This is a genomic window from Mycolicibacter sinensis (assembly GCF_001667945.1).
Lineage (GTDB): Bacteria > Actinomycetota > Actinomycetes > Mycobacteriales > Mycobacteriaceae > Mycobacterium > Mycobacterium sinense_B.
The window spans coordinates 56,719-112,973 of the sequence record NZ_LZJK01000091.1 but is presented as its reverse complement, the minus strand read 5'-3'; the positions used below and the strand labels follow the sequence as shown (position 1 = coordinate 112,973).

General features: G+C 68.2%; 56 protein-coding genes, 1 tRNA gene, 1 other RNA gene and 1 pseudogene (2 of these 59 only partly in view). 36 read left to right on the top strand and 23 right to left on the bottom strand.

The annotated features are described in order from the left end of the window. The 4 genes from A5694_RS13150 to A5694_RS13140 all read left to right on the top strand — a co-directional run. Positions 1–2,047: the 3' portion of a carbon starvation CstA family protein gene (locus A5694_RS13150; protein WP_064922263.1), read on the top strand. It extends 224 nt beyond the left edge of the window; only the last 2,047 of its 2,271 coding nucleotides appear in the window; its start codon lies beyond the left edge, outside the window; it ends in the stop codon at positions 2,045–2,047. Beyond that, positions 2,023–2,217, top strand: a complete 195-nt coding sequence (locus A5694_RS22615) for a YbdD/YjiX family protein (protein ID WP_082952652.1) — start codon at positions 2,023–2,025, stop codon at positions 2,215–2,217. Before A5694_RS13150 ends, A5694_RS22615 begins: the two co-directional genes overlap by 25 nt. A 33-nt stretch (positions 2,218–2,250) precedes the next feature. Further along, positions 2,251–3,561, top strand: coding sequence for a macrolide-binding ATPase MABP-1 (locus A5694_RS13145; RefSeq protein ID WP_064922262.1), 1,311 nt, complete (start codon positions 2,251–2,253; stop codon positions 3,559–3,561). A gap of 156 nt (positions 3,562–3,717) precedes the next feature. Continuing rightward, positions 3,718–4,515, top strand: a complete 798-nt coding sequence (locus A5694_RS13140) for a L,D-transpeptidase (protein ID WP_064922261.1) — start codon at positions 3,718–3,720, stop codon at positions 4,513–4,515. Here the strand turns inward: A5694_RS13140 and A5694_RS13135 are convergent. Continuing rightward, positions 4,505–5,776: a cytochrome P450 gene (locus A5694_RS13135; protein ID WP_064922260.1), complete on the bottom strand. Its 1,272-nt coding sequence runs from the start codon at positions 5,774–5,776 to the stop codon at positions 4,505–4,507. The genes A5694_RS13140 and A5694_RS13135 overlap by 11 nt on opposite strands. 124 nt (positions 5,777–5,900) lie before the next feature. Here A5694_RS13135 and A5694_RS13130 point away from each other — a divergent pair, with 124 nt between their 5' ends. Next, positions 5,901–6,869, top strand: a complete 969-nt coding sequence (locus A5694_RS13130) for a D-2-hydroxyacid dehydrogenase family protein (RefSeq protein WP_185746685.1) — start codon at positions 5,901–5,903, stop codon at positions 6,867–6,869. Between the two features lie 150 nt (positions 6,870–7,019). Here A5694_RS13130 and A5694_RS13125 read toward each other — a convergent pair whose 3' ends face one another. The 6 genes from A5694_RS13125 to A5694_RS13100 form a co-directional block, all read right to left on the bottom strand. Then, positions 7,020–7,379, bottom strand: a complete 360-nt coding sequence (locus A5694_RS13125; protein ID WP_064922259.1) for a hypothetical protein — start codon at positions 7,377–7,379, stop codon at positions 7,020–7,022. Positions 7,380–7,691: 312 nt separating this feature from the next. Further along, a tRNA-Ala gene (locus A5694_RS13120) sits at positions 7,692–7,764 on the bottom strand. A 73-nt stretch (positions 7,765–7,837) separates the two neighbouring features. Then, complete coding sequence (locus A5694_RS13115; RefSeq protein ID WP_064922258.1) at positions 7,838–8,287, bottom strand: GreA/GreB family elongation factor; 450 nt, start codon at positions 8,285–8,287, stop codon at positions 7,838–7,840. Between the two features lie 47 nt (positions 8,288–8,334). Continuing rightward, the gene (locus tag A5694_RS13110; RefSeq protein WP_064922257.1) at positions 8,335–9,591 is read right to left on the bottom strand and encodes an NAD(P)/FAD-dependent oxidoreductase; all 1,257 of its coding nucleotides are present in this window, start codon (positions 9,589–9,591) and stop codon (positions 8,335–8,337) included. A gap of 59 nt (positions 9,592–9,650) precedes the next feature. Continuing rightward, on the bottom strand, positions 9,651–11,201 hold the full coding sequence (locus tag A5694_RS13105) for a PucR family transcriptional regulator (protein ID WP_064922256.1): 1,551 nt from the start codon (positions 11,199–11,201) through the stop codon (positions 9,651–9,653). Further along, positions 11,083–12,408: an MFS transporter gene (locus tag A5694_RS13100; RefSeq protein ID WP_082952651.1), complete on the bottom strand. Its 1,326-nt coding sequence runs from the start codon at positions 12,406–12,408 to the stop codon at positions 11,083–11,085. Before A5694_RS13100 ends, A5694_RS13105 begins: the two co-directional genes overlap by 119 nt. Positions 12,409–12,578: 170 nt before the next feature. Here A5694_RS13100 and A5694_RS13095 point away from each other — a divergent pair, with 170 nt between their 5' ends. Continuing rightward, positions 12,579–13,079, top strand: coding sequence for a hypothetical protein (locus A5694_RS13095; RefSeq protein WP_082952650.1), 501 nt, complete (start codon positions 12,579–12,581; stop codon positions 13,077–13,079). A 13-nt stretch (positions 13,080–13,092) separates the two neighbouring features. Here the strand turns inward: A5694_RS13095 and A5694_RS13090 are convergent, their stop codons facing one another. From A5694_RS13090 to prfB, 10 genes are all read right to left on the bottom strand, one after another. Beyond that, positions 13,093–13,461, bottom strand: a complete 369-nt coding sequence (locus A5694_RS13090; RefSeq protein ID WP_064922255.1) for a DUF488 domain-containing protein — start codon at positions 13,459–13,461, stop codon at positions 13,093–13,095. A gap of 83 nt (positions 13,462–13,544) precedes the next feature. Further along, positions 13,545–13,936: a transfer-messenger RNA gene (ssrA, locus tag A5694_RS13085) on the bottom strand. A 112-nt stretch (positions 13,937–14,048) separates the two neighbouring features. Continuing rightward, complete coding sequence (locus tag A5694_RS13080) at positions 14,049–14,882, bottom strand: maleylpyruvate isomerase family mycothiol-dependent enzyme (protein WP_064922254.1); 834 nt, start codon at positions 14,880–14,882, stop codon at positions 14,049–14,051. Positions 14,883–14,906: 24 nt separating this feature from the next. Then, entirely contained in the window at positions 14,907–15,752 is an 846-nt protein-coding gene (locus tag A5694_RS13075; RefSeq protein ID WP_185746755.1) for an EamA family transporter, read from the bottom strand. Next, entirely contained in the window at positions 15,749–16,246 is a 498-nt protein-coding gene (smpB, locus tag A5694_RS13070) for an SsrA-binding protein SmpB (protein WP_064922289.1), read from the bottom strand. Before smpB ends, A5694_RS13075 begins: the two co-directional genes overlap by 4 nt. Before the next feature lie 2 nt (positions 16,247–16,248). Next, a complete protein-coding gene (gene ftsX / locus A5694_RS13065; protein WP_064922253.1) occupies positions 16,249–17,142 on the bottom strand; it encodes a permease-like cell division protein FtsX in 894 nt (297 codons plus the stop codon). A gap of 1 nt (position 17,143) precedes the next feature. Beyond that, the gene (ftsE, locus tag A5694_RS13060; RefSeq protein WP_064922252.1) at positions 17,144–17,833 is read right to left on the bottom strand and encodes a cell division ATP-binding protein FtsE; all 690 of its coding nucleotides are present in this window, start codon (positions 17,831–17,833) and stop codon (positions 17,144–17,146) included. Between the two features lie 50 nt (positions 17,834–17,883). Beyond that, positions 17,884–18,396: a hypothetical protein gene (locus A5694_RS24090; RefSeq protein ID WP_064922251.1), complete on the bottom strand. Its 513-nt coding sequence runs from the start codon at positions 18,394–18,396 to the stop codon at positions 17,884–17,886. Then, the gene (locus A5694_RS13050) at positions 18,393–19,295 is read right to left on the bottom strand and encodes a mechanosensitive ion channel family protein (RefSeq protein WP_064922250.1); all 903 of its coding nucleotides are present in this window, start codon (positions 19,293–19,295) and stop codon (positions 18,393–18,395) included. Before A5694_RS13050 ends, A5694_RS24090 begins: the two co-directional genes overlap by 4 nt. Positions 19,296–19,299: 4 nt before the next feature. Next, positions 19,300–20,415 (bottom strand): peptide chain release factor 2, encoded by a 1,116-nt coding sequence (gene prfB, locus A5694_RS13045; protein ID WP_064922249.1) that lies wholly within the window; start codon positions 20,413–20,415, stop codon positions 19,300–19,302. 97 nt (positions 20,416–20,512) lie between these two features. Here prfB and A5694_RS13040 point away from each other — a divergent pair, with 97 nt between their 5' ends. Beyond that, the gene (locus A5694_RS13040) at positions 20,513–21,889 is read left to right on the top strand and encodes an FAD-dependent oxidoreductase (protein WP_064922248.1); all 1,377 of its coding nucleotides are present in this window, start codon (positions 20,513–20,515) and stop codon (positions 21,887–21,889) included. A 77-nt stretch (positions 21,890–21,966) separates the two neighbouring features. On the opposite strand, the gene A5694_RS13035 is transcribed toward A5694_RS13040, so the two are convergent. Further along, entirely contained in the window at positions 21,967–22,296 is a 330-nt protein-coding gene (locus tag A5694_RS13035; protein WP_064922247.1) for a hypothetical protein, read from the bottom strand. Between the two features lie 23 nt (positions 22,297–22,319). On the opposite strand from A5694_RS13035, the gene hisN reads away from it, so the two are divergent. From hisN to A5694_RS13020, 3 genes are all read left to right on the top strand, one after another. Further along, a complete protein-coding gene (gene hisN, locus A5694_RS13030) occupies positions 22,320–23,132 on the top strand; it encodes a histidinol-phosphatase (protein ID WP_064922246.1) in 813 nt (270 codons plus the stop codon). Positions 23,133–23,242: 110 nt separating this feature from the next. Then, complete coding sequence (locus A5694_RS13025; RefSeq protein WP_064922245.1) at positions 23,243–24,634, top strand: acyl-CoA dehydrogenase family protein; 1,392 nt, start codon at positions 23,243–23,245, stop codon at positions 24,632–24,634. A 45-nt stretch (positions 24,635–24,679) separates the two neighbouring features. Further along, positions 24,680–25,888: an acyl-CoA dehydrogenase family protein gene (locus tag A5694_RS13020; protein WP_064922244.1), complete on the top strand. Its 1,209-nt coding sequence runs from the start codon at positions 24,680–24,682 to the stop codon at positions 25,886–25,888. A gap of 117 nt (positions 25,889–26,005) precedes the next feature. Here A5694_RS13020 and A5694_RS25270 read toward each other — a convergent pair. Further along, positions 26,006–26,227, bottom strand: a pseudogene (locus A5694_RS25270) (TetR family transcriptional regulator); the annotation flags it as partial. 115 nt (positions 26,228–26,342) lie between these two features. On the opposite strand from A5694_RS25270, the gene A5694_RS13015 reads away from it, so the two are divergent. The 24 genes from A5694_RS13015 to A5694_RS12900 all read left to right on the top strand — a co-directional run bounded on the left by A5694_RS13015 (position 26,343) and on the right by A5694_RS12900 (position 50,795). Next, complete coding sequence (locus A5694_RS13015) at positions 26,343–27,437, top strand: homogentisate 1,2-dioxygenase (RefSeq protein WP_064922243.1); 1,095 nt, start codon at positions 26,343–26,345, stop codon at positions 27,435–27,437. Continuing rightward, positions 27,434–28,618, top strand: a complete 1,185-nt coding sequence (locus A5694_RS13010; RefSeq protein WP_064922242.1) for an alpha/beta hydrolase family protein — start codon at positions 27,434–27,436, stop codon at positions 28,616–28,618. The genes A5694_RS13015 and A5694_RS13010 overlap by 4 nt, the downstream gene beginning before the upstream one ends. Continuing rightward, complete coding sequence (locus A5694_RS13005) at positions 28,615–29,826, top strand: CaiB/BaiF CoA transferase family protein (RefSeq protein ID WP_064922241.1); 1,212 nt, start codon at positions 28,615–28,617, stop codon at positions 29,824–29,826. Before A5694_RS13010 ends, A5694_RS13005 begins: the two co-directional genes overlap by 4 nt. Continuing rightward, positions 29,823–30,722 (top strand): hydroxymethylglutaryl-CoA lyase, encoded by a 900-nt coding sequence (locus tag A5694_RS13000; protein ID WP_064922240.1) that lies wholly within the window; start codon positions 29,823–29,825, stop codon positions 30,720–30,722. Before A5694_RS13005 ends, A5694_RS13000 begins: the two co-directional genes overlap by 4 nt. Before the next feature lie 8 nt (positions 30,723–30,730). Then, positions 30,731–31,345: a TetR/AcrR family transcriptional regulator gene (locus A5694_RS12995; RefSeq protein ID WP_064922239.1), complete on the top strand. Its 615-nt coding sequence runs from the start codon at positions 30,731–30,733 to the stop codon at positions 31,343–31,345. A 20-nt stretch (positions 31,346–31,365) separates the two neighbouring features. Beyond that, complete coding sequence (locus A5694_RS12990) at positions 31,366–32,607, top strand: acyl-CoA dehydrogenase family protein (RefSeq protein ID WP_064922238.1); 1,242 nt, start codon at positions 31,366–31,368, stop codon at positions 32,605–32,607. Between the two features lie 112 nt (positions 32,608–32,719). Then, positions 32,720–33,688 (top strand): phosphotransferase family protein, encoded by a 969-nt coding sequence (locus A5694_RS12985; protein ID WP_064922288.1) that lies wholly within the window; start codon positions 32,720–32,722, stop codon positions 33,686–33,688. Further along, entirely contained in the window at positions 33,685–34,020 is a 336-nt protein-coding gene (locus A5694_RS24660; protein WP_064922237.1) for a DUF6285 domain-containing protein, read from the top strand. The genes A5694_RS12985 and A5694_RS24660 overlap by 4 nt, the downstream gene beginning before the upstream one ends. A gap of 87 nt (positions 34,021–34,107) precedes the next feature. After that, on the top strand, positions 34,108–34,530 hold the full coding sequence (locus A5694_RS12975) for a response regulator transcription factor (RefSeq protein ID WP_064922236.1): 423 nt from the start codon (positions 34,108–34,110) through the stop codon (positions 34,528–34,530). 220 nt (positions 34,531–34,750) lie between these two features. Further along, positions 34,751–35,128, top strand: a complete 378-nt coding sequence (locus A5694_RS12970) for an NADH-quinone oxidoreductase subunit A (protein WP_064922235.1) — start codon at positions 34,751–34,753, stop codon at positions 35,126–35,128. A 22-nt stretch (positions 35,129–35,150) separates the two neighbouring features. Next, the gene (locus tag A5694_RS12965; protein ID WP_064922234.1) at positions 35,151–35,705 is read left to right on the top strand and encodes a NuoB/complex I 20 kDa subunit family protein; all 555 of its coding nucleotides are present in this window, start codon (positions 35,151–35,153) and stop codon (positions 35,703–35,705) included. Continuing rightward, positions 35,702–36,403 (top strand): NADH-quinone oxidoreductase subunit C, encoded by a 702-nt coding sequence (locus A5694_RS12960; protein WP_064922233.1) that lies wholly within the window; start codon positions 35,702–35,704, stop codon positions 36,401–36,403. Before A5694_RS12965 ends, A5694_RS12960 begins: the two co-directional genes overlap by 4 nt. Beyond that, complete coding sequence (gene nuoD, locus A5694_RS12955) at positions 36,403–37,707, top strand: NADH dehydrogenase (quinone) subunit D (RefSeq protein ID WP_064922232.1); 1,305 nt, start codon at positions 36,403–36,405, stop codon at positions 37,705–37,707. Before A5694_RS12960 ends, nuoD begins: the two co-directional genes overlap by 1 nt. Positions 37,708–37,751: 44 nt before the next feature. After that, positions 37,752–38,531, top strand: coding sequence for an NADH-quinone oxidoreductase subunit NuoE (gene nuoE, locus A5694_RS12950; protein ID WP_064922287.1), 780 nt, complete (start codon positions 37,752–37,754; stop codon positions 38,529–38,531). Further along, entirely contained in the window at positions 38,528–39,865 is a 1,338-nt protein-coding gene (gene nuoF, locus A5694_RS12945) for an NADH-quinone oxidoreductase subunit NuoF (RefSeq protein ID WP_064922231.1), read from the top strand. Before nuoE ends, nuoF begins: the two co-directional genes overlap by 4 nt. Next, the gene (locus tag A5694_RS12940) at positions 39,862–42,273 is read left to right on the top strand and encodes an NADH-quinone oxidoreductase subunit G (protein ID WP_064922230.1); all 2,412 of its coding nucleotides are present in this window, start codon (positions 39,862–39,864) and stop codon (positions 42,271–42,273) included. Before nuoF ends, A5694_RS12940 begins: the two co-directional genes overlap by 4 nt. Continuing rightward, positions 42,270–43,499, top strand: a complete 1,230-nt coding sequence (gene nuoH, locus A5694_RS12935) for an NADH-quinone oxidoreductase subunit NuoH (RefSeq protein ID WP_064922229.1) — start codon at positions 42,270–42,272, stop codon at positions 43,497–43,499. Before A5694_RS12940 ends, nuoH begins: the two co-directional genes overlap by 4 nt. Beyond that, on the top strand, positions 43,492–44,061 hold the full coding sequence (gene nuoI, locus A5694_RS12930) for an NADH-quinone oxidoreductase subunit NuoI (protein WP_064922228.1): 570 nt from the start codon (positions 43,492–43,494) through the stop codon (positions 44,059–44,061). Before nuoH ends, nuoI begins: the two co-directional genes overlap by 8 nt. Beyond that, positions 44,061–44,870, top strand: a complete 810-nt coding sequence (locus A5694_RS12925; RefSeq protein WP_064922227.1) for an NADH-quinone oxidoreductase subunit J — start codon at positions 44,061–44,063, stop codon at positions 44,868–44,870. Before nuoI ends, A5694_RS12925 begins: the two co-directional genes overlap by 1 nt. Further along, entirely contained in the window at positions 44,867–45,166 is a 300-nt protein-coding gene (nuoK, locus tag A5694_RS12920; RefSeq protein WP_064922226.1) for an NADH-quinone oxidoreductase subunit NuoK, read from the top strand. The genes A5694_RS12925 and nuoK overlap by 4 nt, the downstream gene beginning before the upstream one ends. Before the next feature lie 15 nt (positions 45,167–45,181). Next, a complete protein-coding gene (gene nuoL / locus A5694_RS12915; RefSeq protein WP_064922225.1) occupies positions 45,182–47,119 on the top strand; it encodes an NADH-quinone oxidoreductase subunit L in 1,938 nt (645 codons plus the stop codon). Beyond that, a complete protein-coding gene (locus tag A5694_RS12910; RefSeq protein WP_064922224.1) occupies positions 47,116–48,678 on the top strand; it encodes an NADH-quinone oxidoreductase subunit M in 1,563 nt (520 codons plus the stop codon). The genes nuoL and A5694_RS12910 overlap by 4 nt, the downstream gene beginning before the upstream one ends. Positions 48,679–48,680: 2 nt before the next feature. Next, the gene (gene nuoN, locus A5694_RS12905; RefSeq protein WP_064922223.1) at positions 48,681–50,273 is read left to right on the top strand and encodes an NADH-quinone oxidoreductase subunit NuoN; all 1,593 of its coding nucleotides are present in this window, start codon (positions 48,681–48,683) and stop codon (positions 50,271–50,273) included. 66 nt (positions 50,274–50,339) lie between these two features. Then, positions 50,340–50,795, top strand: coding sequence for a flavin reductase family protein (locus A5694_RS12900; RefSeq protein WP_064922286.1), 456 nt, complete (start codon positions 50,340–50,342; stop codon positions 50,793–50,795). A 19-nt stretch (positions 50,796–50,814) separates the two neighbouring features. On the opposite strand, the gene A5694_RS12895 is transcribed toward A5694_RS12900, so the two are convergent. Genes A5694_RS12895 through A5694_RS12885 form a run of 3 tightly spaced genes read right to left on the bottom strand, consistent with a single transcriptional unit; the run spans position 50,815 to position 53,112 of the window. Beyond that, positions 50,815–51,813 carry a Gfo/Idh/MocA family protein gene (locus A5694_RS12895; RefSeq protein WP_064922222.1) on the bottom strand — a complete coding sequence of 333 codons (999 nt, stop codon included), beginning with the start codon at positions 51,811–51,813 and terminating at the stop codon, positions 50,815–50,817. Then, entirely contained in the window at positions 51,810–52,505 is a 696-nt protein-coding gene (locus A5694_RS12890) for a PIG-L deacetylase family protein (RefSeq protein WP_064922221.1), read from the bottom strand. The genes A5694_RS12895 and A5694_RS12890 overlap by 4 nt, the downstream gene beginning before the upstream one ends. A gap of 4 nt (positions 52,506–52,509) precedes the next feature. Then, positions 52,510–53,112 carry a TetR/AcrR family transcriptional regulator gene (locus A5694_RS12885; protein WP_064922220.1) on the bottom strand — a complete coding sequence of 201 codons (603 nt, stop codon included), beginning with the start codon at positions 53,110–53,112 and terminating at the stop codon, positions 52,510–52,512. A 27-nt stretch (positions 53,113–53,139) separates the two neighbouring features. Here A5694_RS12885 and A5694_RS12880 point away from each other — a divergent pair, with 27 nt between their 5' ends. Continuing rightward, positions 53,140–54,297 (top strand): phosphotransferase family protein, encoded by a 1,158-nt coding sequence (locus A5694_RS12880; protein WP_419179740.1) that lies wholly within the window; start codon positions 53,140–53,142, stop codon positions 54,295–54,297. Further along, positions 54,297–55,412: a hypothetical protein gene (locus A5694_RS12875; RefSeq protein WP_064922218.1), complete on the top strand. Its 1,116-nt coding sequence runs from the start codon at positions 54,297–54,299 to the stop codon at positions 55,410–55,412. The genes A5694_RS12880 and A5694_RS12875 overlap by 1 nt, the downstream gene beginning before the upstream one ends. Positions 55,413–55,414: 2 nt before the next feature. Here the strand turns inward: A5694_RS12875 and A5694_RS12870 are convergent, their stop codons facing one another. Then, a protein-coding gene (locus A5694_RS12870) for a TIGR03617 family F420-dependent LLM class oxidoreductase (protein ID WP_064922217.1) crosses the window boundary here: on the bottom strand, positions 55,415–56,255 show its 3' portion. It continues 158 nt past the right edge of the window; the window shows 841 of its 999 coding nt (coding positions 159–999); its start codon lies beyond the right edge, outside the window — the gene reads right to left on this strand; it ends in the stop codon at positions 55,415–55,417.

The window sequence follows — 56,255 nt, the reverse complement described above, 5'->3', positions numbered from 1 at the left end:
CGCCGCGCTGTGCACCTATATCTTCGGATTCCGCTGCTACGCAAGGCTTATCGAACGCAAGATCGTGCAGCCCCGCGACGAGCACGCCACCCCCGCGGAGATCTTCGAGGACGGCACCGACTATCTGCCGACCGACCGGCGGGTGCTGTTCGGCCACCACTTCGCCGCGATCGCCGGCGCCGGCCCGCTGGTAGGCCCGGTGCTGGCCACGCAGATGGGCTATCTACCGGGCACGATCTGGATCGTGATCGGCGCGGTGGTGGCCGGCTGCGTGCAGGACTACCTGGTGCTGTGGTGCTCGACGCGGCGCCGTGGGCGCTCGCTCGGGCAGATGGCCCGCGAGGAGCTCGGCGCCGTCGGCGGTGCCGCCGCGATCATCGGGGTGCTGGTGATCATGGTGATTCTGATCGCGGTGTTGGCGCTGATCGTGGTGCGGGCGCTGGCGGTCAGCCCGTGGGGGGTGTTCTCCATTGCGATGACGATCCCGATCGCACTGTTCATGGGGATCTATCTGCGGTTCCTGCGGCCCGGCCGGGTGTCCGAGGTGTCCCTGATCGGCATCGTCGCGTTGCTGGGCGCTGTCGCCTCCGGCCGCTGGGTTGCCGAAACATCCTGGGGCGCCGCGTGGTTCACGCTGTCGCCGGTGACGCTGTCGTGGTGCATCATCGGCTACGGCTTCGCCGCCTCGGTGCTGCCGGTGTGGTTGTTGTTGGCGCCGCGCGACTATCTGTCGACGTTCATGAAGGTCGGCACCATCGTGCTGCTGGCGGTCGGGCTCCTGATCGCCCAGCCGATGATGGCCGCTCCCGCCGTCTCGTCCTTCGCCCACACCGGCGACGGGCCGGTGTTCGCCGGCTCGCTGTTCCCGTTCCTGTTCATCACGATCGCATGCGGGGCGCTGTCGGGTTTTCATTCGCTGATCGCCTCGGGCACCACGCCGAAGTTGCTGGAAAAAGAGAGCCAGATGCGGCTGATCGGTTACGGCGGCATGCTCACCGAGTCCTTTGTGGCGGTGATGGCGCTGATCACCGCGTCGATTCTGGACCAGCACCTGTTCTTCACCCTCAATGCTCCGGTCGCCTCGACCGGCGGCACCGCCGCCAGCGCCGCCGACTATGTCAACGGCCTCGGACTCGGCGGGCCGCCGGTGACCGCCGAGCAGATCAGCGGGGCCGCCACGGCCGTCGGGGAGTCCTCGATCGTGTCGCGCACCGGCGGGGCGCCGACATTGGCGCTGGGCATGGCCGATGTGCTGGGCCGGGTGTTCGGCGGGCCGGGCCTGAAAGCGTTCTGGTACCACTTCGCGATCATGTTCGAGGCGCTGTTCATCCTCACCACCGTCGACGCCGGCACCCGGGTGGCCCGCTTCATGCTGTCGGATGCGCTGAGCAACCTGGGCGGGCCGCTGCGTAGGCTCGCCAACCCGGGATGGCGAATCGGCGCCTGGGCGTGCAGCGTCGCAGTGGTCGCCGGGTGGGGTTCCATCCTGTTGATGGGGGTGACCGATCCGCTCGGCGGAATCAACACCCTCTACCCGCTGTTCGGCATCGCCAACCAATTGCTCGCCGCGATCGCGTTGACCGTGGTCACCGTGATCGTGGTCAAGCGGAGCCGGCACGGCTTGAGCCTGAAATGGGCGTTGGTGCCGGGCATTCCGTTGTTGTGGGACCTTGCGGTCACGATGACGGCGTCGTGGCAGAAGATCTTCTCGGCCGACCCGCGGGTCGGCTATTGGACGCAGCACTTCACCTACCGGGCCGCGGAGCGGGCCGGGAAGACCTCCTTCGGGTCGGCGGCCGACCCGGCGCAGCTGCACGACGTCGTCCGCAACACCTTCGTCCAGGGCAGCCTGTCGATCGTATTCGCCTCCCTGGTCGCGGTGGTGTTCGTGACCGGGCTCGTGGTCTGTATCAAGGCGATTCGCGGTAACGCGCCGACGACCGAAGCCGCGCCGGTATTGTCACGGCGGTTCGCGCCCGCCGGGCTGATCCCCTCAGCCGCGGAGCGAAAGGTACAGGCGCAGTGGGACGCTCAGCCAGTGGACTAGCCCGGGCGGCCCGCCATGTCAGCTGGTACTGGGCCAGCCTATTGGGCGACAACCATTACCGCCGGTACCTGGACTACCGCCGGCGGGCCCACCCGGGCGAACCGGTGCTCTCCGAGCGGGACTATTGGCGGCGGCGTTATGCCGCCGATCCCGGTGGACGGTGCTGCTGACCGCACTCGGGCAGCTTCGGGCATGATCGAAAGGTGGCTGACATCACCCGCGGGCGGGCGGCGCGCAATGCCAAGCTCGCCGGCCTGCCGCTGAGCCTGGCCGGGCGGGCCGCTCTCGGATTGGGCAAACGGCTGGCCGGCAGGCCCAAGGACGAAGTCACCGCCGAACTCATGGAGCAGGCGGCCGAGCAGGTGTTCACCGTCCTCGGCGAGCTCAAGGGCGGTGCCATGAAGGTCGGCCAGGTGCTCTCGGTGCTCGAGGCCGCGGTGCCCCCGGAGTTCGGTGAGCCCTACCGTGAGGCCCTGACCAGACTGCAGAAGGACGCCCCACCGCTGCCCGCGAACAAGGTCCACCGGGTGCTCGACGCGCAGTTGGGCACCCGGTGGCGGCAGCGGTTCAGCTCCTTCGACGACGCCCCGGTCGCCGCGGCCAGCATCGGGCAGGTGCACAAAGCGGTGTGGACCGACGGGCGCCCGGTCGCCGTCAAGATCCAATACCCCGGTGCCGACGAGGCCCTGCGCGCCGACCTGAAGACGTTGCGGCGGCTGACCGGCATACTCAAGCCCCTGGCCCCCGGGGCCGACGTGCAGGGCGTCGTCGACGAACTGATCGACCGCGCCGATATGGAACTGGACTATCGGCTCGAAGCCGACAACCAGCGCGTGTTCGCCAAGGCCTATGCCGGCCATCCGCGCTTCGCGGTGCCACACGTGGTGGCCAGTGCGCCCAAGGTGGTGATCCAGGAGTGGATCGAGGGCATCGGCATGTCGGCGATCATCGCCGGCGGCACCGTCGAGCAGCGCGACCTGCTGGGTGCCCGGCTGGTCGAGCTGATCGGCGACGCGCCGGCGCGGGTGGGCATGCTGCACGGGGACGCCCATCCGGGCAATTTCATGCTGCTGCCCGACGGCCGGATGGGTGTCATCGACTTCGGCGCGGTGGCGCCGCTTCCCGACGGCCTGCCGGTCGAGCTGGGCATGGCGCTGCGGTTCGCGGGCCAGTTCAACTACGACCTTTTGCTGCCCACGCTGGAGAAGGCCGGTTTCATCCAGCCGGGCGAACAGATCTCGGTGGCGGAGATCGACGAGATGCTGCGCCGCTACGTCGAGCCGGTGGCACCAGAGGTCTTCCATTTCAGCCGCGACTGGCTGCAGAAACTGGCTGCCGCACAACTGGATCAGTCGATTCACCAGATCAAGACCGCACGCCAGTTGGATCTGCCGCCCCACCTGGCGGTGCTGGCGCGCGTCGTCGGGACCACAGTGGCGATCCTGGCTCAGCTGGACGCGCACGTACCGGTTCGGGCGATCGCGCTCGAACTGCTGCCCGGTTTCGCCCCCTAGTAGTGGCCCAGCCGCCCGTCCGGCTCACACGGCCGTGGCCAAACCTTAATGAAGCCTTGACCGAGTCGTGGGCATGGGTTGCAGGGGCGGCAGCTCGAATCTCCTTACCATCAACGGCAATAACCTCAGTTATTTGGTCGGGAAGGTACGCCGCGGATGTGGAAATTGGTGCGCTCTGCCATTGTCATTGTCGGGGTCGCCGTCACAACGGTGGTGACCCCGCCGGCAACGAGTTCGGCGGCTGCCAGCCGGCCACCGGGCGGCGGTATCGCATCGATCCAGCCGGCGCAGGGTGCGGTGGTCGGCGTGGCGCATCCGGTGGTGGTGCAGTTTTCGGCGCCGGTGCTCGACCGCCGAGCCGCCGAGCGCGCCATCGCGGTGCGCTCAACCCCGCCCATGACCGGATCCTTCGAGTGGGTCGATGCCACCGAGGTGCAGTGGGTTCCCGACCACTACTGGCCGGCGCACAGCACCGTGAAGCTCTCGGTGGGCAAGCTCTCCGCCGATTTCAGCACCGGGGCCAAGGTGGTGGGCGTGGCCAGTATCTCCGCGCACACCTTCACCGTGACCGTCGACGACGAGGAGGCCGGCCCGCTGCCCGCCCCGCATCACCGCCCGCACTGGGGTGAGGACGGGGTGCTGCCAGCCACCATGGGCAAATCCGAGTTCCCCACCCCGACAGGCAATTACACGGTGCTGGCCAAGGACAAGAAGGTCCTGATGGATTCCAGCAGCGTCGGTATCCCGATCGACGACCCCGAGGGCTATCGCTTCGATGTCGAGCAGGCGGTGCGCATCTCGCGGCGCGGCCTCTACGTCCACTCCGCACCCTGGGCGCTGGGCTCGCTGGGCCTGGAGAACGTCAGCCACGGCTGCGTCGGACTGAGCCCCACCGACGCGGAATGGTACTTCGATCGGGTCAACATCGGCGACCCGGTGATCATCAAGGAATAGCGTCGCCTGCACGGCGAGTACGCCCGAAACCCACACGCAGCGAATCGATCCCGTTGATCCAGGGCAGCGCGGACCGCGTCCCGTCGTCGAGTCGCCGGATGTCGGGAATGATGTCGGCCAGCGCGCCGAACACCAGGTTGATCTGCATGCGGGCGAGATTTGCACCGATGCAGTAGTGCGCACCCGGCGCCCCGAAACCCAGGTGCGGGTTGGGGCTGCGCAGGATGTCGAACGTGAACGGATCGGCGAACACCTCTTCGTCATAGTTGGCCGAACCGTAGAACATCCCGACCCGCTGGCCCTTGGCGATGTGCACGCCACCGAGGTCGACATCGCGCAGTGCGGTGCGCTGGAAGGAGATCACCGGAGTCGCCCAGCGGACCACTTCGTCGACCATGGTCGGGGGGCGTTCGGCCACAAACAACCGCCATTGGTCGGGATGGTCGAAAAACGCCAACATCCCCTGCGAGGTGGCGTTGCGGGTGGTCTCGTTGCCGGCGACCATCAGCATCATCACGTAGTAACCGAATTCCAGCGCGGTCAGTGCCTCGCCGTCGATCGTCGCAGTGACCAGAGCCGTCGCGATGTCCTCTCGTGGGCGGCTCTTGCGGTCTTCGGCCAATTGGTAGGCGTAGCCCAGAAGTTCGGCGGAGGCCTGCATCGCGTCGGCGGTGGCTGCCTCATCACCGGCGCCGCCGGCCACCAGGCGGTTGCTCCACTCGAAGACGTGCTCGCGCTCGTCGGAGGGAACCCCGATCAGCTCGCAGATGGTCGCCAGGGGTAGCCGGGAGGCCACGTCGGTGACGAAATCGCCGGTCTCGCGCTCGGCGGCCGCGCCGACGATCTCCCGCGCCTGCCGGTCGAGTGAATCGCGCATGCCGGCAATCACGCGCGGGGTGAATCCGCGCGCGACGATGCGGCGCAACTTGGCGTGCTGCGGCCCGTCCAGGAACAGCATCACGTTGTTGCGGGAGGCTTCGTGGACTTCCGGGTTGGTGGTGGTGCTCGTGCGGATCAGCGAGGTGTTCTCATGCGAGGAGAACACCTCGTCCCGCAGGGAAACCGCGCGGACGTCAGCATGTTTCGTGACGACCCAGTAGCCCTCATCGGGGTAGCCGGAGGCGCCGTACGGTTGGTGGTTCCACCAGATGGGTTCGGTCTTGCGCAACAGGGCGAACTCCTCATGCGGGATCCGCTGCGCGATCAGTGCGGGGTCGGTGAAGTCGAATCCCTCGGGTAGCAGATGAGGTGTCTGGGTCATCGTGTTGCCTTCCGGTCGACTCAGCCCGTAGTCCCCTTCTCGCACGGCGATCGTATGACACAAATCACGTGCCTCCCTATGATTTGGTGATGGCGGTCCAGCCCGATCCGGACGCGGTCTGATGATGGCCACCGCCTCGATACCGCTGCGTATCGCGGTCCTCGACGACTACCAGGGCATCGCCGAAACCGTCGACTGGTCAGCTATCCCGCGGCCCATCGACCTGTTAGCGCTGCGCGAGCACATCGCACCCGGCGACGAACTCCTCGCCCTGCTCGCCGGGCGCGAGGTCGTGGTGGCGATGCGCGAGCGCACCCCGATCGACGCCGAGCTGCTCGGCCGGTTGCCGTCGCTGAAGCTGCTGGTGACGACCGGACCGTTCAACGCCGCCATTGACACGGCGGCGGCCCGCCGGCTGGGGATCACGGTGTGCGGAACCGGCGGCATCATCACCTCGACGGTCGAACTCACTTGGGCGTTGATCCACGCCCTGCAACGCCACCTGATCGTCGAGGACCGGGCGGTGCGCGCCGGGCGCTGGCAACAGACCGTCGGCGCCGATCTTGCCGGGGCGACGCTGGGACTGGTCGGACTGGGCCGGATCGGTCGGCGGGTCGCCGCGGTGGGCCACGCCTTCGGTATGCGGGTGACGGCGTGGAGCCCCAACCTGACCGCGGAACGTGCCGCCGAAGCGCGGGCGGAGCTGCTGGACCGGCACAGCTTGTTCGCCACCGCCGATGTGGTCTCGGTTCACCTGGTGCTGTCCGAGGCCACCCGGGGCGTCGTCGGCCGCGCCGAGCTCGCGGCGATGAAGTCCAGCGCGATCCTGGTCAACACCGCACGCGGCGGCCTGATCGACGAGGCGGCGCTGATCGAGGCGCTGCGCGCGAAGCGGATCAAAGGTGCGGCGCTCGACGTCTACGGTGAGGAGCCGCTGCCGCCCGGCCACCCCTTGACGGGGCTGCCCAATACCGTACTCACTCCGCACCTGGGTTATGTCACCGAGAAATGCATGGAGCGGTTCTACCGGGATATCGTCGACGATATTGCCGCCTATTGTGTGGGCGCGCCGCGACGAATTGTGGCCGGTTGACTTGTAGCACTATTTCCTTACGGCGAAAACGCATTGCGGCCTCAGGTGCATAACGGTTCTGCCGAAAAGCTGCGGTAGCGAGTGCGGCGAATTCGGGCGCGATAGAACAGGGCCCGCAAGCAGATGCTTGCGGGCCCTGTTTGCCGGGCGTTATTTAGTGCCGCCGGCCAAGCCGATGGGGGCGCTGGCGTCGGCCAGCACACCCGCCACCGGGCTCGCTGCCGCGGCACCGGCCGGCCCTGGCGCCACTAAGGGGATCGGTGGAGGCGCACCCGGCAGCACCGGAATCGGGGCGATCGGCACCGGCGGCACCGGGCCGGGAAGCCCCATCGGCACAACGGGAGCCGCGAGCGTCGTCAGGTCCGCAACGGCGGGCCCGCAGGGAGCCCCGGCCACCACCGCGGTGGTGTCGACCAGTGTCGCCTCCGCCGGCGCTCCGGCACCCGCCGGACCCACGAACGCGGTGAGGCCGCCATTGCACACCGGCCCACCCACCGGCAACGGCACCATCGAAAATGGCGCAGCTACCGCACTGGCACTGAAAATCAGTGCACTTGCACACAAGCCAATACCGGCGAATATCGCGATACCGGGTCTCCCGAGGCTCTTCAACGTACGCTCCGATTGTTAGTATCCAGCCCCCCGGACACGCAGTTTTTGACTGCGAATGAACCGTATCACAGCGTTGTAAGTAACTCCGACCGCAATGTGATTCGTTATCGCATTGATGCGGATCGGCGACGTTGATTCTGCGTTCAGCTGCCGGTTTACCGCATATTTGCATGCTCAATGCGCGATGAACGTCGAGACTCAAGAAATGAGTGGAGCTAAGGGGACTCGAACCCCTGACCCCCACACTGCCAGTGTGGTGCGCTACCAGCTGCGCCATAGCCCCGCGGTGTCGTGCTCATCGAAGCTACACCACCGCCATACCCAGGCTCAAAACGCCTGGTCGCTCACCCCGGCATTCAGGCCGGGTGCTGGGTCTGATGCAACCCGTAGGGCACCGCGTCGAGCAGGGTGACCGTCACGTTGGCGCCGCTGGGCACCTGATAGCTGCGCTGCTCGCCGGGGCGCGCTCCGGCGATGGCCTTGCCGAGCGGCGATTGCGGCGAATAGACCTCCAGCCCGCTCTGGTCGTCGTCGCGCACCCCGAGCAGGAAGGTCTCGGTCTCCCCGTCGTCGTAGCGCACGGTGAGCACCATGCCGGGCTCGGCCACCCCGTCGTCCGGCGGGTCCTCCCCCACGACCGCCACCGACAGCAGATCGTGGATCTGGTGGATCCGAGCCTGGCGCGCCTGCTGCTCGCTGATGTCGGCGGTGCCTGAACCGATGTGCGGCTCGGACAATTCGGCCAGCTCGGCCAGCAGCCGGTCCTTGGTCTGCTGTGTCATCCAGACACCTTGCGAATCAGCCATCGACGATCTCCTTTACAAACTGCAATTGGCTTGGGTACGAACTAGTTTCAGCGCAGCGGATCGAGTTCACGCAACACAGTGGACTGCTTGCCGGTGGTGATCTGCTCGGCGAGCAGCCGCCCGGTCACCGGGCCGTGCGTCAGCCCCCACATCCCGTGGCCGCCGGCGACGTAAACGGTGCGCGGACACACCTCCCCCACCAGGGGGCGCCCATCGGGGCTGACCGGGCGCGGACCCACCCACACTTCGGTGCGCTCCGCCCAGCGCACCCCGTCCAGCAGCGGCCGGGTCGCCGCGACGATGGCTTCGACGCGGGCGGGATTGATCGGGGCGTCCGGATCGCCGAACTCCATGGTGCCGGCGACCCGCAGCTTGGCGTTCAGCGGTGTGCAGGCCACTCGGGCGTCCGGAAGGTAGATCGGGCCGGTGACCGGCCCGTCGACCGGAACCGTGAAGGAGTAGCCGCGCCCGGCGCGCACCGGCACCCGAATCCAACGGGCCGCCAGCTGCGACAGCCAGGCGCCGCTGGCGATCACCGCCGCGGCCGCCGTCAGCGTCGTCCCGTCACGGCCGGTCACCACCACACCGTCTGCGGCCGGCGTCACGTCGGCGACGTCCACCGTGTGCAGCGCGGCGCCGCGCTGCACCACCGCGCGTCCCAGCGCGGTGACGAACCGGCCCGGGTCGAGGAACCGCTGGCCGTCGATCTGCACCGCGGCGGCGACCGCCGACGACGCCAGCGGCACCCGTTCCCGCAGCGCCGCACCGGTCAGTTCGGTGCAGAACACCGGCCTGCCGGCCTCGGAGAACCGCCGCAGCTCGTCGAGCAGGCGCTCGGCGTCGGCCGAAGTGCGAAAGATCGCGGTGATCGGTGCATCGGTGACCGGCGCGTCCACCCCGTTGGCCACCAGCACGTCGTAGGCCTCGATGCATTCCGCACTCAGCGGCGCGTTGGCCCGCACCGCACGGCGCCAGGTCGACGGGCGGCTGTTGGCGGCGAAACGCGCCAGAAAGCTCCACAGCCCCGGGCCCGCGTTGAGCGGCACCTGCAGCGGCGCACCCCGGCTCAGCAGGGACCGCAGTCCGAAGCGCAGATTGGCCGGCTCATTCAGGGGTATGGCCAGCGCCGGGGAGATCCAGCCGGCGTTGCCCCACGAGGAGCCGGCCGCGACGCCGACGCGATCGACGACGGTGACCTCGACCCCGCGTTCCTGCAGGAACCAGGCGGTGGACAACCCGACGATGCCGGCGCCCACCACGATCACCGACCGTGGCGCGCCGTCGATCCGATTGCCCGCACCCATGTATCCCATGATGCGGCGATCGCCGGAAACCGGTTTGACCTAATCACACAACGACGAGGTCAGCGTTTGTCGAAAACCGACATGTCACCGGCCGCCAGCTCGATCATCGCCGCGAATCGGGTGCGCGCATCGTCGAGGCCCAGAGGCGTCACCTCGGCCATCTTGCGCAACCGGTAGCGCATCGTGTTCTCGTGCACGCCGAGGCGCTCGGCCGCCCGCGCCAGATCGCCCTGGGCGTCGAGCCAGGCGCGCAGCGTGGCCACATACGGCGTGCCGTGTGCCGCATCGTGGCGGCGCAGTTCGGCGACCGGCCCGCGGGCCGGGACCCGGCCGGCGCGGGCCGCGGTATACAGCCGTCGCAGCACGATCTCGTCCCAGGCCTCGTCGTAGGCCGGCGGCGCGGCGTCGGGCGGCCCGGCTTCGTGCAGCGCCAGGCATTCTTCGGCCTCCCGGCGCGCCGCGGCCAGCTCGGCCACGCCGGCGACCGCGCTGATCCCCGCCAGCACACTGGCCTGTTGCGGCAGCGCCGAGCGCAGCCCGCTCACCCAGTGCCGGGCCTGCGCCGCGTCCTGGGCGGGCAGCACCGTGTAGACGGTGTTGGCGTCCAGCGCGCTGCGGCCGGGGCGCGACCAGCCGAATCCGGTGGTGACGGCCTCGAAGGCCAGCAACAGCCCGGCATGCGGCTGCGTGGCGATCCGGGTGTGCACGGCGATCACCCGCAGCGGCGCCTGCGGCAGCCCCAGCCTGGCGACCAGGGCGGCGGCGTCGGCCGGGTCGGTTCGACCGTCCAGTAGCCGCGTCACCCAATCGGATTCGACCTGACGCTCCAGGTCCGCACTGGCCCGGGATCGCAGGACGTGCAATGCCACCGTGCGTGCTCCGTCGGCCAGTGCCGTCAGCCGTTGGCCACGCAGGGGGGCCGGGCAGGCCACCCACACCGCTCCCAGCAGCTCGCGGCCGGCCCGTACCGCCACGACCATCCGGCCGGTCAGCCCGTGCTCGGGTTCGGCGGCGACGAACAGCGGTTCATCGTGGCGATCCAGATGCTCTAGCACGCCGCGCTTTTCGAATAGCTCCCGCAGCGGCCCGGCCTCCTGCCGGTTGAGGATCGTCGCCGACCGTGCCGGATCGGCGTGCCGCTGGCCTCGCGAGTAGGCCAGCACCCGGCCGAGCTGGTCTTCGACGGTGACCGCTCCGCCGACGGCATCGGCCAGGCTGTCGGCCACCGCGAACAGATCGGTAGGCCCGCGGCCGGATTCGGTCTCCCGGCCTTCGAGCACCAGCCCGTAGACCACCGCGGCCAGTTCGCTCCAGGACACCGCCGGATCCACCACCAGCACGGCCAGCGACTCGCCCTCGCCGGCGAACGCGGTCTTGTCCTCGGCGTCGCGCACCAGCACGGCGACGGCCTTGGCGGCCACCGCCCAGCGCACCGCCTCTTTTACCGAACGCGCGCCGACGGCCAGCAGAACGTCGCCGATGACGGCGCGCTCACCGGTCACCTCGTGCATCACCACGCTGCTCAGCGGCGTCGTCCGCGGGACGGAGCAGAACCGCAGGCGTACCCCGTAGCTGCCCACCACGTTGACCAGCCGGTCCAGCGTCACCATCAACCGAGCCTAACCACGCCTCGCCGGTGATCCCGCCGATCGGGCTGCGGGCCCGCGTCTCTGGCGCCAGCACCCAGGCGACGGCGGCGACCAGCAGCACGGCGCCGCTGATCGCGAACCCCCACTCGAACGAGAGCCGCTGGGCGATCTGGCCGACCGCCAGCGACCCGACGATCGACCCGAGGTCGGCCATCATCTGATAGGTCGCCACCGCGGTGCCGGCCCGGGCCTGGTTGCCGACCAGATCGGCGATGACGGCCTGCTGCGGCGCCCCGTACATTCCCGAGGCCAGCCCGGCCAGGTACGCCGCGATCAGGAACACCGCCAGCGAGCCGCTGGCACCGAGCAGGATCGTCGCGGCGCCGGCCACCGCGAGCCCGAGGATGAGTGGGCCCCGCCGGCCGATCCGGTCGGAGAGGTGGCCGCTGGGCAGCACCGCGCAGACATTGCCGATCCCGATCGTTGCCAGTGCCAGACCGGCGACGGCGGGTCCGCGGTCCAGGACTTCGGTGACGAACAGCGGCACCAACGCCACCCGCAGGCCGAATACCGACCAGCCGGTGGCGAAGTTCGACAACAGCGCCGAGCGGTAGGCCCGGTGGCGCAGCGCCGCGCGCACCGACACCGTGGGTCCCGTCGAGTCAGCCGGTTCGGCCAGGTGCGAATTACGCAGACTGACGAATACGCCGGTGGCCGCCACCAGCAGCACCGATCCGTAGAACAAAAACGGGGCGCTCAACCCGAAACCCGCTGTGAGACTGCCCAATACCGGACCGCCGACGGTGCCCAGCAGGAACGCGGTAGCGAACATCCCGGCGACCCGCCCGCGGGCATCGGCCGGGCTGATCCGGATCATCAGGCCCACCGCCGCGATGAAGAACATCGTCGACCCGACGCCGCCGAGCGCGCGGAAAAGCAGCAGCTGCCAGTAGGTTTGGACGAATGCACAGGCGGTGGTCGAGACCGAGACGATCAACAGGCCGGTCACATAGACCCGGCGTTCTCCCAGCCGCTGCACCAGCAGACCGCTCACCGGCGCGAAGCACAGGCGCATCAGCGCGAATGCGGTGATGAGGAAGGTCGTCGCGGAGATACTCACCCCGAAATGGCGGGCATAGACCGGCAAGACCGGCGACACCACCCCGTAGCCGAGCGCGATCAAGAAGTTGGCGCCGAGCAACACGAAGACTTCCCGCGGCAGCCGCATGCGGGCGGCCGGGGAGTCAGAAGTCACCTGCCGATTTTAGGCAACGGTTCGGCAAGACCTGGAATCCGCGGTAGGGATCGCTGTGAGCCGGGTCATCGGTCCGCCCCCGGTAATCTCAGGCCCGCAAGCTTGATCATGAAGAGCTACCGCGGCGCAGAGAGGGCCCAGCGATGGATGACGACCCGGCACGGCGGCCGGTGGTGCTGGCGTTATGGGATCAGCGGGCCGCGTTCGCACCGTTTGCGGTGGCCGGCGCCGTCGCGATCGTGGGCGGCGGCGGGCTGGCCGCCGCCATTGCTGCGCCGGCACTGACCCGCCACGGCGTCTGGGCGGTCGCCTACCTGGTGCTGGTGCTCGGCGTCGGCCAGCTGGTGTTGGGTGCGGGTCAAGCGTTATTGGCCGCTGAGCCACTGCCGGCGGGCGCGGCGAGGGTCACCGCGCTGGCGTTCAACGCCTCCGGAGCGGCGATCGTGCTGGGTGTGGTCACCGACCACATCGTGGTGTTCGACATCGGTTCGGCGCTGCTGTTGGGTGTGCTGGCATGGCTGCTCTACGTGGTGCGCCGTGCCGCGCGACGCGGCTGGGCGCTGGTCGCCTACCGGCTCTTCATCGCGGCCCTGATCGTGAGCATCCCGATCGGAGCGCTGATCACCACCGCGGGCCGCGGCTAGGCTTGGCGCGCCGTCACGGTCGGGCCAGCAACTTGGCCAGCACCGCCGCCTGGCTGCCCTCCACGTCGCGAGTCGCGGTCACCAGGGTGACGGTCTTCTTGCCGCGGGTCAGCGCGCGCAGGGCGTTGAACGCTGTGGCGCCCTGCGGGGAGCGCAGTTCCGCTTCGTAGCGGGAGACGAACTCTTCGAAACGCTCCGGCTGGTGGTTGTACCAACTGCGCAGCTCCGGAGACGGTGCCGCGTCTTTGAACCAGTGCCCCACCCGCGGGTCGTCCTTGCGGAATCCGCGCGGCCACACCCGGTCGACGAGTATGCGTTGCCCGTCTTCGGCGCGGGGTTCGTCGTAGACGCGGGCCACCCGGATCGTGGTTTTCGCGGTCATACCCCAGCGTATCGCCGGCAAGCCGGCCCCCGGCGGGCCGAAAACGAAAGCTGGCCAGAGCTTGTGCTCTGGCCAGCTTCTCGGGGTGGAGCTGCCGGGAATCGAACCCGGGTCCTACGGCATTCCCTCAAGGCTTCTCCGTGCGCAGTTCGCTATGCCTCTACTTGGATCTCCCGGTCACGCGAACTAGCCGAGATGACGATCCCAGTCGCTGTTGGTGTCCCGATACATCCCGCGACCGGACGTATCGGTGGATCCCTCTAGTCGATGCCAGGGTCCGGGCCGAGGGAGGTCCCGGTCTGACAGGCCCGCCGTCGCTTAGGCAGCGAGGGCGAAGTCGCTCTGGAGAGCGACCTTAGCCGGAGTAAGTGCAACCTTGGCGCTTACTTGGTTACAGCGACGCTTACGGTGGTCTCCTGCCTGCACCGGCACGCTTCCCTTGATTCGACGCGCGAAGTCGAAACCTTTCAGCCCCCTGTCCGTATATCTCTTGCGCTCCCCCGCCGGTTCGGCGAGACAACCCATGGTACCGGTCTGCAACGACAGGCCGCGACATTTTCTTCCCGGGCCCGGCCTGGGGCGGCACCTCAGATGACGAAGTTCAGATGCTCGACGATGCGGGCACCGACCGCCCGGTCCCCGTCGAAGTCGACCGCCCCGGGAGCTGCGCGCCCGCCGGCCACCCGGGTGAACGCCAGCCCGTCCATCCGGATCACCGCGGTGGGCGCCTCGCCGCCGAAGTCGTCGACAACCCGGCCGCGGCCGTCGACCGTCACCCGGATGGTCCGCGCCAGTGGCCCGGTCAGCTCGATGGCCACCCGGGAGCCCTGCGGCGCCCCGCCGAGCTTGCCCACCACCCTTCCCATCGCGGCGGACATCTCGTCGAGAGCCAGCGCGGCCGCCGGGCCGGCCAGCTCGGCATCTGAGGCCGGCAGTCCCACCCCGTCACGGATGTCGAGCTCATGCATCCAGCAGTCGAAGACCCGCACCCGGATGAACCGGCCGTAGCTGTCCGGACCGACCGGTGTCATAGTCGGCGCGTTCCAGTCGTCGCCGGACAGCGCCGCTAGCACCGCGCGTCGCTGCTCGGTCACCGACCGGAACCGCCCCAGCAGATCCGCCGGAGATTCGCCACGCAGATGACGGACCCAGCACTCGTTGTTCGCCCCGATCTCGTTGCGAACGTGTTCGAGCGCCGAGACGTCGAGATCGCTTTGCGGCGTGGGCGTTCCGAGCAGCATCGATTCGGTTCCGACGAGGTGTGCCACCACGTCGTGCACCGACCACCCCGGCAACGGCACCGGCTGCGACCACTGCTGGTCGGTCAAACCGCCCAGCAACTTATCGAGGCCATCCCAGCAGGCGAACAGCCCTGCCAACACCTCGGACTTGTCGAGCCGCGTCAGGGCAGGGTCGGTCATGGATTCCGATGCTAAACCCGGCCGCTATCCGGCGGTGATCATCGCCACCGAAACCACCGCCGCCACCATGCCGACCAGCTGCCCACGATGCACCCGCTCGCGCAGCACCACGATGGCCAGCACCACCGTCACCGCCGGGAACAGCGAGATCAGCACGCTGGCCAGCGACAGCTCCGATCCGCGCAGGGCCAGCAGCATCGCGACGTTGGCGCCGGTATCGGCCAGCCCCGCCAGCAGCGCCAGCCGCAGCGTCGCGCCGGTGGGCACCCGCAGCTCCCCGGCGCCGGTCGCCGCGGTGACCACCAGCACCGCGGCCGCCACCCGCGCGAACGCCAGCGGCCACAGTCCGGAGTCGGCCGGGGCCTCGTGGATGAACACGAAGTCCAGACCGAACGCCACGCCGGCGCCGACGGTCAGCCACGCCACCTTGCGGGTGAACCGGTGCGGGCGGATGTCCTCGTCGGTGGCCTGCCGGCTCACCAAGGCGACGGCGACCAGGGCCAGCACGATTCCGGCCGCGGCCACCGTGCCGGGCCGCTCTCCCTGCAGGACACCGATGACGACCGGTACCCCCGCGGTCAGCACCGCCGAGACCGGGGATACCACCGCGATCGGACCCGAACCCAGGGCGGCGTAGAACCACCACCCGCCCAGTCCCAGCGCCAGCCCGGAGGCCAGGCCCCAGCCGATTGCTCCCGGCGGGATCGGCCCACCGACCGCGATCGCCAGCGTGCCCAACAACATCAGCGCCACCGGGTAGGACACCAGCACCACCCGCAGCGCCGGTACCCGGCGCGCGGCCAGGCCGCCGGCGAAATCGCTGAACCCGAAGCCGGCCGCTGACAGCAGTGCCAGCCCTGCCCCGATCACATGCCCTTGGCGCGTCGTCCCAGCGCGCGCGACACCTCGCGCTGGGCATCCCGGCGAGCGAGATCCTGCCGCTTGTCGTGGGCCTGCTTGCCGCGGGCAAGCGCCAGTTCGACTTTCACCTTGCCTTCGGTGAAGTACACCGACAGCGGCACCAAGGTGAGGTTGCCGTCGCGAATCTTGCCGATCAGCGTGTCGATCTGGCGTCGGTGCAACAGCAGCTTGCGGGTGCGTCGCGGGTCATGGTTGGTCCAACTGCCGTGCCGGTACTCGGGGATGTGCATGTTGCGCAGCCACACCTCCCCGTCGTCGACGGTGGCGAACGCATCGACCAGGGAGGCCTGGCCCGCCCGCAGGCTCTTCACCTCGGTGCCCACCAGCGCCACCCCGGCCTCGTAGACGTCCAGAATCGAATAGTTGTGCCGTGCTTTGCGATTCGACGCAATGATCTGCTTGGCCGGTTTGTCGGTGCGCTTGCCCGCCGCCTTCTTGGCCACCACTACCGCCGGACGTACAGACGAAGCGTCACATACGCCGTCGCCCCGGCCATCGCTGCGCCCAGCAACAGCAGGATCGGTGAGATGTACAAGATGTCTGCGTAGTCGATACGGGCGATCAGATGTGCCTGATAGAACTGGCTGAGCGCGTTGTCGAGGAACAATGCCCGCACCACGATCAAGCCGATGACCGCGATGATGACGCCCACGGTCGCGGCCAGCACCGCCTCCAGCAGGAACGGCAACTGGGTGTACCAGCGGCTGGCCCCCACCAGTCGCATGATCGATACCTCGGTGCGGCGGGTGTACGCGGCGACCTGAACCATGTTGGCAATCAATAACACCGCCCCGATCGCCTGCACCAGGGCAACGGCGAACGCAGCGCTGGAGAGCCCGTCGAGCACGGCGAAGAGCCGGTCGATCAGCTTCTTCTGGTTGAGCACGCTGAGCACACCGGGCTGGTCGGCCATCGCGGCGTCGAAATCCCTACTCTGCTCAGGGTTTTCCAACTTGACGATGAACGACGCCGGGAAGGAGTCCTTGCTGGCCACATCCTTGAACTCCGGGAACTTGCGGATCGCGTCGGCGTAGGCGTCGTCGGAATTGAGATAGCGGACCGACTTCACGTCGTCGCGTGCCTCGATGCGCTCGCGCAGCGCCTTACAGGCCGGCGCGTCACAGTTCGGGTCGTCGGCGGCGACGTCGGGATTCAAAAACACCTGCGATTCGACCCGGTCCAGGTAGATGTTGCGGGACTGATCGGCCAAGCGCACCACCAGCAGGCCGCCGCCGAACAACCCGATCGAGATCGCCGTGGTCAGGATCATCGCCACCGTCATGGTGACATTGCGGCGCAGTCCGGTCAGGACTTCGTTGAAGAGGAAACCGAAGCGCACGTCAGCGGTCCATCCCGTAGACCCCGCGCTGTTCGTCGCGCACCAGCCGCCCCAGTGACAGCTCGACGACCCGTTGGCGCATCGAGTCGACGATGTGGTGGTCGTGCGTCGCCATCAGCACCGTGGTCCCGGTGCGGTTGATCCGCTCCAGCAGATCCATGATGTCCTCACTGGTCTCCGGGTCGAGGTTGCCGGTGGGCTCGTCGGCAAGCAGCACCAGCGGCCGGTTGACGAACGCGCGCGCGATGGCCACCCGCTGCTGCTCCCCTCCCGACAACTCGCCGGGCAGCCGGTTGGCTTTGCCGGACAACCCGACCATCTCCAGCACCTCCGGGACCACCCGGTTGATCATCTCCGGTTTCTTGCCGATCACCTCGAGGGCGAACGCGACGTTCTCGAAAACAGTCTTCTGCTGCAGCAGCCGGAAGTCCTGGAACACGCAGCCCAGCACCTGGCGCAGGCTCGGGATGTGGCGACCGGGCAGCTTGTTGACGTGGAACTTCGACACTTGGATGTCGCCCTTGGTGGGGGTCTCCTCGGCCAGCAGCAGCCGCATGAACGTCGACTTGCCCGAACCGGACGGTCCGATCAGGAACACGAACTCGCCCTTGTCGATCTTGACGTTGATGTTGTCCAACGCCGGCCGCGCCGACGATTTGTACTGCTTGGTGACATGGTCGAGCGTGATCATCACGGCACGCAGTTTAGCCGTGCGGCGTGCCGGCGCCGGTCAGGCCACATCTACGGCGCCGCAGGATACGAAGTCGGCGGACCCGGTGGCGGCGGGGCGGGGGCGTGCGGGGCGCCGGGTAGTGGCGGCGGTTGCGGCAGCCCAGGCGCCGGCGGCGGCACCTGTTCGGGCGGAGCCGGGGCGGGAGGCGGGCACAGCGGCGGACAGAACGGAAACCCGGGCACCGGTGACGGCGGCGGCGGTGTCTCGGTGGTCGGCGGCGGCGCCTCGGTCGTGGTCGGTGTGGGGGTGACCGTCTCGGTGACAGTCACCGGCGGCTGCTGCAACTTGGTGCGCGGCACCCAGGTGTAGGCCGGGTCGGGGATGAAACCGGGTGGCACCACCTGGGGGGCGGCCGGCGGTGTCGGCTCGGTCCGGTAGGTGTCATACACCCACCACACCACCGCGAACGCGATGATCAACACCACGGTCGAGGTGCGGATCCGGCCATTGAACAGGTGCACCGGCCAGCGCCGCTTGGCCGCGGCGCGGGCGGTCTCCGGCTTGTTCAGGCTGATATTCACGGCGTCTCCACCGGCTTCACCTCACCGGCGGTGACGACACCGGCCGAGGCCAGCGCTCGCACCACCTGAATGCGCAGCCGGCGTCCCACCTCGAACTGCTTGCCGGGCAGGGTGCGGGCCACCATGCGCAGATTGACCACACCGAGTTCGATGCTCTCCACCCCCATGATCGACGGCTCGTCCAAGAGCAGGTCGCGCAGCGGGGCGTCGGCCTCGCGCGCGTTCTCACACACCTGGTGCAGCACCTCGTTGACCCGGTTCAGATCGGCGGTGGTGGGAACCGGGATGTCGACGACGGCCCGTGCCCAGTCCTTGGACAGGTTCAACGACCGGACGATGTTGCCGTTCGGGACCGTGAAGACCTCGCCGTTGGGGGTGCGCAATTTGGTCACCCGCAAGGTCACGTCTTCGACGGTCCCCAGCGCCTCGACCGTCGCGCCGATCATGCTCAGCTGCACCAGGTCGCCGAAGCCGTACTGCTTCTCGGTGATGATGAAAAAGCCGCTGAGCAGATCCTGCACCAGTTTCTGGGCGCCGAAACCGAGCGCGCCGCCGATCACCGCGGCCGGCCCCACCAGCGAGCCGATCGGCACATCGAGGATGCCGGTGATCTGGACGGCCACCACCACCCCGAGCAGCACCACCGACACCCAGGAGATCACCGAGGCGACCGCCTGGCGATGCTTGGAGGCCTCCGAGCGCACCAGCGCGTCACTGGCCTGAAAGCCGAGTTCGAGGCGACGCGTGACCCGACGCGCCGCCCAGGTGATGAATCGCGACGCCAGCACCGCCCCGATCAGCAGCAGGACGATCCGCAATCCCTTGGTGATCACCCACTCGCCGATGGCACCGTGCCACAGGTCATGCCAGCGCTGTCCCGGCGAGAACGCCACCACCATGAGGTCAGTCGCCCTCCGGCCTGTTGCGCCACCGGATTCCGGCTTCCAGGAATCCGTCGATGTCACCGTCGAGCACCGCTGCCGGGTTGCCCACCTCGTACTCGGTGCGCAGGTCCTTGACCATCTGATAGGGGTGCAGCACATAGGAGCGCATCTGGTTGCCCCACGAGCTGCCGCCGTCGCCCTTGAGCGCGTCGAGTTCGGCGCGTTCCTCTAAACGCTTGCGCTCCAACAACTTCGCCTGCAGCACCCGCATCGCCGACACCTTGTTCTGCAGCTGCGACTTCTCGTTCTGGCAGGTGACGACGATGCCGGTCGGGATGTGGGTAAGGCGCACCGCCGAGTCGGTGGTGTTCACCGACTGCCCACCCGGCCCGCTGGAGCGGTAGACGTCGACCCGCACATCGCCTTCGGGGATGTCGATGTGGTCGGTGGTCTCCACCACCGGCAGCACCTCGACCTCGGCGAACGACGTCTGCCGGCGGCTCTGGTTGTCGAACGGGCTGATCCGCACCAGCCGGTGCGTGCCCTGCTCCACCGACAGCGTGCCGTAGGCGAACGGGGCGTGCACCGCGAATGTCGCGCTCTTGATCCCGGCCTCTTCGGCGTAGGAGGTGTCGAAAACCTCGACGCCGTACTTGTGCTGCTCGGCCCAGCGGATGTACATCCGCATCAGCATCTCCGCCCAGTCCGCGGCATCCACGCCGCCCGCACCGGAGCGGATGGTGACCAGTGCCTCGCGTTCGTCGTACTCGCCGGACAGCAGCGTGCGCACCTCCATCGCCTCGATGTCGGCGCGCAGTGAGGCGAGTTCGGCGTCGGCTTCGGCCACCGCATCGGTTGCAGCCTGTCCCTCCTCCTCGGCCGCCAGCTCGTAAAGCACCGGCAGGTCGTCGAGGCGGCGGCGCAGTTCCTCCACCCGGCGCAGCTCGCCCTGGGCATGTGACAACTCGCTGGTCACCCGCTGGGCGCGGGCCTGGTCGTCCCACAGGTTGGGGTCGGACGCCTCGTGCTCGAGCTTGTCGATGCGGCTGCGCAGGCCATCGACGTCTAACACCCGCTCCACCGTGGTCAATGTGGCGTCGAGGGCGGCGATGTCGGACTGGCGGTCGGGTTCCACGTTTATCGAGGTTACCGGCGAGCATCGGGAGTCGACCTCTAGCATCGGGGATACGCCGGTGCATGCACGACTTCCCGACAGGAAAGAAGGTTCGAGGATGCGGCCCTACCACGTCGCGATCGTCGGCTCCGGCCCGTCCGGGTATTTCGCCGCGGCCTCCCTGCTCAAGCTGGCCGCCGGCGGTGAGGTCGACGTGCGCGTGGACATGCTGGAGATGCTGCCGACGCCGTGGGGTCTGGTGCGCTCCGGCGTGGCACCCGATCACCCGAAGATCAAGTCGATCAGCGCGCAGTTCGAGAAGACCGCGGCCGATCCGCGGTTCCGGTTCTTCGGCAACATCGCCGTCGGCGAGCACGTACAGGCCGCGGAACTCGCCGAACGCTACGACGCGGTGATCTACGCCGTCGGCGCCCAGTCCGACCGGCACCTGGGCATCCCGGGCGAGGATCTGCCCGGCAGCGTCGCCGCCGTCGACTTCGTCGGCTGGTACAACTGCCACCCGCACTTCAAGGACATGACCCCGGACCTGAGCGGCAAGCGCGCGGTGGTGATCGGCAACGGCAATGTGGCCCTGGACGTGGCACGCATCCTGGTCAGCGACCCCGACGAACTGCGCAACACCGACATCGCCGACCACGCGCTGGAACTGCTCGACCCGCGCGGTATCGAAGAGGTGGTGGTCATCGGCCGCCGCGGCCTGCTGCAAGCCACCTTCACCAGCCCGGAGCTGCGCGAACTGGGCGAGATGAAAAGCCTCGAGAACGTCGACGTGGTGATCCCGCCCGAGGAACTGGCCGGGATCACCGAGGCCGACGCCGAAGCCGCCGGCAAACACCCGAGGGCGAACTTCAAGGTGCTCAGCGGCTACGTCGGCCGCGAGCAGCATCCGGGCAATCGCCGCATCGTATTCCGGTTCCGCACCTCCCCCATCGAGATCCGCGGCGAGGGCCGGGTGCAGGAGATCGTGCTGGGCCGCAATGAACTCGTCACCGACGAACTCGGCAGGGTCAGCGCCCGCGACACCGGGGAGCGCGAAGTGCTACCGGTCGATCTGGTGGTGCGGGCGGTCGGCTACCGCGGGGTGCCGACGCCGGGTCTGCCGTTCGACGAGCGCAGCTGCACCATTCCGCACACCGACGGCCGTATCGAAGGCACCCGCAATCAGTACGTGGTCGGGTGGATCAAGCGCGGACCATCCGGGGTGATCGGTTCGAACAAGAGCGACTCGCAGGCCACCGTCGACACCCTCGCCGCCGACCTGGCCTCCCGGGCAGCAGCAGCCGAACTGCCCGATGTCGACGCCGACTACGACGTGCAGCTGGAGAAGTGGCTGCTGTCCCGCCAGCCCGAGCTGGTCACCGCCGAGCACTGGCAGCTGATCGACGCGCACGAGCGGTCCACCGGGGAGCCGCACGGCCGGCCCCGCGTCAAGCTGGTCAGCGTCGCCGAGATGCTGCGGGTCGGGCACGGCTGAGCGTCCGGCGCCACGGTCTGCGCGGTGGCGCGAACCGGAATCTGACGACGCGACACACCGGTGCGGCGTCGGCCGATTCAGTCTCGGGGTGAGGGCGGGCCCACCAGATTCCAGTTGTCGGGGTTGCGCGGCGAATACACCACCGGCAGTAGGTCGCCGATGCTCGGCCAGTTGGCCACGTCGACCGCGAGTCGCTGGTAGACCTCGTGCTCATCCACTCCGGGCCCGTTGATGACGCCGGTGATCGTGACGTACTGCTGACCGACAGCCTCGGGCCGCGGGCTGACGCCGGTGACCAGCAGGGTGCCGTCTTGGGCTCCGCCGCCTGGACCCGGGCGGAAGAACCGTGGCGCGACGAACACCGCCAGAATCGCCAGCAGCAACAGCAGCGCCCACATCTCCCACATCAGGCCATGGTAGGACTGCAGCCATGGCGCAGAGCAACGACAATCTCGACCCCGATCTCCAAGCAGACCTCGCCCTGGGGTTGGCCCTGGCCGACCGGGCCGACGCGATCACCCTGGCTCGATTCGGTGCCCTGGACCTGCGGGTGGACACCAAGCCGGACCTCACCCCGGTCACCGACGCCGACCAGGCGGTCGAGACCGCGCTGCGCGAGATGCTGGCCGCGGACCGGGCCGCCGATGAGATCCTCGGCGAGGAGTTCGGCGGCACAACATCGTTCAGCGGCCGCCAGTGGATCATCGATCCGATCGACGGCACCAAGAACTTCGTGCGCGGGGTCCCGGTCTGGGCCACCTTGATCGCGCTGCTCGTCGACGGCGTCCCCCGCGTCGGGGTCGTCAGCGCCCCGGCGCTGAGCAGGCGGTGGTGGGCCGCCGACGGCCAGGGCGCGTTCGGCAGTTTCGGTGACCGGCCGGCGCGTCGACTGTCGGTGTCGGCGGTGGGCGACCTGGACTCGGCCAGCCTGTCGTTCGCCGGCCTGACGACCTGGGCGCTGCGCGGCCTGCGGGAGCAGTTCCTCGACCTGACCGAGGCGGTGTGGCGGGTGCGGGCCTACGGCGACTTCTGGGCGTACTGCCTGCTGGCCGAGGGCGCGGTCGACGTCGTCGTCGAACCGGCCGTATCGGTGTGGGATCTGGCCGCCCTGGACGTGCTGGTGCGCGAGGCGGGCGGAACGTTCACCGATCTGACCGGCGCCCCGGGGCCGCACGGCGGCAGCGCTGTGGCCGCGAATGCGCTGCTGCACCGGCCGGTCTTGAGCCGCCTGACCACGGGTTAGGGGCGCCGGCGCGGGCGCCGCTGACGACTTCGTCACACCTTACTGTCGAGTCACCTTACTTCGGAGTAAGGTGGTCTCACCGATACTTCCCTTTTCAGTGAGGCTCTGACATGACTGACACTGCATCCGTGGCCCGCGATTCCAAGAACAAGCGGTCCGGCCGCTCGAGTGCGATCGGGCTGGAGAAGCCGAAGCGCACCCCGATCGCCAACGCCCTGGCGCTGGTCACCCCGCTGGTCAGCCGGGAGTTTTTGGACCGGCACAACCTGCGCAACCCGCTCAACCGGACCTTGAACTACGGGGTGAAGACGGTCTTCTCGGTGGCCGGGGCGACCTCCCGCGAGTTCAAGCGGGTCCAGACCCTGGGCAAGGCTCCCACCCGGCTCAAGGCGAGCGGCAAAGACTATTTCGATCTGACCCCCGACGACGAGCAGCAGATGATCGTCGAGACGGTCGAGGAGTTCGCGTCGGAGATTCTGCGCCCGGCCGCCCACGACGCCGACGAGGCCGCCGACTACCCGCACGAATTGATCGGTAAGGCCGCCGAACTGGGGATCACCGCCATCAACATCCCGGAGGACTTCGACGGGATCGCCGCACACCGCTCCGCGATCACCAATGTGCTGGTCGGCGAGGCACTGGCCTACGGCGACATGGGCTTGGCGCTGCCGATCCTGGCGCCGGGCGGGGTGGCCGCGGCATTGACGCACTGGGGCAGCGCCGACCAGCAAGCCACCTACCTGCCGGAATTCGCCGGTGAGAACGTCCCGCAGGCGTGCGTGGCCATCGCCGAGCCGCAGCCGCTGTTCGACCCCACCAACCTGAAGACCACCGCGGTGCGCACCCCCAGCGGCTACCGGCTCGACGGCGTCAAGTCCCTGGTGCCGGCAGCGGCAAGCGCGGAGCTGTTCATCGTGGCCGCCCAGCTCAACGGCAAGCCGGCGCTGTTCATCGTGGAGTCCTCGGCGCCGGGCCTGACCGTCAAGGCCGACCCCAGCATGGGCGTCCGCGCCGCGGCGCTGGGCCAGATCGAGCTGAACAAGGTGTCGGTACCGCTGACCGCCCGCCTCGGCGAGGACGCCGCGACCGACACGGACTACTCCGAGGCGATCGCGCTCGCGCGCCTGGGCTGGGCGTCGTTGGCGGTCGGCACCAGCCACGCGGTGCTCGACTATGTGATGCCCTACATCAAGGAGCGTCACGCCTTCGGCGAGCCGATCGCCAACCGGCAGTCGGTGGCGTTCATGTGCGCCAACATCGCCATCGAGCTCGATGGTCTGCGCCTGATGACCTGGCGCGGGGCGGCTCGCGCCGAGCAGGGCTTACCGTTCATCCGCGAGGCCGCGTTGGCCAAGCGGATCGCCACCGACAAGGGCATGCAGATCGGCCTGGACGGCGTACAGCTGCTCGGGGGCCACGGCTACGTCAAGGAACACCCGGTCGAACGCTGGTACCGCGACCTGCGGGCCATCGGCGTGGCCGAGGGCATCGTAGTGATCTAGCGGTCATTCAACCTTTCTTCCCGATACCGACCTGAAAGACCTGACATGGCAATCAATCTGGAACTCCCGAAGAAACTGCAGCACGTCGTCGAGATGACACACGCCGGCGCCGCCGAGATGCTGCGCCCGATCTCACGCAAGTACGACCAGCGCGAGCACGCCTACCCGGTCGAACTCGACACGCTGGAGACCCTGTTCGACGGGGTGTCGAAGGCCGGCGGCAACGCGCTGGCCGGAGCCGAGGCCTTCCGCGAGGCCGAGGGCAAAGAGGGCAACCGCAACGGCGCCAACATGGCCGCGCTGTTGCAGGTCCTCGAAATGAGCTGGGGCGACGTCGCTTTGATGCTGTCGGTGCCCTATCAGGGATTGGGCAACGCGGCGATCTCGGGTGTGGCCACCGATGAACAGCTGCAGCGGCTGGGCAAGGTGTGGGCGGCGATGGCCATCACCGAGCCGAGCTTCGGGTCCGACTCGGCCGCGGTGAGCACGACGGCCACGCTGGACGGCGACGAGTACGTGATCAACGGCGAGAAGATCTTCGTCACCGCCGGCTCGCGGGCCACCCACATCGTGGTGTGGGCCACGCTGGACAAGTCCCTGGGCCGTGCGGCGATCAAATCGTTCATCGTGCCGCGCGAGCACCCCGGCGTCATCGTCGAACGCCTGGAGCACAAGCTGGGCATCAAGGCCTCCGACACCGCGGTGATCCGGTTCGACAACGCCCGGATCCCCAAGGACAACCTGCTGGGCAGCCCCGAGATCAACACCGAGAAGAGCTTCTCCGGGGTCATGGAGACCTTCGACAACACCCGGCCAATCGTCGCGGCGATGGCGGTCGGTGTCGCCCGCGCGGCCCTGGAGGAGTTGCGCACGATCCTGACCGACGCCGGCGTGGAGATCTCCTACGACAAACCGGCCCACGCCCAAAGCGCGCCGGCCGCCGAGTTCCTGCGGATGGAGGCGGACTGGGAGTCGGCGTACCTGCTGACGCTGCGCTCGGCATGGCAGGCCGACAACAACATCCCCAACTCCAAAGAGGCGTCGATGGGCAAGGCCAAGGCCGGCCGGATGGCCACCGACGTCACCCTCAAGACCGTCGAACTGGCCGGCACCACCGGCTATTCGGAGCAGACCCTGCTGGAGAAGTGGGGCCGCGACTCGAAGATCCTCGACATCTTCGAAGGCACCCAGCAGATTCAGCAGCTGGTGGTGGCGCGGCGACTGCTGGGCCTGTCGTCGGCCGAGCTGAAATAGCTCCGCCACACCTCGAACGCCCCCGGTTCCTTTGGGATTCGGGGGCGTTCTACGGCGAGATCCTTCGATGTTGCGCCGTCACGGCCGCGACGTTCGCCGGCCCAGTACTGGAAAGCCTCACCCGCCGCTGCCACCGTCTGTCCGGGCGACTGCCCTTCGACGGCAGTCAATTGCGTGAAGGGCCCGGCCACGTCCGCACGATTGGCGCCGCACGACGTCCAGCACGAGCTGTTGCTCGCCCTCCGGAAAGTGCGACGAGAAAGCGCCCTGCGTGACACCCGCTCGCTGGCAGATCTCGCCGATCCCGGTCCCGGCAACACCGCGACGCCCGAAGGCCCCGGTTGCCGCGGCGACCGCTGTGGTCGCGGAGACCCTTGCCGCTGACGGAAACGAAAAGTAAAGTCACTTTTAGTTCTGCGCCATGTCTGCTGCACGTTCGCCCCGGGGGCCGCCGATGGAATCCTTCGTTCACCTGCGCAAAGGCACCACACCGCGCCGCCTGCACGCCGACCTCGACGGGCTCAAGGACGACGAGCTGGGCCGCGGGGGCTTCACCGGCCGCACCGCCAACATGTACCGGCGCCACGACCCGACCGCCTACCGCGCCGAGGGCCCGCTGCGGCCCATCGATGTACTGGCCGCGCACCTGGAACCCAGCGACGCCACCGATGCCGCCGGCGGCCCACTGCTGCTGTTCAGTAACGCCGACTGCCGCATCTCGCTGTCCCGGCGCTCCGCCGAGATGCCGTTTCATGTCCGCTACGTCGACGGTGACCTGCTGTGCTTCGTGCACGCCGGTGCCGGGCGGCTGGAAACGGAATTCGGTCCGCTGGACTACCGCGAGGGCGACTGGGTGTATCTGCCCAAGGCGGCCACCTGGCGGCAGTTGCCCGCCGCCGAAACGACACTGCTACTCATTGAGGCCACCGACGAATTCCGGGTGCCGCCACCCGGACCGCTGGGCCGGCACTTCCCCTTCGACCCATCGCAGGCGGTAATCCCGGAACCGGCTCCCATCGACGACGACGGACGAGAGGAGTACGAGGTCAGGCTGGTCCACAACGGTGGGCCGACAACGCTGTACTACCAACATAATCCGATCGATGTCGAAGGTTGGCGCGGCGACAATTTCGCCTTCACCTTCAACATCGCCGACTACAACGTCATCACCTCCGACAGCGTGCACCTGCCCCCGACGGTGCACCTGTTCATGCAGGCCACCGGCGTGTACGTGATGAACTTTCTGCCCAAGCCCGCCGAAGGAGCGCCCGGCACCGAGCGCACCCCGTGGTATCACCGCAACGTCGACTACGACGAGATCGCGTTCTTCCACGGCGGATCGCTCTACGGGATTCCGATGCCGCCGGGGCTGATCAGTCACGCACCGCAAGGCGTGCACCACGGCGCCCCGGAGAAAGCCCGTGAACGAGCCCGGCGCAAGTTCGACGACTACCAGCGCGTGGACTGGCAGGTGGTCGCCATCGACACCCGCCGCCGGCTCACCCCGTCACCGGAAGTTCTCGCCCACGACCTAGGACAGCACGCATGACCGCCAAGCACGACTACGACCGTATCCCCTATCTCATTGCCTACCAGAACAATTCCGGTGTTCGCGATGTCTACGGCGGCGTCGCCGAGCTGGTGGTGCTGGAAAGCTATCTGCTGCGGCCCAAGGATGCGCCGAGCGACACCGTGCTGATCTTCATGCACCCGATCGGCGGCGGCGCCTACCTGCCGATGGTCAACGCACTGGCCCGCGCCGGTCACCACGTCATCTACTGCAACAGCCGATTCCGCGGCACCGACTCCGCCCTGCTGATGGAGAAGGTGGTCGAAGACCTCGGGCAATGCATCTCCGACGCTAAGAATCGGCTCGGCTATTCGAAGGTGGTGCTGGCCGGCTGGAGCGGGGGTGGCTCGCTGTCGCTGTTCTACCAGCAGCAAGCACAGCATCCGACGGTGACGGCCAGCCCGTCCGGCGACGGCCCCGACCTGACCAAACTCGGGCTGATCCCCGCCGACGGCATCATGCTGCTCGCGGCGCACATCAGCCGGCACGGCACCATGACCGAATGGTTGGACGCCTCGATCCTCGACGAGTCCGATCCGACCAAGCGCGACCCGGAGCTGGACCTCTACAACCCGGACAACCCCAACCAGCCGCCGTACACCGAAGAGTTCCTGGACCGCTACCGCGCCGCCCAGATCGACCGCAACCGCCGAATCACCGCCTGGGTCAAGGCGAAGCTGGCCGAGCTCAAGGCCGCCGGGCGCCCCGACGATGAGTTCGCGTTCGTGGTGCACGGCACCATGGCCGACCCGCGTTGGCTGGATCCCACCGTCGACCCCAACGACCGCACCCCGGGCAGCTGCTATCTGGGGGATCCGCAGGTGGTGAACATGAGCCCGGTCGGCCTCGCGCGGTTCTGCACGCTGCGCAGCTGGCTCTCGCAATGGAGCTATGACGACGCCCACGGTGACGGGCTGGACTGCGGCAACGACATCGCGGTTCCCGCCCTGGTGATCGGCAACATGGCCGATGACGCCTGTACCCCCAGCCACACCCGCCGGCTCTTCGAGGCGCTCGGGCATCCTGACAAGGAGATCCATGAAATCCCTGGCGCCAACCACTATTACGCCGGCCCGGATCAGCGTGGTGCGCTGCGGCAGGCCGTGGGCATCGTCACCGATTGGCTGGATCGACACGACTTCGTAGGCTCGTCGGTATGACTCCAACTCCCGTCGGTGCGCTGGACGGCATCCGCGTCATCGAGCTCGGCACGCTGATCTCCGGGCCGTTCGCCGGGCGCCTGCTCGGCGACATGGGCGCCGAGGTCATCAAAATCGAGCTGCCCGGCAGACCCGATCCGCTGCGCACCTGGGGCCAGGCCGAGGTCGACGGCCACCACTTCTTCTGGACCGTGCACGCCCGTAACAAAAAGGCCGTCACGCTGGACCTGCGCACCGACCGCGGGCGCGAGCTGTTTTTGGAGCTGATCGAGAACGCCGACATCGTCGTGGAGAATTTCCGCCCCGGCACGCTGGAACGCTGGGGGCTGGGCTTCGACGTGCTGCGGCAACGCAACAACGGCATCATCTTGGTGCGGGTCTCCGGCTACGGACAGACCGGGCCGGACGCCCACAAGGCGGGGTACGCCTCGGTCGCCGAGGCGGCCAGCGGGCTGCGGCACATGAACGGCTTCCCGGGCGGACCACCACCACGGCTGGCGCTCTCCCTCGGCGACAGCCTGGCCGGCATGTTCGCCGCGCAGGGCGCGCTGGCCGCGCTGTACCGGCGCACCGTCACCGGCGAGGGCCAGGTCGTCGACGTCGCGCTGACCGAATCCTGCTTGGCCATCCAGGAATCCACTATCCCGGACTACGACGTCGGCGGCGTGGTACGCGGGCCCTCGGGAACCCGGCTGGAAGGCATCGCCCCGTCGAATATCTACCAGGCCGGCGACGGCAGCTGGGTGGTGATCGCCGCCAACCAGGACAGTGTGTTCGCCCGGCTGTGTCAGGCCATGGGCTCCCCCGGGCTGGCGACCGACCCGCGGTTCGCCGACCACGTTGCGCGCGGCCGCAACCAGGACGAGCTGGACGCCATCATCGGCGAATGGGCCGTGCAGCGAAAGCCCGACGACATCATCGCCACGCTCAACGACGCCGGTGTGATCGCCGGACCGATCAACACCGTCGCCGAAGTGGTCGGTGATCCGCAGCTGCGGGCCCGCGGCATGCTCGTCGAGCACTGGGACGAAGGCGCCGAACGCACCGTGTTGGGCCCCGGGATCATCCCGGTGCTCTCGGACACCCCGGGCGCGATCCGCAACGCCGGGTCGGCCCGGCCCGGCCAACACAACTCCGAGGTCTACGGCGGGCTGCTCGGCAAGACCGAAGCCGAACTGGACGAGCTTCGCGCCGAGGGGGTGCTGTGATTCCCGGCCAGGTCTCGATCCGCGAGGTGGCGTTGCGCGACGGGCTGCAGATCGAACAACCGATCCCGTTGCGCGCCAAGCTCGAACTGCTGGACGCGATCGCCGCCACCGGCGTGCGCGAAGTCGAGGTGACCTCGTTCGTCTCCCCCACCAAGGTTCCCGCGCTGGCCGATGCCGCCGAACTCGCCGCCGAGCTGTGGCGCTACCCCGCCCTGGAATTCTCCGCGCTGGTCGCCAGCCCCGGTGGCGCCGCCCGGGCAGTGGCCGCGGGCCTGACCTCGATCGAATACGTGGTGTGCGCCTCGGATTCGTTCAGCTCTGCCAACGTCGGGCGGCCGACCGCCGAGGCCGTTGCCGCGATCCCCGATATCGCCGGGATCGCCCATGACGCCGGCGGGTCCGTCGAGGTCATCATCGCCACCGCATGGGACTGCCCGTTCGACGGTCCAACACCGCCCGGCCGCGTCGCCGATATCGCCGGATCGGCGAGCGCGTTCGGGGTGGACCGGCTGGCGATCGCCGACACCATCGGCACCACCACGCCGGCGCGGGTCACCGACCTGATCGCGGCCGTGCGCCCGATCATCGGGGACTTGCCGCTGGGGGCGCACTTCCACAACACCCGCGGCGCCGGGCTGGCCTGCGCCTATGCCGCGGTCGGCTGCGGCGTGACCCGCCTGGACGCCTCCGCGGGCGGGCTAGGAGGGTGCCCGTTCGCGCCCGGCGCCACCGGCAACATCGCCACCGAGGATCTCGTCTACCTGCTCGGCGACTGCGGTATCGACACCGGCATCGACCTGCAGGCCGCCATCGCCGCCGCCGGCGTGGCCAGTTCGGTCGTCGGACACCGACTGCCCAGTGCGCTGCTGGCTGCCGGTGACCGGAAACGGCACTGAACGTCCCGATGTCCAACCAGCGTGAGCTCAGCTCAAAAGGCCGCCAAACCCGGCAGGCGATCGAGCAGGCCGCTCGGGAACTGTTCGCCGAACGCGGCTTTCACGGCACCACGCTGGCCGATATCACGTCGGCGGCCGGCAAGTCCCCGGCCGTGCTGTACCGGTATTTCCAGGACAAGGAAGACCTGCTTGCCGCGCTGGCCGAGTCGTTTCTGTCCGACGTGGTCGAGCCCTCCAGGCTGAAAATGCGACTGCCGGACTCCGCGCAGGACACCGAGTTCTTCACGTCGGTGGTCAGCGGTTACTGGAGCATGTTCAAACAGAACATCGGCGTCATGATCGCCGTCGCGCAGCTCGCGGCCACCAACCAGCGATTCGCCGCCCTGCAAAACGAATTCCGCCGGTTCGGCATGGAGATCGTCGCCGCCTCGGTTCGGCGCGCCCAGCAGCAGGGCCACGGCCTCGACCTCGATCCCGACCACATCGCGGCGGCGATCGCGCTGCTGTTCGAGAACTTCACCGTCGTCTTCGTCGGTCCGTCCGGACCGGGCTGGCGAATCAGCGATCATGACGCCGTCGCGACGTTGTCGACGATCTGGAGGAAGACCCTGTACGGCTGCTGACCACCGACAAAGGATGTGCCATGGATTTCACACTGCCCGAACATCTTCCGGCGCTATTGGCCGAGATGGACGACTTCATCGAGCGCGAGATCGCCCCGCTGCAGGCCGAGAACATGCAGTACTTCGACCACCGCCGGGAGTTTGCCCGCACCGACGTCAGCAACGGCGGTGTCCCGAACCGGGACTGGGAGGAGTTGCTCGCCGAGATGCGCCGGCGAGCCGACGCGGCGGGCTGGCTGCGCTACGGCCTGCCGTCGTCGCTGGGTGGTCGCGACGGAACCAACCTCGACATGGCGGTGATCCGGGAACATCTGGCACACAAGGGACTCGGCCTGCACAACGACCTCCAGGACGAGTCGTCGATCGTCGGGAACTTCCCGCAGGTGATCATGATGGAGCGGTTCGGCACCGACGAGCAGCGCCGGGTGTGGTCGCAAGCCCTCATCACCGGTGAGCGGTCAATGGCGTTCGGCCTCACCGAACCGGCGCACGGCTCGGATGCGACCTGGATGGAAACCCGCGCCGAACCCGCCGACGGTGGCTGGGTGATCAACGGCGCCAAGCGGTTCAACACCGGGGTACATCGAGCCACCCACGACTTGGTCTTCGCGCGCACGTCCGGTGACCCCGGCTCGGCGCGCGGCATCACCGCGTTCCTGGTGCCCACCGACACACCGGGCTTCAATGTGCCGTTCTACTGGTGGACGTTCAATATGCCCACCGATCACGGCGAGGTCGAGCTCACCGACGTCCGGGTACCCGACGACGCAATACTCGGCGAGGTGGACCACGGCCTGGAGGTGGCCCAGACCTTCCTGCACGAGAACCGGATCCGCCAAGCGGCCTCCAGTCTGGGTGCCGCGCAGTACTGCATCGACCGGGCCGCCGAATATGCCACCCAACGGGTGGTCTTCGGCAAGCCGCTGTCGGTCAACCAGGCCGTGCAGTGGCCGTTGGCCGAGCTGGCCACCGAGGCCCAGATGGTGCGACTGCTGGTGTACTACGCGGCTTGGCATCTGGACCGCGACCATCACCTGGAGGTCTCCGACAAGGTGTCGATGGCCAACTACCGCGCCAACCGGCTGGTGTGCGACGCCGCCGACCAGGCCATCCAGACCTTCGGCGGGATCGGCTACACCCGCCACGAGCCGTTCGAGCACATCTACCGGCACCACCGCCGCTACCGGATCACCGAGGGCGCCGAGGAGATCCAGATCCGCCGGGTCGCGCAGCGACTGTTCGGATTCGACCGCCGGCGATGAGCCGTCGCTCCTGCCCAGGGTGCGGTTTGGTACGCGACACCCGGCGTGTCGCGTACCAAACCGCACACTCCACGCATGAGGCGAACAGGAGGCAGTGGTGAAGACCGAGCAACTGTCGGCCCGGCTGGCCCGGGTGCTGGCGCCGGTGCTGGGTCCGGTCGCCGTCGAGGGCCTGCGGGCCCTGACCGGCGGCGCCAGCAGGACAACCTGGGCATTTGACGCCGTCGTGAAGACCGGGGAAGCAGCGGGGCCTCGCGCCTTGATCCTGCGCACCGGGCCGCCCGATGAGCTGCATGCCAGCATGGAGTTGGAAGCGCACGCACAGCGCGCCGCCCGCGACGCCGGCGCCCCGGTACCGACCGTCCTGATCGCCGACAATTCTGCTGAGGCACTGGGAAATCCGTTCCTGATCTGCGATGCGATCCCGGGCGAAACGGTGGTGCGGCGCATCGATCGCCGGCTCGACGACACTGGACGCGCGGTCCTGCTGCACCAATGCGCGCAGGCCCTGGCCGCCATCCACCGGGCCGACCCGGCAGGCATCGCGCTCAGCGCCGACGACCAGCTCACCGCCTGCCGCCTCCAGCTGGACGCGATGCACGACACCACCGCAACCTTCGAGTGGGCGTTTCGCTGGCTGGCCGCCCACCGCCCCCCGGCGGTGCGGCCGCAGCTGGTGCATGGCGACTTCCGGATGGGCAACCTGATCGTCGACGACACCGGGCTGGCGGCCGTGCTGGACTGGGAGCTGGTACACCTCGGCGACGGCTGCGAGGACCTGGCCTGGTTCTGCCTGCGGGCGTGGCGGTTCGGTGCGCCGGCCGACCGCGCCGCCGGCGGACTCGGGGCGATCGAGGCGTTGCTGGCCGCCTACGAGGGGGCCGCCGGTACGGTGGTCGACCGCCGGCGGTTCGAGTGGTGGCTACTGCTGGGCACCCTGCGGTGGGGAATCATCTGCCGCTACCAGGCCGAGCGGCATCTGAGCGGGCAGGCGCGCTCGGTGGAGCTGGCGACCATCGGCCGGCGGGTCAGCGAGACGGAGTGGGATCTGCTGCGCCTGCTCGACGGGGTCTGGCCGTGACCGCCGGGGGCCGCCGGCCCACCGCCGCCGAGCTCGTCGCCGCGGTCGCCGAGTTCCTCGACACCGATATCCGCGCTGCCACCGAAGGCCAGGTCAACTTCCACGCCCGGGTGGCCGCCAACGCGCTGCGCATCGTCGAACGGGAGTTACGCGACGCCGCGAGTGGCGCCGCGGCCCAGGCGCTGGCCGGATTGGGTTTCGCCGACGAAGCAGCGCTGGCCGCCACCATCCGGGCCGGTGAGTTCGACGACCGGCCCGATGCGCTCACCGATTGCCTGTATGCCCTGGTGCGGCACCGGCTGGCGATCGACCACCCCGGATACGACCGCTGAGGGTTAGAGTCACTGCGCGACAGTCACTTCGACGGTCGTCCGCCAAAGCTGCTCTGTGGGCGCCACCCGGGCAGTAGCATCTGCACCGTGTCTGACTCCACGTCTTCCACGTCTGCCCTCCAGGCGCTGCGGATCCTGGTCTACAGTGACGACGCCGCGACCCGCGCCCGGGTCATGACCGCGTTGGGCACACACCTGCACCCGGATCTGCCGGAGCTGAGTTATGTCGAGGTCGCGACGGAACCGGTGGTGATCCGGCAGATGGACGCCGGCGGAATCGACCTCGCCATCCTGGACGGGGAGGCCACTCCGGCCGGCGGGATGGGCATCTGCAAACAGCTCAAGGACGAGATCACGCCCTGCCCGCCGATCGTGGTCCTGACCGGCCGCGCCGACGACGTCTGGCTGGCGAAATGGTCGCATGCCGACGCCGCGCTGGCACACCCGCTGGACCCCATGGCCCTGAGCCGCGCGGTGCTGGGTCTGCTGCGCACGCCGACACCCAGTTAGCGCGGCGGCCCCAGCTTCGCCTCTCCTCCGTCGAGCCTCGCTGAACCGCCGGGTTAGGGCGCCCTCAGAAGCGAATTACGCTGTGGCCGTTGACCGCTGCAGCGCGTGACGCCGGTCACAGTTGCCGTCAATTTCGGATTCTTCCCGACCTCCCGGTTGACGCGGGCTAGGCTGTGCCTGAACTCACATCGACGCCCGGAAGGGAACTACGTCACTGAGCATGAACCTGTATATGCCGATCCTGGTGCTCGCCGCGCTCGCCGCCGGTTTCGCGGTATTTTCCGTGGTCATAGCCTCGCTGGTCGGCCCCTCGCGCTATAACCGGTCGAAGCTGGAAGCCTACGAGTGCGGTATCGAACCCACCGACCAGCCGGTGAGCGGGCCGCACGCCCCGCCCGGTCAGCGGTTCCCGGTGAAGTATTACCTGACCGCGATGCTGTTCATCGTTTTCGACATCGAAATCGTTTTCCTCTACCCCTGGGCGGTCGCCTTCGACGGCCTCGGGGTGTTCGCCCTCATCGAAATGGTGCTGTTCGCCGCCGTCGTCTTCGTCGCCTACGCCTACGTCTGGCGGCGCGGCGGCCTGAACTGGGATTGAGTGGAGTAGGCGGGCCTAAACAATGGGATTAGAAGAACAGCTGCCGAGTGGTCTCCTGCTGTCCACCGTGGAGAACCTCGCCGGGTATTTCCGCAAAGGCTCGCTGTGGCCGGCGACCTTCGGGCTGGCCTGTTGCGCGATCGAGATGATGTCGTCGATGGCGCCGGATTACGACATCTCCCGGTTCGGGATGGAGGTGTTCCGGGCGTCGCCGCGCCAGGCCGACCTGATGATCGTGGCGGGCCGGGTCAGCCAGAAGATGGCGCCGGTGCTGCGGCAGATCTACGACCAGATGGTCGAGCCCAAGTGGGTGCTGTCGATGGGCGTGTGCGCGTCGTCGGGCGGGATGTTCAACAACTACGCCATCGTGCAGGGGGTCGATCATGTCGTTCCCGTCGACATTTATCTGCCCGGCTGCCCGCCCCGGCCGGAGATGCTGATGTACGCAATCCTCAAGCTGCACGAGAAGATTCGCGAGATGCCGTTGGGCGCCAACCGGGAGCAGGTGATCACCGCGACCGAAGAGGCGGCCCTGTCGGCCCCGTCCACCTGGCAGATGAGGGGGTTGCTGCGGTGAGTCAGGGCACTGTCGACGGTGACGACCGGGGCGACTCCGACGACGTGATCAGGGTCCGCCGCGGCCTGTTCGGCGCGACGGGCTCCGGCGACACCTCCGGCTACGGACGCCTGGTGACCGAGGCCGCGCTGCCCGGTGAAACTCCACGGCCCTACGGCGGATACTTCGACGAACTCGTGGACACCCTCACCGCGGCGCTGCAACGCGCAGGCATCGAATTCGCCGACGCCGTAGAGAAAGTGGTGGTCTACCGCGGCGAGCTCACCCTGTATGTCCACCGGGCGCAGCTGCCCGCGGTCGCCCAGCTGCTGCGCGACGAACCGGCCCTGCGCTTCGAGCTGAGCCTGGGGGTCTCCGGCGTGCACTACCCCGCCGACACCGACCGCGAGCTGCACGCGGTCTACCCACTGCGGTCCATCACCCATGGCCGTCGGCTCCGGCTGGAAGTCGCTGCGCCGGATGCGGATCCGCATATTCCTTCGCTGTACGGGATCTATCCCACGACCGATTGGCACGAGCGGGAGACCTACGACTTCTTCGGGATCATCTTCGACGGGCACCCCTCGCTGACCCGGATCGAGATGCCCGACGACTGGCACGGCCACCCGCAGCGCAAGGACTACCCGTTGGGCGGTATCCCGGTCGAATACAAGGGCGCGCAGATACCGCCGCCAGACCAGCGGAGGGCCTACAAGTAATGAGCACTGAGACGCCTCGCACCGTCCTGAACGTCGGCGGGCAGGAATGGGACCAGGTGGTCGAAGCGGCCAAGGCCGCCGACCCCGGCGAACGCATCGTCGTCAACATGGGTCCCCAGCACCCGTCGACCCACGGCGTACTGCGGCTGATTCTCGAACTCGACGGCGAGACGGTGACCGAAGCCCGTTGCGGCATCGGCTATCTGCACACCGGCATCGAGAAGAACCTGGAGGCCCGCTATTGGACACAGGGCGTCACGTTCGTGACCCGAATGGACTACCTGTCGCCGTTCTTCAACGAGGTCGCCTACTGCCTCGGCGTGGAGAAGCTGCTCGGTGTCACCGATGAGATCCCCGAACGCGCCAGCGTCATCCGGGTCTTGATGATGGAACTCAACCGGATCTCCTCGCACCTGGTCGCGTTGGCCACCGGCGGCATGGAACTCGGCGCGCTGTCGGTGATGCTGTTCGGCTTCCGGGAACGCGAGCTGGTGCTCGACATCTTCGAGGCGATCACCGGTCTGCGGATGAACCACCAATACATCCGTCCCGGCGGCGTATCGGTGGATCTGCCCAACGAGGTGATCCCCCAGATCCGCGACTTCCTCGACCTGATGCCCAAGCGGCTCAAGGACATCGAAGACCTGCTCACCGAGAACTACATCTGGAAGGCCCGCACCAAGGGCGTGGGCTACCTGGATCTGACCGGATGCATGGCGCTGGGCATCACCGGTCCCGTCCTGCGGTCCACCGGCCTGCCCTATGACGTCCGCCGAGAAGAACCGTATTGCGGCTATCAGGACTACGAATTCGATGTGATCACCGATGACGGCTGTGATGCCTACGGCCGCTACCTGATCCGCATCGCGGAGATCAAGGAGTCACTGAAAATCGTCGAACAATGTCTGGATAAGTTGCGGCCCGGCCCGGTCATGATCGAGGACCGCAAGATCGCCTGGCCGGGTGACCTGACGGTGGGCCCGGATGGGCAGGGCAACTCCAAGGAACACATCGGCTGGATCATGGGTCACTCGATGGAGGGGCTGATCCACCATTTCAAGCGGGTCACCGAGGACCTGTGGGTGCCGCCGGGCCAGGTGTTCGTCTCGGTCGAGTCGCCCCGCGGCGAGCTCGGGGTGCACATGGTCTCAGACGGCGGCACCCGGCCCTACCGGGTGCACTACCGGGACCCGTCGTTCACCAACCTGCAGGCCGTCGCCGCCATGAGCGAGGGCGGGCTGATCGCCGACGTGATCGCCGCGGTCGCCAGCATCGACCCCGTCATGGGCGGGGTGGACCGGTGAGCCAGACGAACGGTCAGAACAACAAAACGGGGCGCGGCCGGCTGATGCCGGCAACCGCCGGAACCGACGGCAAGCGGGTCTTCCTGCAGTTGGGCCGGCCACCGGAGGAACCCAATCAGTTCAACCATCCCGATGCGCCGCACGCCTACTCCGACGAGGTGCGGGCCCGGCTGGAAGCCGACGCCAAGGAGATCATCGCCCGCTACCCGCAGCCGCGGTCGGCGATCCTGCCGCTGCTGCATCTGGTGCAGGCCGAGGACTCCTACGTCACCCCGGCCGGCCTGGCGTTCGTCGCCGACACGCTCGGCATGACCGGCGCCGACGTTGCCGGGGTGGCGTCCTTCTACTCGATGTACCGGCGTGACCCGACCGGCAAATACCTGGTCGGCGTCTGCACCAACACCCTGTGCGCGGTGATGGGCGGCGACGCCATCTACGCATGCCTCAAGCAACACCTGGGCGTCGACAATGACCAGACCACCTCCGACGGGGCGATCACCCTGCAGCACATCGAGTGCAACGCCGCGTGCGACTACGCGCCGGTGGTGATGGTCAACTGGGAGTTCTTCGACAACCAGACCCCGGAATCGGCGCGCGACCTCGTCGACAGGCTGCGCGACGGCCAGCAAGTGCGACCCACCCGTGGGATGCCGTTGTGCAGCTTCGCCGAGACCGAACGGATTCTCGCCGGGTTCCCCGACGAACGCGCCGATGACGGCCAGGGCGGTGCGGGCGCGGCGACCCTGGCCGGCCTGCAGATCGCCCGCGACCACGGGATGACCCCGCCGGAGCCCGGCACCAGCGGCAGTGGGGGCGGCCAATGACACTTGCCGGGGGCACACCGCTGACGCCGGTGTTGAGCAGTTACTGGGACGAACCCGAGTCGTGGACGCTTGCGACCTACCGCCGCCACGACGGCTACGCCGGCATGCGCAAGGCGTTGGCGATGACGCCCGATGAGGTCATCGACCTGGTCAAGGACTCCGGGCTGCGGGGCCGGGGCGGCGCCGGGTTCTCCACCGGAACCAAGTGGTCGTTCGTCCCGCAAGGCGACCAAGGTGCCGCGGCCAAGCCGCATTACCTGCTGGTCAACGCCGACGAGTCCGAACCCGGCACCTGCAAGGACATGCCGCTGCTCATGGCCACGCCGCACGTGCTCATCGAGGGGATGATCATCTGCTGCTACGCGATCCGGGCGCACCAGGCCTTCATCTACGTGCGCGGCGAGGTGGTGCCGGTGGTGCGGCGGTTGCAGACTGCGGTCGCCGAGGCCTACGCGGCCGGGCTGCTGGGCACCGACATCGACGGCAGCGGCTTCGACCTGGACATTACGGTGCACGCCGGGGCGGGCGCCTACATCTGCGGCGAGGAGACCGCGCTGATCGATTCGTTGGAAGGCTACCGGGGCCAGCCGCGACTGCGGCCGCCGTTCCCGGCGGTGGCCGGGCTCTACGCCTCGCCCACCGTGGTCAACAACGTCGAATCCATCGCCAGCGTGCCATCGATCCTGCGCAACGGGGTGGAGTGGTTCCGGTCGATGGGCACCGAGAAGTCCCGTGGCTTCACCCTGTACTCGCTGTCCGGGCACGTGAACCGGCCCGGACAATACGAGGCCCCGCTGGGCATCACGCTGCGCGAACTGCTCGGTTACGCCGGCGGGATCCGCGACGGGCACCGGTTGAAGTTCTGGACGCCGGGCGGGTCGTCGACCCCGCTGCTGACCGAAGAACACCTCGACATCCCGCTGGACTACGAGGGTATGGCGTCGGCCGGGTCGATGTTGGGCACCAAGGCATTACAGATCTTCGATGAAACCACCTGCGTGGTGCGCGCAGCCCAGCGGTGGTCGGAGTTCTACAAACACGAGTCTTGCGGCAAGTGCACACCGTGTCGCGAGGGAACCTATTGGCTGGTCCCGATCTACGAACGACTCGAGACCGGCCGCGGCACCCCCGAAGACCTCGACACCTTGCTCGACATCGCCGACGTGCTGTTCGGAAAATCCTTCTGCGCCTTGGGCGATGGTGCGGCGATGCCGGTGAAGTCGTCGATCGAGTACTTCCGCGACGAATACATCGCCCATCTTGACGGGGGCTGCCCGTTCGACCCGAAAGCGAGCATGTTCGTGCCCAACGGAACTCACGGCGGTGTGGCGTGACTCAACCCTCTCAGGCCAATGGCCAGGAGTCGGTGACGGTGACCATCGACGACCGGCAGATCACAGTTCCCAAGGGCACCTTGATTATTCGGGCCGCCGAGCAGCTCGGCATCGAGATCCCGCGGTTCTGCGACCACCCGCTGCTGGACCCGGTCGCCTGGTGCCGGCAGTGCATGGTCGAGGTGGAGGGTCAGCGCAAGCCGCAGCCCTCCTGCGCGGTCGCCGCCGCCGACGGCATGGTGGTCCGTACCCAGCACACCTCCGCCGAAGCCGATCGGGCTCAGCACCTGGTGATGGAACTGCTGCTGATCAACCACCCGCTGGACTGCCCGACCTGCGACAAGGGCGGTGAATGCCCGCTGCAGAACCAGGCGATGACCCACGGCCGCACCGAGACCCGCTTCGAAGAGGCCAAGCGGACCTACCCCAAGCCGATCAACATCTCCTCCCAGGTACTGCTGGACCGAGAACGCTGCATCCTGTGCGCACGCTGCACCCGGTTCTCCGACGAGATCGCCGGCGACAAGTTCATCGAGATGATGGACCGCGGCGCCCTGCAGCAGGTCGGCATCTATGCCGAGACGCCGTTTGACTCCTACTTCTCCGGCAACACCGTGCAGATCTGCCCGGTGGGAGCGCTCACCGGCGCCTCCTACCGGTTCCGGGCGCGCCCGTTCGACCTGGTGTCCACGCCCAGCGTCTGCGAGCACTGCGCGTCCGGCTGCGCTCAGCGCACCGACCACCGCCGCGGCAAGGTGATGCGCCGGATGGCCGGCGACGACCCGGACGTCAACGAGGAATGGAACTGCGACAAGGGGCGGTGGGCGTTCACCTACGCCACCCAGCCCGACCGGATCAGCACACCGCTGGTGCGCGACGACGCGGGGAACCTGGTCCCCACCTCGTGGCCACATGCGCTGGCGGTCGCGGCGAACGGCCTGGCCGCCGCACGCGGACGCACCGGGGTGCTGGTCGGTGGGCGGGTGACCGCCGAAGACGCCTACGGCTACGCCAAGTTCACCCGCGTGGCGCTGCGCAGCGACGACATCGACTTCCGGGCCCGCACCCAGTCGGCAGAGGAAGCCGCGTTCCTGGCCGCCCGGGTGGCCGGACGCGGCATCGAGACCAGCTACGCCGACCTGGAAGCCGCCCCGATGGTGCTGCTGGTCGGCTTGGAGCCCGAGGAAGAGTCCCCGATCGTCTTCCTGCGGCTGCGCAAAGCCGCCCGCAAGAAGCACACCAAGGTGTTCGCCGTCGCACCATTTGCCGACCGCGCGCTGACCAAGATGTTCGGCACCGTACTGCCTACCGTTCCCGGCGACGAAGCCGCTGCGCTGGACGGCATCGGCGCAGGCTCCGAGCACGCCGAGCTCAACGAGCTGCTGCGCCAACCCGGCGCGGTGATCCTGGTCGGCGAGCGGTTGGCGGGCTCCCCCGGCGCACTGACCGCCGCGGTTCGGCTGGCCGAGGCGACCGGCGCACGGCTGGCCTGGGTGCCGCGTCGTGCCGGAGAGCGCGGCGCACTGGATTGCGGCGCCCTCGCCGGCCTGCTGCCCGGCGGGCGCCCGCTGAGCGACGCGTCCGCGCGGGCCGAGGTCGCCCGGGCCTGGGGGCTGGCCGCGCCCGACGACCTACCGTCGCAGGCCGGGCGTGACACCGACGCCATCCTGACGGCCGCCGCCGACGGAACATTGGGGGCACTGCTGGTCGGTGGGGTCGACCCGGCCGACCTGGCCGACCCGGCTGCGGCGCTGGCCGCCCTGGACGCAGTCGGCTTCCTGGTCAGCCTCGAATTGCGACACAGCGAGGTCACCAAACGCGCCGACGTGGTGCTGCCGGTTGCGGCGGCGGTGGAGAAGTCCGGCACCTATCTCAACTGGGAGGGCCGGCCCCGCCGGTTCGGTGTCGCTCTCGGTGAGCGCGGCACCCTGTCGGATCTGCGGGTACTCGACGCGCTCGCCGAGGAGATGGGTGTCGTGCTGGGGCTTTCGAGCGTGGCGGCAGCGCGCGATGAGCTGACCCGCTTCGGCGCCTGGGATGGCGAGCGGGTGTCCGGCCCCGACGCGGCGCCGGGCCGTCCGGGGCAGCCGGACTCCGGAGAAGCCGTGCTGGCCGGCTGGCGCATGCTGCTGGACAACGGAGCAATGCAGGCCGGCGAGCCGAACCTGGCCGGCACCGCCCGCAAGCCGGTGGCGCGACTGTCGGCGCTGACCGCCGCCGAGATCGGTGTTGCGGCGGGCGATCCGGTCACGGTCAGCACCGAACGCGGACACATCAGCCTGCCGCTGGTCATCACCGAGATGCCGGACCGGGTGGTGTGGTTGCCGATGAACTCTGCCGACTCAGCGGTGCACCGCACCCTCGGGGTCGGCCCCGGTGCGGTGGTACGGATTGGACACAGACCATGAGCGATCCCTGGTGGCTGATGTTGGCCAAGGTGCTGGGCGTCTTCGGATTCCTGGTGTTGACGGTGCTGTTCGCGATCGTCATCGAACGAAAGGTGCTGGGGCGCATGCAGATGCGGCCCGGGCCCAACCGGGTCGGGCCGAAGGGCTGGCTGCAGAGCCTCGCCGACGGCATCAAGCTGGCCCTCAAGGAGGACATCACCCCCGTCGGCGTCGACCGGGCGATCTACCTGATGGCCCCAGTCATCTCGACAGTGCCGGCGATCACCGCGTTCGCGGTGATTCCGTTCGGGCCGGAGGTCAGCATCTTCGGTCATCGCACCGCCTTGCAGCTGGCCGACCTGCCGATCGCGGTGCTGTTTATCCTGGCCATGTCGTCGATCGGGGTGTACGGGATCATCCTGGCCGGCTGGTCGTCCGGGTCGGCCTACCCGCTGCTGGGCGGCATCCGCTCGACCGCCCAGGTGATCTCCTACGAGGTCGCGATGGGGCTCGCGTTCGCCTCGGTGTTCCTCTACGCCGGGACGATGTCCACCTCGGGCATCGTGGCCGCCCAGGACCGGATGTGGTTCGCGTTCCTGCTGCTGCCGTCGTTCATGGTCTACCTGACCGCGATGGTCGGTGAGACCAACCGGGCGCCGTTCGATCTGCCCGAAGCCGAGGGCGAGCTCGTCGGGGGCTTCCACACCGAGTACTCGTCGTTGAAGTTCGCGCTGTTCTTCCTGGCCGAATACATCAACGTCACAACGGTTTCGGCGTTGGCCGTCACGTTGTTCTTCGGTGGCTGGCATGCACCGTTCCCGCTCAACCTGTGGGCGGGCGCCAACTCCGGCTGGTGGCCGCTGCTGTGGTTCACCGCCAAGGTGTGGGGTTTCATCTTCATCTACATCTGGCTGCGTGCCACCCTGCCCCGGCTGCGCTACGACCAGTTCATGGCGTTGGGCTGGAAGATTCTGATCCCGGTGGCGCTGGTCTGGGTATTGGTCGCCGCGGTGATGCGCAGCCTGCGCAATGACGGCTACCAGCACTGGCAAGGCGTGTTGATAGCCGTCAGCACGCTCACCACGCTGCTGGTGCTGGCGGCACTACATCGCCGCTTCAGCGCGCTGAACGCCCGGCGCGACGCGCCCCCGCCGATCGTCGCACTGACCTCGCCCGGGGGGTCATTCCCGACACCGCCGCTGCCGCAGCGCAATTCACCGCGGGTCAAGGAGGATGTCAATGGCTAAGCTCAAAGACGCTCTGGCCGGCTTCGGCGTCACCTGGAAGACGATGTTCAAACGGCCGATCAACGACGGCTACCCGGAGCACAAGAAGCCGACCGCGCCGCGCTACCACGGCCGCCACCAGCTCAACCGGCACCCGGACGGGCTGGAGAAGTGCATCGGCTGCGAACTGTGCGCGTGGGCCTGTCCGGCCGACGCCATCTATGTCGAGGCCGCCGACAACACCGACGACGAACGCTTCTCCCCCGGCGAACGCTACGGCCGCGTCTACCAGATCAACTACCTGCGCTGTATCGGCTGCGGACTGTGCATCGAGGCCTGCCCCACCCGCGCGCTGACCATGACCAACAACTACGAGATGGCCGCCGACAACCGCGCCGATCTGATCCTGGAACGCCACCAGCTGCTGGCACCGCTGGAGCCCGGGATGACCGCACCGCCGCACCCGATGCCGGCCGGCGCCACCGACAAGGACTACTACCTGGGCCGGGTCGGCCCCGACGGACTCGACGAGAACCCCGACCTGTTCGTCATGCTGGATCGCAAGAAGCAGGGTAAGGCCTGATGGGCGCCACACTGCTTGCCGCCGACATCGTCGTGGCCACCTCCACCGGGGAGGCGGTGACGTTCTGGGCGCTGGGCGCTTTGGCACTAATCGGTGCGGTCGGGGTCGTCACCGCCGCCAAGGCCGTGTATTCGGCACTGTTCCTGGCGATGACGATGCTCGCCTTGGCCGTCTTCTATTTCGTTCAGGACGCGATGTTCCTCGGGGTGGTGCAGATCGTCGTCTACACCGGCGCGGTGATGATGCTGTTCCTGTTCGTGATGATGCTGATCGGGGTCGACTCCGCCGAATCACTGGTGGAGACCCTGCGCGGCCAACGGATCGCTTCGACGCTCGCCGGTATCGGCTTCGGGGTGCTGCTGATCGCCGGGATCGGCGGCGCCACCATGCATCTGCGCCGGATCGGCACGCCCACCGCGGCGACCGGCGGCTCGACGGAGGTGGGCCAGAGCAACGTCGAGGGGCTGGCGGCGCTGATCTTCACCCGTTACCTGTGGGCGTTCGAGCTCACCAGTGCGCTGCTGATCACCGCGGTGGTCGCGGCCATGGTGCTGACCCATCGGGAGCGACTGCAACCGCGGATGACGCAGCGGGAGCTGTCCATCCGGCGTTTCCAGACCGGCCAGCGCGCGACGCCGCTGCCGACCCCGGGCGTCTACGCCCGTCACAACGCCGTCGACATCGCCGCACGGTTGCCCGACGGGTCCTATTCGGAACTGTCGGTGTCGGACACCTTGCAGCACCGCTGGGTCGGCGCCACCGGCAACGCCGCGCATGCGACCGGCAACGGGGAGGAGTCGGGCCAGTGAATCCGGAGAACTACCTGTACCTGGCGGCCATGCTGTTCACCCTGGGCGCCACCGGAGTGATGCTGCGACGCAACGCCTTGGTGATGTTCATGTGCGTCGAGCTGATGCTCAACGCCGCCAACCTGGCGTTCGTCACCTTCGCCCGGCTGCACTCGGCGCTCGACGGCCAGATGGTGGCGTTCTTCACGATGGTGGTCGCCGCCTGCGAGGTGGTGATCGGCCTGGCCATCATCATGACGATCTTCCGGGCCCGGCGATCGGTGTCGGTCGACGACGCGAACCTACTGCGCGGCTAGGAGTTGGGGAGCTCAATGACGAATCTGAGCCAGCTGAGCTGGCTGCTGGTGGCCCTGCCGGCGGCCGGCGCGTTGATCCTGTTGCTCGGCGGGCGGCGGACCGACCGGTGGGGGCACCTGCTGGGCTGCGCCGGCGTGCTGGGGTCGTTCGGAATCGGACTGGCGCTGTTGGCCGAGATGCTGGGCCGGGCGGGCGAGGACCGGACGCTGCACTCTCACCTGTTCAGCTGGGTGCCGGTCGGCGCCCTGCGCGTCGACTTCGGGGTGCTGATCGATCCCCTGTCGATCTGCTTCGTGCTGCTGATCAGTGGTGTGGGCGCGTTGATCCACATCTACTCGATCGGCTACATGGCAGCAGACCCCGACCGGCGGCGTTTCTTCGCCTACCTCAACCTGTTCGTCGCGGCGATGCTGCTGCTGGTCGTCGCCGATAACTACCTGGGCCTCTACGTGGGCTGGGAAGGCGTTGGCCTGGCGTCCTACCTGCTGATCGGATTCTGGTATGCCCGGCCGGTCGCGGCGGCGGCCGGCAAGAAGGCGTTCGTGTCCAACCGCGTCGGCGACATCGGGCTGTCGCTGGCGATGTTCGCCATGTTCGCCGGCTTCGGCACGCTGTCCTTCGACGGATTGTTCAGTGCGGTCAGCGATGCCGGACCCAGTGGGCTCACCACCGCGATCGGCTTGCTGCTGCTACTGGGAGCGTGCGCCAAGTCCGCACAGGTGCCGCTACAGGCCTGGTTGTTCGACGCGATGGAGGGCCCCACCCCGGTGTCGGCGTTGATCCACGCCGCCACCATGGTGACCGCCGGGGTGTACCTCATCGTGCGCTCCGGCCCGGTTTACGACCTGTCGGCCGACGCCCGGCTGGCCGTCGTGGTGGTCGGTGCGGTCACGCTGCTCTTCGGTGCGATCATCGGCTGCGCCAAGGACGACATCAAGCGGGCGCTGGCCGCCTCCACCGTCAGCCAGATCGGCTACATGGTGCTGGCCGCCGGACTCGGCCCGGCGGGCTACGCCGTCGCGATCCTGCACCTGCTGACCCACGGTTTCTTCAAGGCCGGACTGTTCCTGGGTTCCGGGTCGGTGATGCACGGGATGAACGACGAGCAGGACATGCGCCGCTACGGCGCGCTGCGGGCCTTCATGCCGGTGACGTTCGTGACGTTCGGCATCTGCTATCTGGCGATCATCGGGGTGCCGCCGTTCGCCGGTTTCTACTCCAAGGACGCCATCATCGAGGCCGCGCTGGCCGCCGGCGGTACCCGAGGCTGGATCCTGGGCGCGGTGACGATCCTGGGTGCGGGCATCACCGCGTTCTACATGACCCGGGTGATGCTGATGACGTTCGGCGGTGAACGCCGCTGGGCAGCCGAGGAGAGCGAGGTGAGCGCGGAGCGGGCCCTGCAGCATCCGCACGAGTCCCCGCGGGTGATGACCTGGCCGATGATCGTGCTGGCGGTCGGCGCGGTGGTCTCCGGGGCCGCACTGGCCATCGGAGGGCGCCTGGAGCACTGGCTAGAACCGGTGGTGAGCCCGGTGACCGGTGCGGCCCACGAGACGGCGCACGCCATTCCGGCCTGGCTCACCGGCGCCATCACCCTGGGCATCGTCGTGCTCGGCGCCGCGGTCGCCTACCGCATGTATGGCCGCAAACCGATACCGGTCACCGCGCCTACCGATGTGTCGCCGCTGACGGTGGCGGCCCGCCAGTATCTCTACGGCGATGCCTTCAACGAGGAGGTGTTCATGCGTCCGGGTAACCGACTGGCGCAAGGTCTGGTCGACGTCGACGACCGGGCGGTGGACGGTTCGGTCAACATGCTGGCCGGGCTGGTGGCGATCGGGTCGTATCTGATGCGCCGACTGCAGACCGGCTTCGTGCGCTCCTACGCGCTGACGATGCTGGCCGGCACGGTGCTGGTCGTGGCGGTAGTCCTGGCGGTGCAACTGTGAACACGCACCTGCCCTGGCTGAGCCTGCTGTGGCTCCTTCCGTTGGCCGGCGCCGGCCTGGTCATCGTGTTGCCGGCCGGGGCCACACGGCTGGCGAAGTGGACCGGCCTGCTGGTGAGCCTGGCGACGCTGGCCGTGGCGATCGTCATCACCGCGGGCTTCGATACCACACCGGTGGCCGCCCCCTACCAGTTCGTCGAATCCCATTCCTGGATACCGGCATTCGGGGCCAGCTACACCCTCGGCGTGGACGGTATCGCGGTGGTGCTGGCGCTGCTGACCGCCGGACTGGTGCCGCTGCTGATGCTTGCCGGCTGGAACGACGGCGGTGAACGCACCCGCGGCCCGCACGCCTTCGCCGCGCTGACGCTGACCGTCGAGGCGATGGTGCTGATCTCGCTGGTCTCGCTGGACGTGCTGCTGTTCTACGTGTTCTTCGAGGCGATGCTGATCCCGATGTACTTCATGATCGGCGGCTTCGGCGACGGCGCCGGACGGTCTCGGGCGGCGTTGAAGTTCCTGCTGTACAACCTGTTCGGCGGCCTGATCATGCTGGCCGCGGTGATCGGGGTGTACGTGGTGAGCGCCGGCGAGAGCGCATCTGGCGGCACGTTCGATTTCCGCGAACTGGTCTCGATGTTCTCCGCGGCAACCACCACCGTGGATCCGGGTGTGCTCAAGCTGCTGTTCGCCGGCTTCATGTTCGCGTTCGCGGTCAAGGCTCCGCTGTGGCCGCTGCACCGGTGGCTGCCCGACGCCGCGGTGGAATCCACCCCGGCGACTGCGGTGCTGATGATGGCGGTCATGGACAAGGTGGGAACCTTCGGCATGCTGCGCTACTGCCTGCAGTTGTTCCCGGACGCCTCAACGTATTTCCGCCCGGCCATCATCGTGCTGGCGGTGATCGGGGTGGTCTATGGCGCGATGGTGGCGATCGGCCAGCGCGACATCATGCGGCTGATCGCCTACACCTCGATCTCACACTTCGGTTTCATCATTCTGGGCATCTTCGTGATGACCAGCCAGGGTCAGAGCGGTTCGACGCTGTACATGCTCAACCACGGACTGTCCACCGCGGCGCTGTTCCTGATCGCCGGGTTCCTGATCGCCCGACGCGACGGCACCCGGTCGATCGCCGACTACGGCGGCGTGCAGAAGGTGGCCCCGGTCATGGCCGGCACCTTCATGGTCGCGGCGATGGCCACTCTGTCACTGCCCGGGCTGGCACCCTTCATCAGCGAATTCCTGGTTCTGCTAGGCACTTTCAACCGATACTGGCTGGCAGCGGCGGTCGGCAGCACCGCACTGGTGCTGTCGTCGATCTACATGCTCTGGCTCTACCAGCGGGTGATGACCGGCCCGGTCACCGCGGGCAACGAACGCATCCGTGATCTGGTGCCGCGCGAGCTCGTCGTCGTCGCACCGTTGATCGCGCTGCTGCTGTTCCTGGGCTGCTACCCGAAACCGGTGCTGGACATCATCAACCCGGGCGTCGAGCACACCTTGACCACGATCGGTCAAACCGACCCGGCACCGCTGACCGCCGAGGGGGCGCACTGACCATGTCGGGCATGCCAACACCCCACGTCGAATACGACCTCCTCCTGCCGCTGCTGATCGTCTTCGGCACCGCGGTCACCGGCGTGCTCTTCGAGGCGTTCGTGGCACGGCGGGCGCGTTACCTGATGCAGGTCCTGCTGGCCCTCGGCGGCTTGGCCGCCGCGTTCGCCGCCGTCGTCGCGGTGGGCCGTGATCTGCCCGCTACCGGTCGCCTCGCGGTGCTGGGCGCGGTGGCGGTCGACCGGCCGGTGCTGGTGCTGCAGGGCACCATCTTGTTGGTCGGGATCATGGCCATCGTGTTCATCGCCGAACGCAACGTCGGCGCCGCCGAGGGCCCGGGCGCCGCGACCGCGGTGGCCGCCGCGCCGCGGGGCTTGGATTCGTTCACACCGCAAGCCTCCGCGGTCCCGGGCAGCGTCACCGAAGTCGAGGCCGCGCGCAGCGGGGTGACCCAGACCGAGGTGTTCCCGCTGACCGTGCTGGCGATCGGCGGCATGATGGTGTTCCCTGCCGCCAACGACCTGGTCACCATGTTCGTGGCCTTGGAAGTACTGTCGCTGCCGCTGTATCTGCTGTGCGGCCTGGCCCGCTACCGTCGCCTGCTGTCGCAGGAAGCGGCGCTGAAATACTTTCTGCTGGGCGCATTCTCCTCAGCGCTGTTCCTGTTCGGCGCCGCGCTGATCTATGGCGCGACGGCCACCCTGGCGCTGCCCGAGATCGGCGATCAGTTGTTCGCCCACAGCGGTGACTCGCTGGCGCTGATCGGTGCCGCGCTGCTGTTGGTGGGGCTGTTCTTCAAAGTCGGTGCCGTGCCGTTTCATTCCTGGATTCCCGACGTCTATGTCGGCGCCCCGACACCGATCACCGGTTTCATGGCGGCCGCCACCAAGGTCGCCGCGTTCGGGGCCATGCTGCGCATCATCTATGTCGCGTTACCGGCCCTGCACGACCAGTGGCGCCCCCTGATGTGGCTGGTCGCGGTGCTGACCATGGTGGTGGCGACCATCGCAGCGATCACCCAGTCCGACATCAAGCGGATGCTGGCCTACTCCTCGATCGCCCATGCGGGCTTCGTGCTGACCGGCGTGCTGGCGGCGATCCCGGCGGGCGTCTCATCGACGCTGTTCTACCTGGCCGCCTACAGTTTCTCCACCGTCGGCGCCTTCGCGGTGGTGAACCTGATCCGCGGCTCCGGCGGCGAAGAAGAACTCGATATGTCCCGGTGGGCGGGCCTGGGGCAGCGCTATCCCGTTGTGGGCCTGTTGTTTTCGATGTTCCTGTTGGCGTTCGCCGGTATCCCGTTGACCAGTGGTTTCGTCAGCAAGTTCGCGGTGTTCTCCGCGGCCGCCGAAGGCGGCGCCGTCCCGTTGGTGGTAGTCGGCGTGATCGCCAGCGGGGTCGCCGCCTACTTCTACGTCCGGGTGATCGTGCTGATGTTCTTCACCGACTCCCCCGCCGACCCGCCACAGCTGGTGTTACCCAGCGTCTGGAGCAAGGCGGCGATCGCACTGTGCGCCGCGGTCACCATCGGACTGGGCGTGTTCCCGCAGCCGCTGCTCGATCTGGTGGACGCCGCAACCGCGTTCGCACTCTGACCGCGGGCGTGCCGGTTGCGGCAGGTCCATCATGGACAGGTGGACGAATTTCAGCGCCTGGTCGCGATGCTGGACTACACCATGTTCGTGGTGACCACCGAGGCGAACGGGCACCCCTCGGGTTGTCTGGTCGGGTTTGCCACCCAAACCAGCCTGCAGCCACCGCGGTTCCTGGTCGGGGTGTCCAAACGCAATCACACCTTCGGGGTGGCAGCCCGCTCCGGGCACCTGGCCGTGCATGTGCTGTCACACCGTGACCTTGACCTGGCCCGGCTTTTCGGCGGCCAAACCGGCGACGACATCGACAAGTTCGAGCACTGTAGCTGGCACCGCGGTCCGGCGGGAATGCCCATCCTGGACGACGCGCCGGCATGGTTCGTCGGCAAGACGCTGAATCGGATCGAGCTCGGCGACCACTTGGGTTACCTGTTGGAACCCGTCGCCGGACACGCGTCCCAGCCCGCCGGCGACCTGCTGGCGTTCTCCGATGTCGGCGACATCGAGCCGGGCCACCCCGCCTGAGGCGGCTCGACCTGGCCACTCAGCCCGGCTGGCGCACCGGCAGACCGGCAGCGGTGTAGATCGCGTCGATGACGGTCATGTTCTCGATCGCGTCCTGCGGCGTGGTCCGCACCGGCGCGCCGCGCAGCACGGCATCGGCGAACGCGTCGAGCTGGAAGGCGTAGGAGGCCCGGTGGGTGAAACGCTCGATGCGCCTGCCTCGCTGGGAGTGGACCCGCAGCCGGTGGAAGTACTGGGGCATCAGCGGGTTGAGCGCCCGCAGTTCGCCACGGTCGCCGATCACGCGGGCGCTGACCTGCAGCAGGTTCGTCGACCACAAGGAGCAGCGGATCGCGCCGGTGTGTCCGGCCGGGAACCGCAACTGCGCCGTCATGGCCCGGTCGATCTGCGGGTCACGCAGTTTCGCTTGTGCGGACACGACTTCCGGTGTCGCACCGCCGAATGTGCGGGCCATGTGCACCGCGTAACAGCCGGCATCCATCAATGCTCCACCGGCGAGCGAGTAGTCGTAGCGGATGTCGGAGAACCGGGGCAACGGGAAGCTCAGCGCGGCCTCCACCCGCCGCAGCGTGCCCAGTTCCCCCGAGGTGATGATCTCTTCGATACGCCGCGTCATCGGGTGATACCGGTAGTGGAAGGCCTCCATCACCACCCGGTCGGACTTGGCGGCCACCTCGGTGATCTGGCGGGCTTCGTCGGCGTTGGCGGTGAACGGCTTCTCGCAGAGCACGTGTTTGCCGGCGGCCAGCGCCGCGCGCGTCCACCGGCCGTGCAGGTTGTTGGGCAGCGGGTTGTAGACCGCGTCGATGTCCGGATCGGCGATCAGCTCGTCGTAGCTGTCGTGCACCCGGCCGATGCCGTGCCGGCGCACAAACGCCCGGGCGCGCCCGCCGTCGCGGGCGGCAACCGCGCTGACCACCACTTCCGGGTTGGCGGCGGCCGGTTTGAGCAGTGACACCGGGGTGATCCGCGCCGCACCGAATACGCCGATCCGTAGGCCGGGGCTGGCATGGGTCATCGGTCCGCGGCCCTCTCCAGAATGAAACCCGCTACCCGCCGGCCGGTTAGCATCGGGCAGGTCATGTCGATCACCGCACGCGCCTGCTCGCGTACCGGGGTGTGCGGATCCAGCACCGACAGGTAAACCTCGTGCGCGGCAAGTGAATCCACCGCGGCGTCGAGGTAGTCGTCGACGATTTCGACGTGGGTGGCCCCCGGCCCGTTCTGGAACAGCCGGCGCGGCGGGTCCTCCAGCGCGTCCCAGACGTCGGCGACCGCGGCGGCGAACTCGATGTGGTCGCGTTGGTTGGGAACATCGGGAGCGAACTGCGCGCCGCCGTAGATCGTCACCACCACGTCGGGGCGAACCTCGGCGATCACCGAGGTGATCTTGGCCCGCAGTTCCGGTGTGTTGCGGATGTTGCTGTCCGGGAAGTCCCAGAAGTCGACGTCCGGCACACCCACGAGGGCCGCCGCCCGGCGCTGCTCGGCCTCGCGGATCGCCCCGGCCTGCGCCGCGGCCATCCCGGCGATGCCCGCCTCGCCACGGCAGGCCAGGGCGTAGCAGACGGTCTTGCCGGCGGCGGTCCATTTGGCCACCGCGGCGGCGGTGCCGTACTCGGGGTCGTCGGGGTGTGGCACCAACACCAGCAGCGACGCCCAGTCTTGCGGGAAGGGCTGCGGCCCGGTGGGCCCGAACGACTGAGCCATGGGTCTATGCCATCACACCGTGGGCGATGATGTCGGCGATCCGTTGCACCCAGTCATCATCGAGGTCGTCGTCGGGGCGCAGCATCATCGCCAGCAACGTTGCACCGCCGATAATTTCGACGAGCCGGTCAGGGTCCACGCTTGGTCGCGCATCGCCGCGGCTCACCGAGTCGGCCACCCAGTGCCGCATCACCTCGAACAGGCCCTGGAAACGCTCCAAGATTCGCGCGGTCAACTCGGCGTTGGTCGCCATGTCGGCGATCAGACCGGGCAACGCCGCCCGCACCACCGGGTTGGTGAACGCGTCGCGCGCACCGGCCATCATCGCCCGGAGATCGGTGGCCGCATCACCAGGCGCCGCAGACACCGCACTCGGCGGCACCGAGAACACAGCCTCGTGCACCAGCTCGGCCTTGCTGGGCCACCGACGATACAGCGCGGTCTTGGTCGTGCCGGCCCGCTCCGCGACGGCCGCCAGGCTCAGATTCGTATATCCGACTTCCACAACCAGTTCCACGGCGGCCTTCAATATGGCAGCGTCGATACGGGGATCACGAGGCCGCCCGGCCCCGGACCCCTTGTCAACCGGCGAAGGTTCTGCTTTCATAACGCTACCTGTCGTATCGTAATTACTGTGACGGAGGATGCAAACGTGGTCGACCAACCGACAGTGGAAAGGGACGTCGGCCGGATCCAGCGTTCCAGCCGTGATGTCACCACCCTGCCCACGGTAATGTCTCGCTGGCTTGCCACGCAGTTGCCGGGCGGGGCCACGCCGGAGATCACCGTGGAAAGCGGCGTCGACACCAACGGCATGTCGTCGGAGACGATCATGCTCACCGGCCGCTGGATCGCCGACGGCACCCCGGTCGAGCAAAGTTGGGTGATGCGGGTGGCCCCGGCCGACGAAGACGTCCCGGTGTTTCCGGCCTACCGGTTGGACCATCAATTCGAGGTGATGCGGCGGGTCGGGGAGCTCACCGACGTGCCGGTGCCGAAGGTCCGCTGGATCGAACCCACCGGCGAGATCCTGGGTCGGCCGTTCTTCCTGATGGACCGCGTCGACGGCCAGGTTCCCCCCGACGTCATGCCCTACACCTTCGGCAGCAACTGGTTCGCTGACGCCACCGCCGAGCAGCAACGGACCCTGCAGGACTCCACCGTCGAAGTGCTGGCCAAACTGCACGCGATCCCGGACGCGGCAAGGACGTTCGGCTTCCTCGACGAGGGCCGCCAGGGCGAGTCCGCCCTGCAACGCCACTTCACCCAGATCCGCGACTGGTATGAGTTCGCGGTGCCCGACATCGGCCGCTCGCCGCTGCTGGACCGCACCATCGCCTGGCTGGAGGCCAACTGGCCGGCCGATGCGGCCGCCGGCGAGACGGTGCTGTGCTGGGGTGACTCCCGGGTCGGCAACGTGCTCTACCGCGACTTTCGGCCGGTCGCCGTGCTGGACTGGGAGATGGTGGCGCTGGGACCGCGCGAATTGGACGTGTCCTGGGTGATCTTCGCGCATCTGGTGTTCGAGGAACTCGCCGGACTGGCCGGATTGCCCGGCCTGCCGCAGGTGTTGCGCGAAGACGACGTCCGGGCCAGCTACCAGCGCCTGGCCGGTGTCGAACTCGGCGACCTGCACTGGTTCTACGTCTACGCGGGCCTGATGTGGGCGATCGTGTTCATGCGCACCGGGGCCCGCCGGGTGCACTTCGGGGAGATGGCGAAGCCCGACGACCCCGAATCCCTCTTCTACCACGCAGGATTGCTGAAAAAGCTGATCGGAGAACAGAACTGATGTTGGGACCACTCGACGAATACCCGGTACACCAACTGCCGCAACCGATCGCCTGGCCGGGTTCCTCGGACCGCAACTTCTACGACCGGTGCTACCTGAATGCCCATGACCGCACCGGAGAGATCTTTTTGATCACCGGTTGCGGCTACTACCCCAACCTGGGCGTGAAAGACGCCTTCGTGCTGGTGCGCCGCGGTGACACCCAGACCGCGCTGCACTTCTCGGACGCCATCGACCAAGACCGGCTCAACCAGCAGGTGGGCGGCTACCGCATCGAGGTCACCGACCCGCTGCGTTCCCTGCGAGTGACGTGCGAGGAGACCGAGGGCATCGCGATCGACCTGCGCTGGCAGGGCCTGTTCGACGTGGTGCAGGAACAGCCGCACATCCTGCGGTCCGGCAACCGGGTCACGCTGGACGCCCAGCGCTTCGCCCAGCTGGGCTCGTGGAGCGGCAAGATCGTCATCGACGGCGAGGAGATCGCCGTCGACCCGTCGGTCTGGATCGGATCGCGTGACCGGTCCTGGGGTATCCGCCCGGTCGGCGAACGCGAACCGGCCGGCCGGCCCGCCGACCCGCCGTTCGACGGCATGTGGTGGCTGTATGTGCCGATGGCGTTCGAGGAGTTCGCCGTGGTGATGATCATCCAGGAGGAACCCGACGGCTTCCGCTCACTCAACGACTGCACCCGGATCTGGCGCGACGGCCGGGTGGAGCAGCTGGGCTGGCCACGGGTCTCGACTCGGTACCGGCCCGGCACCCGCATCGCCACCGGCACCACCATCGAAGCGACCCGACCCGATGGCACCCCGGTGGTGTTCGAAGTGGAATCCAAACTGCCCGTACCGATTCACGTCGGCGGCGGGTACGGCGGCGACACCGACTGGCTGCATGGGGAGTGGAAGGGCGAGAAGTTCACCCAGCGGCTGACCTACGACATGACCGATCCGGGCATCATCGCGCGGACCAGCTTCGGGATGATCGACCACGTGGGGCGCGCGGTGTGCCGCGACGGTGACGCCGCCCCGGTGGAGGGCTGGGGCCTCTATGAGCACGGTGTGCTGGGCCGCCATGACCCGACGGGGTTCCCCGACTGGGTCACCATGGCGCCCTAGCGCTAACCCAATTCGCTGACGATCGCCCCGACGACCGCCGGGGCGATCGGCGCGGCCTGGTAAACGCAGACCGTGTCGGCTATTCCGTCGACCCGGTCGCGGATGCGCGCGGCCACCTGCGCCGGAGTACCGCACGCGGCGATGGTGTGCAGGATCTCGTCGGTGATCCGGGCGCCCATCTGCGCCCATTGGCCCTGCTTGGACAGCGCGTTGAGCTCGGGCTGCAGGTCCTGCCAGCCGTGCGCGGCCAGCACCGGCGCATACGCCGGAGTCGACGCATAGAAACCAAGCAACATCCGGGCGGCGGCTTCGGCGGCCTCCCGCTCGGCATCCGTGGCGCCGGTGGCCACGATGATCTCCGGCACGACGCGGAAATCCTCGGCGCGACGTCCGGCTTGAGCAAGCCCCGCACGCACCGCGGACATGGTGCTCTCATGCAGGAATCGCTTGGTGGAGAACGGCATCACCAGCAGCCCGTCGGCGTGCTCGGCCGCCGCGCGGGTCAGCCGGGGCCCCAATGCGCCGAGGTAGATCGGCGGGGCGCCGTGCGGGTTCGGTCCGGGGCTGAAGGTCGGCGTCATCAGGGTGTGCTGGTAGTAGTCGCCGCGAAAGTCCAGCCGTGCACCGGTGTTCCAGGCCTCGAAGATGGCCCGCAGTGCCGCGATCAGTTCGACCATCCGGTGCACCGGGTGGTCGAAGGCGGCGCCGAATCGCTTCTCGATCTGGGTGCGGATCTGGGTGCCCAACCCCAGGACGAACCGTCCGCCGCTGAGCAGCTGATGGTCGTTAGCCTGGTGTGCCAGATGAATCGGGTTGCGCGGGAACGCGATCGCGACGTTGGTC

Excerpts from the sequence above, each read along its gene's own strand:
- A5694_RS13125 (WP_064922259.1), bottom strand. The coding sequence starts at position 7,379 with ATGGTGCCGTTGCCGGTGGGTGGGCCGGTGTGCAATGGCGGCCTCACC.
- A5694_RS13050 (WP_064922250.1), bottom strand. The coding sequence starts at position 19,295 with ATGGTGGTGGCGTTCTCGCCGGGACAGCGCTGGCATGACCTGTGGCAC.
- A5694_RS12995 (WP_064922239.1), top strand. The coding sequence starts at position 30,731 with ATGTCCAACCAGCGTGAGCTCAGCTCAAAAGGCCGCCAAACCCGGCAG.
- nuoE (WP_064922287.1), top strand. The coding sequence starts at position 37,752 with ATGCCGGCAACCGCCGGAACCGACGGCAAGCGGGTCTTCCTGCAGTTG.
- A5694_RS12875 (WP_064922218.1), top strand. The coding sequence starts at position 54,297 with ATGTTGGGACCACTCGACGAATACCCGGTACACCAACTGCCGCAACCG.
- A5694_RS13040 (WP_064922248.1), top strand. The coding sequence starts at position 20,513 with ATGCGGCCCTACCACGTCGCGATCGTCGGCTCCGGCCCGTCCGGGTAT.
- A5694_RS13140 (WP_064922261.1), top strand. The coding sequence starts at position 3,718 with ATGTGGAAATTGGTGCGCTCTGCCATTGTCATTGTCGGGGTCGCCGTC.
- A5694_RS13135 (WP_064922260.1), bottom strand. The coding sequence starts at position 5,776 with ATGACCCAGACACCTCATCTGCTACCCGAGGGATTCGACTTCACCGAC.
- nuoL (WP_064922225.1), top strand. The coding sequence starts at position 45,182 with ATGACGAATCTGAGCCAGCTGAGCTGGCTGCTGGTGGCCCTGCCGGCG.
- A5694_RS12895 (WP_064922222.1), bottom strand. The coding sequence starts at position 51,813 with ATGACCCATGCCAGCCCCGGCCTACGGATCGGCGTATTCGGTGCGGCG.
- A5694_RS12890 (WP_064922221.1), bottom strand. The coding sequence starts at position 52,505 with ATGGCTCAGTCGTTCGGGCCCACCGGGCCGCAGCCCTTCCCGCAAGAC.
- A5694_RS13110 (WP_064922257.1), bottom strand. The coding sequence starts at position 9,591 with ATGGGTGCGGGCAATCGGATCGACGGCGCGCCACGGTCGGTGATCGTG.
- ftsE (WP_064922252.1), bottom strand. The coding sequence starts at position 17,833 with ATGATCACGCTCGACCATGTCACCAAGCAGTACAAATCGTCGGCGCGG.
- A5694_RS13015 (WP_064922243.1), top strand. The coding sequence starts at position 26,343 with ATGGAATCCTTCGTTCACCTGCGCAAAGGCACCACACCGCGCCGCCTG.
- nuoI (WP_064922228.1), top strand. The coding sequence starts at position 43,492 with ATGGCTAAGCTCAAAGACGCTCTGGCCGGCTTCGGCGTCACCTGGAAG.
- A5694_RS13035 (WP_064922247.1), bottom strand. The coding sequence starts at position 22,296 with ATGTGGGAGATGTGGGCGCTGCTGTTGCTGCTGGCGATTCTGGCGGTG.
- nuoH (WP_064922229.1), top strand. The coding sequence starts at position 42,270 with ATGAGCGATCCCTGGTGGCTGATGTTGGCCAAGGTGCTGGGCGTCTTC.
- A5694_RS13090 (WP_064922255.1), bottom strand. The coding sequence starts at position 13,461 with ATGACCGCGAAAACCACGATCCGGGTGGCCCGCGTCTACGACGAACCC.
- A5694_RS13095 (WP_082952650.1), top strand. The coding sequence starts at position 12,579 with ATGGATGACGACCCGGCACGGCGGCCGGTGGTGCTGGCGTTATGGGAT.
- A5694_RS13115 (WP_064922258.1), bottom strand. The coding sequence starts at position 8,287 with ATGGCTGATTCGCAAGGTGTCTGGATGACACAGCAGACCAAGGACCGG.
- A5694_RS13105 (WP_064922256.1), bottom strand. The coding sequence starts at position 11,201 with ATGGTGACGCTGGACCGGCTGGTCAACGTGGTGGGCAGCTACGGGGTA.
- nuoN (WP_064922223.1), top strand. The coding sequence starts at position 48,681 with ATGTCGGGCATGCCAACACCCCACGTCGAATACGACCTCCTCCTGCCG.
- A5694_RS13020 (WP_064922244.1), top strand. The coding sequence starts at position 24,680 with ATGGCAATCAATCTGGAACTCCCGAAGAAACTGCAGCACGTCGTCGAG.
- A5694_RS12970 (WP_064922235.1), top strand. The coding sequence starts at position 34,751 with ATGAACCTGTATATGCCGATCCTGGTGCTCGCCGCGCTCGCCGCCGGT.
- A5694_RS13005 (WP_064922241.1), top strand. The coding sequence starts at position 28,615 with ATGACTCCAACTCCCGTCGGTGCGCTGGACGGCATCCGCGTCATCGAG.
- A5694_RS12900 (WP_064922286.1), top strand. The coding sequence starts at position 50,340 with ATGCTGGACTACACCATGTTCGTGGTGACCACCGAGGCGAACGGGCAC.
- A5694_RS13010 (WP_064922242.1), top strand. The coding sequence starts at position 27,434 with ATGACCGCCAAGCACGACTACGACCGTATCCCCTATCTCATTGCCTAC.
- hisN (WP_064922246.1), top strand. The coding sequence starts at position 22,320 with ATGGCGCAGAGCAACGACAATCTCGACCCCGATCTCCAAGCAGACCTC.
- nuoF (WP_064922231.1), top strand. The coding sequence starts at position 38,528 with ATGACACTTGCCGGGGGCACACCGCTGACGCCGGTGTTGAGCAGTTAC.
- A5694_RS12885 (WP_064922220.1), bottom strand. The coding sequence starts at position 53,112 with ATGAAAGCAGAACCTTCGCCGGTTGACAAGGGGTCCGGGGCCGGGCGG.
- A5694_RS12925 (WP_064922227.1), top strand. The coding sequence starts at position 44,061 with ATGGGCGCCACACTGCTTGCCGCCGACATCGTCGTGGCCACCTCCACC.
- A5694_RS13130 (WP_185746685.1), top strand. The coding sequence starts at position 5,901 with ATGGCCACCGCCTCGATACCGCTGCGTATCGCGGTCCTCGACGACTAC.
- A5694_RS12965 (WP_064922234.1), top strand. The coding sequence starts at position 35,151 with ATGGGATTAGAAGAACAGCTGCCGAGTGGTCTCCTGCTGTCCACCGTG.
- A5694_RS13025 (WP_064922245.1), top strand. The coding sequence starts at position 23,243 with ATGACTGACACTGCATCCGTGGCCCGCGATTCCAAGAACAAGCGGTCC.
- nuoD (WP_064922232.1), top strand. The coding sequence starts at position 36,403 with ATGAGCACTGAGACGCCTCGCACCGTCCTGAACGTCGGCGGGCAGGAA.
- A5694_RS13080 (WP_064922254.1), bottom strand. The coding sequence starts at position 14,882 with ATGACCGACCCTGCCCTGACGCGGCTCGACAAGTCCGAGGTGTTGGCA.
- A5694_RS13100 (WP_082952651.1), bottom strand. The coding sequence starts at position 12,408 with ATGCGGCTGCCGCGGGAAGTCTTCGTGTTGCTCGGCGCCAACTTCTTG.
- A5694_RS12990 (WP_064922238.1), top strand. The coding sequence starts at position 31,366 with ATGGATTTCACACTGCCCGAACATCTTCCGGCGCTATTGGCCGAGATG.